The organism is Paenibacillus lentus (assembly GCF_003931855.1).
Classification (GTDB): domain Bacteria; phylum Bacillota; class Bacilli; order Paenibacillales; family Paenibacillaceae; genus Fontibacillus; species Fontibacillus lentus.
In genome coordinates, this window is sequence record NZ_CP034248.1 from 3806323 (window position 1) to 3863993 (window position 57671).

Here is a 57671-nt window from a genome sequence, read left to right on the forward strand (position 1 = left end):
ATAAGCCGAATCCGTATCCCTAAAAATAATGGATGCTGCCGCGAGCGCTGCCGCCGTCTCCCCGGCTAGATCCGAGCCAGGGCTGCTTGCGTCGATCTTATAAGCTGGACGCTGCATCGGCATGACCTCAGCGGGTCCCCACCAGTTATGGTCCGCCGTGCCATTCCCGACCTGCCCCCATAGCTCATTAGGAGCTGTATGCGCTTTGATGAAATAATCCGTTACCCAGCGAATATTGTCCAAAATAGGCTCAAGCTGACCAGACTGTTCATAGCCTTCCCGATACTCATACACTGACCAAGCTAGCATCGTCGCCGTATAGGCCATCGGAAATCCGAATTTGACATGATCACCGGCGTCATACCACCCTCCCGTCAAATCATGGCCCACATCGGCTCCATCTAGAAGTCCGGAGTCGCCGCGCCATTCTACGCGGTTATTATCCGGCAGCTTGCCTGAGCGTTGTGTCTCATAGAAATAAATCGATTTTTGCAGTGCTTCAGCATAATTATAATTAGCGACTGCCCCCTGCGCGCTTGGCGAAGATAGGAATGCAGAACTCGCTGTAAGCGCTAACACAAGGGCGAATGAAAGTATCCCGCTTCGTTTCACCCATTTTCCCATAACATCCTTTCCCTCCTTTCTAATCCGACAAAATCCATGAGTACGAATAAACAGCTATTCCCGCAACCACCTTCCTTCGACGAATTAGGGTTCTCGTTAGACAGTTTCCAAATAATTACAACAACCCTAGTCACAATATATCATACGAATCTATTAAATGCTATATTTTCCATTAAATTGTTATATAAAGTTAGTATAATTTCACAAAAAAAGTGGTATGTCATGTGACATACCACTTTTCGTGTCTATTGATTTAAAATAATCGCAACGCAATCATTCCAACAATGCAAATAGACATCCCAATAACTTCCAGCCTTCTAAATTTCTCTTTAACAAAAACTCGGGTATATAGAAGAATTAAGAGGACATTCATAGCCACTACGGCCGATACTAATCCCGTAATACCGAATTTAAAAGCCGTTATAATGAGGATCATTCCAAAAAAATTCGTTAAACCAATCGCCATGCCACTAAAAAATGTCCGCCCTTCATTCCATTCGCCCTGTTCTGAAATAGATTCGTATGTATCGTTAGCCTTTCCTTTTCTTTTTCGGTTTTTATCTATCAGCCACCAAATCGCAAAACTGATCGAACCAATCGTGAACATATAAAATAAGGTGGGAAACAGCTCGGCTTCTAATCTTGTCGACATTTTTCCAGCCATATCATTCAAGCCAAAAAACACCATCGCAAGCAACCCCCATTGCGCCCCCTGCAAATTGCCGATGCGGAGGTCATTCGAATACCTGACTGTCAAAATACCACCTATAATTAAAACAAAAGCAAGCAATTGCCCTAGGGATAGGGTCTCCCCCCAGATGATATAGGCAAGAGTAACAACGACGACAGGGGGTAGTCCAGTCAATATAGCAATAATCGACGGCTTGCCCACGGCGAACCCTTGAAACATGCAAGCATTCGCAATAAAAGAAAATGTTCCCATGAATAAGCCTGTAAGAGCACTGGCTGTCCAATTCTGTTCAAAGATTAAACTGCCTGCCAAACTAGCGATTGCTCCGGTAAAAAACACCCCGAATAACATCAAATTACGATCCATACCCTGCTTAGAAGACCAATGGTACAATATTCCGCGCAGACCAAAGCTGATCGCGGCTAGAGATGCGAATAAAAGCCACATTTTAGCATAACCCCTTCTTCAGGTTGAACTATATTACGTAATTAACCACTAATTAAGCATTATACCATTATCCTGAATAATGACCATCACAATCATCACTGATCTTTAGCCTCCAATCACTAGCTAATCAATCCCCCATGTTAATTCCTAGCCCCAATGCCAAAGCTTTTCCTATTGCCAAAAAGAATGTGCTCAATTAATCTTAAGGAAGCTCGATATACTTTCAGGAGGGAAATTCATGTGGAAAGAGTTTAAATCATTTGCCTTCAAAGGCAATGTAATGGATCTGGCGATCGCTGTAATTATTGGTGCAGCTTTCGGAAAGATCGTCAGCTCCGTGGTTGATGATCTAATCATGCCTTTGTTCGGCATCATTTTAGGCGGGCTTGATTTCTCGAATATCGTCATCCAAGTCAATGAAGCGAAAATTCAAATCGGTTCATTTATTCAAACCGTGATCGACTTTATTATCATCGCCTTCTCGATCTTCCTCTTCATTAAATTCCTTCATAAATTTAAACGGAAAGAAGAGGAAAAACCGGACAAGCCCGCAGAGCCCAGTAAAGAGGAGCTACTGCTTACAGAAATTCGCGATTTGCTGAAGAACAAACAAAATTAAAGTTTTATGGTCTAAAGTAGACCATTCTATAAACAGCACCCGCAGCTAGCGTTTAACGCTGCTGCGGGTATTGTATTTAACATCCTATACTGCATTCAGCTTGTCGATTATTTCCTCCATCATTTCTTCTGTGAACGTACCACCGCCAAAGTTAACTAACGCACGCAGCGGCATGTACTTCATCATCGCAACCAACATTTCCGCCATGTTCCCGTCATCGCCAATCTGCGCCAATGGATGTGTCTTGTTTAGCTCGTCCAGAAGCCGCTTCGCAATGGATGCCAAGTGCGGATCAGCAAACAAATCTCCAACTAACGTATTACGGTTCACCTTCATTTTCAGGGCTACACCCGAACGGACATATAGCGTGTCCCACAGCACAATTATATTCCACCTTGTCTCCGTCTCCTGGAAAGTTCAAAAAAAAAGTTGGCTGCTCCCTCAGGATCTATATCCAGCAAGCTAAAATAGACGAGGCACGTTCTTTACTGCTGCTCACCGACAACTCAATATCAGAGATCTCTACTCTACTGAACTATCACGATCAAAGCTACTTCTTTAAATATATAAAAAAATTTACCGGTGTAACCCCCAATGAATATAGAAATAATCGATGATAGCACCGAACATAAGAACAGCATTCATCGATGTATATTCAAGATAGATAAGCCGCGTTCTTATTTATTGTTTAATATTTAAAATTCCTTCCCGAGGCGTTACGCCGAACGCTTTGGCCAAATCCGCCAGCTCCCGATCCGTAATTCGCTGCTTGATCGGTTGATTAACAATGAGCATATAAATTTGGGCGGCTTTCTCAATCGTTTCAATGAGCCCAAAAGCTTCGTCGATAGAGCTGCCCGTACCGAAGATACCATGATGCGGCCACACGACAGCGCGGTGCTCCTTCATCTTATCAGCTGTTGCTCTTCCGATCTCACTGGAGCCTGGAACCATCCAAGGGATGACGGCAATGCCATCTGGAAAAACGACGATACATTCCGTACACATTTCCCATAACGTCTTCGTAAACTGATTCTCATCCAAATCATGAATAAAGGTCATTGCAATGACATTCGTCGCATGATTGTGAATGACTACTCGATGGCTCGGATCGACCTTCAAACGTTCAATATGGCTCATAAAGTGGGAAGGCAGCTCGCTTGTCGGCACCGCACCATCCTTCAGTCCCCACAACAGCTCCAATTGCTCTCCATCCTTCGAAACACGAAGCACCCCAAGATTCGCTTCCGGATCGGCCACGACATTTTTGAAATACTTGCCTGAACCGGTCACGATAAAATAGCGGCCAGCCAATTCATGTACGGGAAAAGCAGGTTTAATTGTCCGGATCACAGTATGAATATCGAGATACTGCGCCACTTCAGCTTCGTCGAGAATATAACTGACATTCCCACCATTACGTTCATCCCAGCCAAATCTCCACATATGCTGCGTTATTTGCGCCATTTCCTTCACAAAAGGAATATCAAGCTTTCGTGTACAGGATAACTGATGTGGTCGTTTAAATGTAGTCATCACGTCTTCTCTCCTTCTCCTCAGCTTTAAGATGCTCGTTTACCGCTTCAATAAAATGTCTTGTTCATACTTCTTAACTTCGTCAAGCCACTGTTCGCGAACGGGGACACCCTGTATCTGGCAATAGTAATCCCAGACTGCTCCGAATGGATAAGATTTAAACTCCTCAACAAGTGCAAGACGAGAGGTGAAATCACGCTTCTCCTCCAATTTACGGAGTGAATCCACAGGCTCCAGCATCGCACGCAGTAGCGCCTTAATCGTATTTCGGGTGCCGATCACCCAAGCGGCCACATGATTGATGCTTCCATCGAAAAAGTCAAGCCCGATATGCGTGCGATCAAGCAAATTCCCGCGTACCAGCTCACGAGCGATTTCCATTAATTCATCATCCATCGTGACCACATGATCGCTATCCCAGCGAACCGGACGGCTGACATGAAGCAGCAAACGATTCGTAAACATCAGCACCGATGAAATCTTGCTGGATATCACTTCTGTGGGATGAAAATGCCCAGCATCCAGACAGACCGCTTTTCCCCGACTCACCGTGTAGCCTAAATAAAATTCATGTGATCCGACCACATAGCTCTCGGAGCCGATCCCGAACAACTTGCTTTCCACAGCATCAATGTTATAGGCTTCACTAATTTCATCCTTGAAGATTTCATCCAATGATTCCTTGAGGCGGATTCGCGGGGACAATCGATCCACCGGTGTATCCTTATAACCATCCGGAATCCAGTGGTTGGTTACGCATGGCTGTCCTAGCTCCTTGCCGAAATATTCAGCGATTCGGCGTGAAGAACGACAATGTCGAATCCAAAATTGTCGAATATCCTCGTCGGGATGGCTAAGTGTAAACCCATCCTCTGCCTTGGGATGTGAAAACAATGTCGGATTAAAATCAAGGCCAATCCCCTGCTCTTTCGCCCAATCCACCCAATTGCTAAAATGGCGAGGTTCAAGCCGATCCAAATCAACATCTTCCTCGGTATCCGCATAAATCGCGTGCAAGTTTACTTTATGACTGCCGGGAATTAACGATAGTGCCTTCTCCATGTCCTGCCGCAATTGCTCCGGAGTTTCAGCACGTCCAGGGTAATTGCCGGTAACCGCAATGCCTCCACTAAGCGCTTTGTCCTTCCTCAGAAACCCTTGTACATCGTCACCCTGCCAGCAATGTAGCGAAACCTTGATCCTGCTCAGCTTCTCCAAAACTTTATCCGTCTGGATCCCATGCTTGGCATACAGCTTTTTTGCTTCAGCATAACTGCTTAGAATCGTTTGATCCATGTCCTATACTCCTTTACTGATGGAATCATAATAGTTTACGAATGACTAACCAGCTTCTCCCATCGCTCAAGCACCTGGTCTAGATTGCAAATGGGTTCAGGTTCAAATACTTTAAGTGAAAAAGAACGGGTGATCAGTTCTCTGGCTGCCCTAATGCTCTCTACTTCTTGAGAACTGATCATTTGAACAGCGATATTACCAAGCGCCGTCGCCTCCGACGGCCCAGCCTGAACGGTCTTGCCGATTACGTTCGCCGTTAGCTGACATAACAACTCATTGTTAGAACCGCCGCCCACGATATGAAGAACTTCGACCGCTCTTCCGAGCAGCCCTTCAAGCTCCCGCAAGGCATCGAAATAGGTTAAAGCCAGGCTGTCAAAAACACAGCGGGTGATTTCCCCCATTTGTAGCGGAACCGGTTGGCGCGTCTCCTTACAAAAGGACTGGATTTCTGCAATCATGCTTTTTGGATTCAAAAACCGGCTATCGTTGCATGGGATCAAGCTGAGAAATGGAATTTCCGCTGCGGCAAGCTCTGCCAATTCAGAGAAACTGTAGGCGTTGTCACTTTCTCGCCTTACCTCCTGAATCATCCAAAGGCCCATAATATTTTTCAGAAACCGATAAGTGCCAAATGCGCCCCATTCATTTGTATAATTCGCTTCCATAGCCGCTCTATGATTTATTGGCTCTGCAACCTCTGCTCCTAGCAGTGACCAAGTTCCGCTGCTGATATAGGCCCATGACTGCCCTTCCTGCACCGGAATACTGACAACAGCTGATGCCGTATCATGCGTTGGCACGACAACCAGCTCGCATAGAGGCAAATCATACTGCCGGGCTAGTTCAGGCCGGATCATGCCTAAGCTCTGGCCTGGCTCAATCAGCTCGGAGAATTGATCTCTTCGCAAACTCAGCAGCTTCAGCAGCTCTTCATCAAACTCACGCGTCCTCAAATTCAACATTTGCATCGTCGAGGCATTGGTCACTTCATTCACTTTCCGGCCGCTAAGCCGATAATATAAATAATCCGGAACCAGCATTATCTTATCCGCTTCGCATAATTGGTTACGGTCATGCACATATAACTGGTACAGCGTATTGAAGGGGAGTTCTTGGATACCTGTTCTTGCATATACCTCCTCCCGGCTTATCTTCGCATGAAATTTTTCAGGCGCCCCTTCGGTTCGCTTATCACGGTAAGCATATACCTCCTCCAGCCTGTCTCCCTTCTGATCAAGCAGGACATAATCCACAGCCCAGGTATCCAGCCCCAGATAACATGATTCAATCCCTAGTCTCTTCGCTTTTTGCAATCCTTTGACGATCTCCGCAAAAATGTGATCAACATCCCAATAATCATGTCCATGCCTATGATGGAAAGAGTTAGCGAAACGATGGATTTCTTTTAACGCCAGCTGCTCACCATACAACTGAGCATGTAACAAACGGCCGCTGGAGGCCCCGATATCAATCGCAATATAATTTTTCATCAGAATACCCCCATACTTAAATTCGCTCAAACATACAGGAGTTAACCTTCCTTTCACTATCCTCATCGTATTACTATCCTCACTGTACCTGTGTTTTAACTTAAAGTCAACACAAACAAGCATAAATAAATGTTGTTTTATCTGTTTTTATCCACTTTTTCTGACGCTACTGTAACAAAACTATACTTTTCTGTATTTTAAACATATAATGAGTAACATAATGAGGCACGGAGAAAGGAGTACCTATGCTTGCAGCTGAACGACGCCAAATCATTATTAATATGGTGCAAAAGGATAAACGCGTCCTGGTCTCAGAGCTCAGCGAAAAATTCAATGTCACGGAAGAAACGATTCGCCGTGATCTTGAAAAGCTAGAGAAGGACAACATTGTCACCCGAACCTACGGCGGCGCGATTATTAATAGTCACACTAATGAAGATTTGCCCTTTGCAACCCGAAATGCCACAAATTCGGAAATAAAACAACAAATCGCAGCCCGAGCACTGCAACTGATCAAAGATGGCGATACCTTAATGATCGACCCTAGCTCCACCTCGGTAGAGCTCATGAAATTGCTGCACCAACGCAAAAACTTGACCGTCATTACAAGCTCGATTCATATTTTGCACGAATTATTAAGTACAGGGATCAATATCATCTCGACCGGCGGAACCCTGCGTTCACGATCCATGTCCCTTGTCGGAACCAACGCCGAGGAAATCGTCAAAAAATACAATGTGGATAAAGTCATCCTTAGCTGCAAAGCGCTGTCCCTAGACAAAGGCATCATGGATTCCAATGAACCGGAATGCGAACTGAAGAAGGCAATGCTTCAGCAGGCCGAGAAAGTAATGCTACTTGCAGATCATTCTAAATTTGACAAAACCGCGTTTGTTAAATTGATGGAATTTGACGAAGTGGATGTGCTGATTACCGATCAGGAGCCGGAAGCCTCATGGATGGACATGTTGAAGGAACATGAAATCGAGGTTATGTTCGGATAAAAGGCAGCCTTCCCTAAACTAAAAAACTCTCCAGCCATAATACATGGCAAGGGAGAGTTTTTTGCATTCATAGTACGTCTAATATAATCGATGCTCCATGATTGCCCTGCGAATCGCTGCAATTTCTTGTTCCGTCATTTCATATTCGGCAATATCATTAGCCGCTTCCCCAGGAATGACGTTCGCTGCGGCAAGACAATGAAGCATTCTTAAAATGTACTTATCCATCGGTAAGGTGAAGGTCGCTTCGGCAAAACCATCAATACGTTCCGACAAATCCATGAATCGGGCGTAATTCTTATTTTGGTAGGCCGTGATCAGATCAGCCTGAATATTCGGAAACGCTGCTCCGAGTCCAACTAGTGCACTATGTGCCCCACGCATCAGAGCATACCCGAACATCCGATCCTCCCCCGTAATGTGCAAATGATTGGGAAATTCCTCGGTGAGCAGCCGCGCGATAGCCTGCATCGTCATGACGCTATCCAAGGTCGCTATTTTGACGCCGATGACATGCGGAAGCAACAACAACTCACGCAGCAAATCTAAATCGTACGACCAGCCGCCCGCTTCTTCGTACAAGTAAAAAATCACAATCGGCACACCAAGTTCAGCCAGATCGGTATGATACCGGACGATTGCCTTCCCTTGTTCAGGCACTGGCAGCTCTCGAAGGATTAATGGCGGAAATACGAGCAAAGCATCTGCCCCCCCACCGATCGCCTCCTCGGCCATCCCTATGCTATCCTTCCTCCAACGCCCGATCCGCTCCCTAACGGGCAATGAAACCTCAGGCACTGCACCAACTCCGGCTACAATAATTTGCTCAGGCTGGAGAGCCGCTTTCCATGACTGCAATATGAGCCGACGCTGCTCCCGCTGTAATTGAAGACCTCGCCCTGTATGCACCCAGACCGCCACGCCCGCGATACGCTGTGCTGTTAAATATGCGGCGTAGGCGGTTTGAGCTTCTTTATGAAGTTTTCCGTTTGCATAACGCGGAACAGGAACGGCAGGGATTAGTCCTCCCTGCATCCTAAATTTGACCCGCTCCGCTTGGCTCCACATCCTTGTCCTCCCCCTTCTTGATCTGATCTCTCTCCTTATTTCTCTATTCGTAAACGGATTGAATAGTCCATTCCACAATATCCGATCACCGTTCTTCGCTAGATAAATCTTGTGTATTGCTTAAGTAATTACGGACGAATTGAGCAAGGTAAGCTACCCCATAATGGAGCGCCTTCTCATCTACAGCAAGCTCGGGGTGATGCAAGGGAAACTTGCCTTTATCCGTTCCTCCTGCGCCGATCAGCAAAAAAACGCCAGGGACATGTTCCAAATAATACGCCATGTCCTCACTCGTCATTTGCGAATGGGTCAGCGTATGAATGGCTTGTTCCCCATACAACTCGCGAATAGCCACCTCAGCATAATGAACCCATTTCGCATCATTTACGGTCGGAGGATAGCCGAACTCGTAACGTACCACAGCCTGGGCATTTATGCCGGTCGCGACCGCTTGAGCGAGCTCCGTCACCCTTGTTCGCATTCTCTGGCGAGTCGCTGCATTCACCGCCCGTACTGTGCCTCGGATCTCGACTTGATCCGCGATGATATTGGGGAGACTGCCCCCGTGGATAGAGCCCATGCTCAGCACGACGGCATCCGCTGGATCACTCTCGCGACTGATCAATACTTGCAGCGCGGATAGAACCTGAGCGGCAGCAATGATCGCGTCTACGCCCTGATGAGGAGCAGCTCCGTGCCCAGCCTGCCCATGTATTGTAATATCAACATGATCCATGCTCGCCATAATCGTACCCGCTTTTACTCCGAAACACCCTGTAGGTAAATCCGGCCACATATGAAGGGCAATCATACCATCGACGCGCGGCCCCTCCAACACTCCAGCGTCAATCATACGTTGGGCTCCGCCCAGCATCTCCTCCGCTGGCTGAAAAATAAACTTAACCGTCCCGACTAACTCGTGCTTAAGTCCGACCAGCATCCGCGCGGCGCCAAGCGCCATGGCCATGTGCCCATCATGGCCGCAGGCATGCATCGTGCCCTCGTGCCGCGATGCATATGGGAGCCCCGTCTGCTCTTGCAGCGGCAGGGCATCCATGTCAGCCCGGACAGCAATGCATGGTCCTGGCCTCTCCGTCTTGAGCAGAGCGACAACTCCTGTGCCCGCGATGCCACGCTGCACCTGAAGCCCAAGCTGCTCAAGATATTCCGCGATATATTCCGAAGTGATGAACTCCTGGAACCCCAATTCGGGATATTGATGCAAATGTCGGCGGTGGGCGATAATTTCTTGTTCCAGAGATACGGCAATTTGCAGCAAACTCATTTTATTCATAGTGGACTCCTTCTAGATTCAAAGAATAAATTTGCCTCGGCCTGCCCCGTCCAGCCGGCTGCTCCTCACCTACGATGCTGGCAATCTCGTATCTCTCCAGGGCAGCCATGATTCGCCTGGCGCTGCGCAGCGTTATGCCAAACCCATCGGCCAGCTGAGAGGCGGTAATCGTCGAAGTACCCAACCTGCGGCACAAAGAAATGAGCTTATTAATCGTACCAACACTTAGGCCTACTTTCTTCGCCAAGGCAATCAACTCGGGATTTTCGCTGCGTGCCGAATACTCCAGTGTCAGCTCCGAGCCCATCGGCCCGTAAACCATGCCATCCTGCATAATCAAAAAACATTTCCCCCCGCCGCCAGCCTTGGCTTTATGCAAGGCTTCTCTTGCCTTACCTTCCGCTTCATTGGCCGTACGGCCCATGCCGATGCCGATGCTGGCGTTCCATTGCAGACGTTCCATCACCTCTAGCAGTAGCGGCGCATCCTGAAATTTTCGCGTAACCTGCTCAATAATACCGCGAGTCGTAATGAACGAAACTTCATCCGAATCGCTCCATTTGATCAGGGATTGGGTTTCCTCCCCAAAGTCGATCAAGATTTGCTGCAGAATGATTTTTTTGCGCTGAATATCGTACTCCGATGATGCTTCTTTGGCAACCTCTTGAAAATTATCGATATTCATAATGCCAACTGCAATTTGAGTGCTGCTGTATCGAAGGCTCTTCCCTTCGAGTAGGGCGCAATTCAAGCAATCCCTGATCGCCGATTGCGTAGGCACAACCCGAAATACCGGTACTCCGAGCGCAATTAAACGATGATATACCGAGGTCACACAGGTAACCGTAACAACCACTTTTCCTACTCGCCATAAATCATAATGGAAAGCAACAAACTCTTCATGGCTCATGCCTGACTCATAGGACTTGATGAAAAGATCCTCGGTTGGCAATCCAATTTCACTAAGCGGTTCTTCAATTTCATTTCGCTGCAATACATCCACGCTAATCGGCAATCCATCGCCAAAGGATAAAATTTGCTTCCGATAAAAATCAAACAATACTTTATACAAAGCTGTGCCCGAATAATATACGTGAACCATCGGAATATCAGGTGATGCTGCTAAAGCAATCTGATAAGGAATCGGACCTGTAAAAAGCAAAATATCCGCCTCATCTCTAACTCTGCCAATCACCTCAAGCGTTTCCCGTTCATGACGGTATGGTGCGGGAAGCATAGACAGCTCCGAGAACAAGGATCCAATGTGGAGCACCGCATCGACTAGGTCATGCGGCCCGATGACTGCAACCTTCATGTTCATCGACATGTACGTCACCTCCATGACAGGATCGAACGCCTTAATCCGGACAAATTATCGCTTTTCCATATATTCTGTCAGCTCTTCCAACGATTTTTCGGTCAAACATATGACCTCGTCGCCAAAATATTCAAATGAAATATAACCTTTATATTCGAAAGCAAGCAATGCATCTAGAATAGCCGTGTGCCCCGCATCTCCCTGCAATATGGGAACAGGCTTGCTCTTCCCCCAATTTTCATGATTCCAGTGATAGTCTTTAAAATGAACGTGGTTAATGTAGGGATAAAATTGTTCCAGAATCGGAATAGGATCGATATGATCTACGAATAAGTTAAAACCGTCATAAATGAACTCAAGCAGGCTAGTATCGTGGCAATCCAGCAGCAACTTGTTTAGGCTATCCGCCCGATCGGCCAATGTATTGTTATGAATCTCGACCGCAAGGGCAACCCCCTGGCTTCTACAGTCCTCAAGCGCCTCCCTTAATCCGGCGGCCGCCATTTTCCAATGTTCATTATTAGCCTCCCGAGACGATACATGGCCTGCAAAAGTGCGAATCCGCGGACATCCAAGCACATTAGCCCATTCTGCTGCTCTCCGCAGGGAGGCAAGATCAGCTTGGTAAGCTTCCTTGCTTTTCGTAAAATAACTGTATTCGCTCAGGGCAGGTACGTGCAGCTCGTTGTAATTCAGTATCGCCCGAAGTTCATTTAACTCACCGCCTCGATTTAAATACTCCTCGATATGTCCACCCCATATTTCCACGCCCTGCAGTCCTAAACGCTTGGCTTCGGCCGCGATATCTTCGATTTTTGCCGATTTAAGCCCGGTCGTACAAATACTGAACGGTATGGATAATTGCTCCGATTTATTCTGTGCCAACACGTTGCTCCACTCCTGTCTCATTCGAGCGGTACACCGCTTCCAGGGCGGCGATGACCGATCTTGCGTATTCTCCCGAGCTGTCTGTCTCGGTGTTCTGCTCGATGGCCTGTAATAGATCCCTAAATTGCAGCTCAAATGGATCGATGTTATCTTGTGATTCAAGCATAACGTATTGACCTTCCCGGTTAATCCAAACTCCTTTTGCGGAAATAAGCTTTACCATCGCCCTATCAAAAATCAGTTCAGTCTCGTCCTTAGGTACGCCTTTGTAACCCGACTGTACGACGATGCCCGTAACCCCAGTGGTTGTTTCCAGAAAAAGGCAGCCGCTTCCCTCCACGTTACCCCTCGTTCCTTCATATGACAGAGCTGCCTTTACTTTCGTGATACGGCTTCCGGTGAGCCATTGTATTTTATCAATAGAATGAGCGCCCAAATTCATCATTATGCCGCCGCCAGCCTTCTCCCGATCCAGGAACCAATCTGGACGGTGATCACTGAAGTAGTACACGTGGCGCGTATCATGGATCGCGATCAGCCTGCCAAGCTCCCCACTCTCAATGAGAGCCTTGGCTTGTATATTGGCCGGCCAGTAATGCTGGGTATGCCCGACCATCAGCTTGACACCCGCTGCTTTCACTGCCTCCAGGATGGCATCGCACTGCTGAATATTGAGCGCCATCGGCTTCTCCAGAAGCAAATGGCAGCCTTGGTTCGCACACCATACCGCACATTCTTCATGCAAAAAATGCGGTAGTGCAAGTATCGCAATGTCCGGACGTTCCTTCAGAATCATTTCTCGGTAGTTATCATAGTAAGCAATGCCATATTCTTTACCAACCTTTCTGCCTCTTATCTCGTCTATGTCAGCAACCGCTACAGCTTGCAGCGCTGTCATTTGCTTCATGGCATTGAGATGGTTTCTTGAAATGATCCCCGCTCCTATAAGGGCCACACGATAAGACATGCCGTCCTCTCCTTTCATTAATTGAGCTAAAGCTTCATTTAGGCCGGCACCTGTACTTCGGCTACTTCTGGCGACTCATCCGGTCATTTTATGCCGGACGAATTTGTGCCTTGCACAAAATATTTCTCCGCAAACAAAAACACAAGCAATATCGGGATCAAACTCATAAGTGCCGCGGCAACCATATACTGCTCATTACCCGACCACTGTCCTGCCATCGAGAGAATGCCGATCGGCAGCGTAAAATTCTCTTTGGAGGTCAAGAAGATCGCTGGCGACAATATTTCATTCCATTTGGTCATAAATGTAAAGACGGCCAAGGTAGCAAAAGTCGGCTTGCACATGGGCAGGAAAATTTTCCAATAAATCTGAAATGGATTGCACCCATCCAGCTTGGCAGACTCCTCATAATCCTTCGGAATCATAAGGAACGCTTGACGCATCAGGAATATGCCGAACGGCTGGGCCAACCACTCGATAATCCATAGCGGCGTCAACGTATCGAGCATATGCAGCGATTTAAAGATGACGAATTGCGGAATAATCAAAACGACAGGAGGGATCATCATTGTACCGAGCACGATCATGAACAGCGTATTTTTAAAGGGAAAACGAAGTCTAGCGAACGCATAAGCCACCATTGAGCAGGAGATTAGCGCTCCGCCCACGGACAGCACTGTAACGATGACACTATTCAACGTATACTGACCGAATGGGCCCAGCTTCCATACCTCCGAATAGTTGCTCCATTGAATGGGACTCGGAAACCATTTAGGCGGAACGGCTGTATATTGGGCGTATGTTTTAAGAGAGTTAAACAACGTAGTCAGAAATGGCAGGATCATAACAAGCGAGCTTACAATTATGACTGCATAGCCTGCACTTTTTCGAACTCGATTCAGCTTCATAGCGGAGCCTCCTTTCGACATGCTGTGCTGTTATTCATTCATAATGCACCCACTTTTTCTGGAAAGTAACCTGAAGGGCGGTCAGAATGAACAGAATGACGAACAGTACCCAGGCAATCGCGGAAGCATACCCCATGCGCAGGAAAGTAAAGCCTTCCTGATACAAATAAATCATCAATACCAAGCTTGATTTGTTCGGCCCGCCCGCCGACGATGCATCCAGCGCTCCCCCCGTCATCACATAAATTTGCTCGAAAGCCTGGAAGGTGGATATCGTGCTCAGGATGAGAACGAGAAACGTCGTTCCCGATATTAACGGTACCGTAATATGCATGAACTTGCGGAATACGCCTGCCCCGTCGATCTCGGCCGCCTCATACACATCCGAAGGCACGTTCTGAAGCCCGGCAAGAAAAATGACCATAATGTAGCCGATTCCTTTCCAAACCGCGATCATAACCAGTAATGGGATGACGAGACGTTCATCTTGAAGCCATTTTTGCGGGTCAAGACCAATCTTTATGAGGAAAGAGTTCGCTAAGCCGAAACGAGGATTGAAGATTGCATCCGACACATACAGAATCACGGTCCAAGAAGAGATTACAGGCACAAAATGCGCTAAACGAAAAAATTTCAATCCCCGCAGCTTTTGATTCAATGCCGTTGCCAAAATTAACGCCAATATCGTTTGCAGCGGCACAAACAGAATCGTAAAGTAAATGGTGTTCCACATGGCTTTCCAAAAAACAGGCTCATGAAACAGCTTCTTATAATTTGCTAGGCCCGCCCACTGCGGTGCATTCAAAATATCATAATGAGAAAAACTGAAATACAAGGAGGCGAGCAGTGAACCAAGTACAAACACAATAAAATGAACGATATAGGGAGTGACCATCAATAGTCCCCACTTGCTATCGCTATCAAGACGTCTCCTTCGACTTCGCGGGGTTAAAGGTTGATCTCCCATCCTTACAGTTTCCGTTTTTTCCATCATGATCATCACACTTTCTGTAGCTATTTTCGGAGGGCTGACACTTCTGTGCCAGCCCGTCATCCTTAAAGCTATTCCACCCGCCTTGGCTACTGTTATTTCTTGTAAAACTCATCCAGCACCTTCTGTACCTCCTGATCAGCCTGAATCATCGCCTGGTCTACCGGAATTTCTCCCTCGAATGCCCGGTTGATGTTATCGTTGAATTTACCTACCCATTCACTCCAAACCGCATTAACATCCAATGTTCCTGCAAACTCAAAGCTGTCGAGGAAAGCTTGCTTATTCGCTGGAGATCCGTTCAGAAACTGCTCAGAATTGGCCACCGACTTCTTGACAGGAACTGCTTCCCCAAGCGAAGCCCACTCCTTCTGAACCTCATCCTCGGTCGCCCAGAACTTCACCCATTCCCATGCAGCGTCCGCAACGGCCCCGTCAGCCTTCTTATTAATCACCCACGAATTGGCGATGACGGGAGAGAAGCGTATACCGTCCGGCCCCATCGGAAGCAAGCTTACATCATAATTCAGACCAGCGTTGTTCGCATCAATCGTCCGTGCATAAATCCCGATTCTCATGGCGGCTGCTTTACTCGGGAATAGTGCCATATTGCTCTGGAAGCTTTTCAAATCGGAGGGAGTCGGAAACAGCTCTCGCTGCATGCCGTCTACAATCCAATCTAAAGCCGCTTTATTCTCAGGCGAATGAATAATGGATTGATCCAGAGTGTCATTTAATACTCCGCCGCCGTATGATTTCAGTACGGTCATCCAACCTTCCGTAATACTGAAGAACGTGAGGCCGTATTGACTGATTTTATTTTTATCGAACGATGAATCCACTGCATATTTACCGTTTGAATCCTTCGTCAATTTCTCAGCAGCTGCTTTTAAATCATCCCAAGTCCAATCTTCAATGGGATAATCGACCTGCGCTTCGTCGAACATGTCCTTGTTATAATAGAGTACAGCGATTTGGATCCCTTGCGGTACACCCCAGTATTTCCCGCTAGCATCCTTATTGAAATCCAACCCATAATACTCCTCTGATTTAAGATCGCGCTGAATCCACTCCGTCAGATCCTTGAGAACTCCACGCTCCGCATATTTTGGAACCAGCACGCCATCCGAGAGCCATATGTCCGGCGCGCTTTCGGCTGCGATTTGGGTATCTAACTTTTGAAAAAATTGATTATACGGGGATGATTCCGTTTTTATTTTGATATTCGGATGCTTCTCTTGGAATTTAGTAATAAGCTCCTGCATTTTCTCATCGGATTGCGCAGAAGAATAGAATCCAAGCTTCAATTCCACTTCTCCGCTGCCCTTGCCCTGGGAAGAACAGCCGGAAATAAGCAGGGCGGCAAGCAACGTCATCGCTAGCAGCAGTGTGCCCCATTTCTTTGGCTGGATTTTCAAGCTAAAACCCCCTAATGATTGGATTGTTCACCTAAAATAAAGCGCTTTCTTAAAAAATACGTCTGATCTGTGAACTTACTTTAAAATTACTGCACTGCTTCAATAATGGTCAACGTCCTTAATAAGTCCTTTATTATACTTTTATGACATAAGATTTAATTTCATGCCCGGACAAACCGTTTGTACGCACAAGAAGAGCATCTCCGCTAAGATGGTGATCTCCGAACCGATAACTACGCGGTCCTTGATGGGAGAATAAGAACTCTTCCTTCCCGTTTTCCCTCTGAATTGAAAAAGCCGTAGCTAAATCGGACGGCACTTGATGACCATAACTGTCCAGCACCTCCAGTTCCTGAACGACTGGGAGCTTCACTTCTCCGTTCGGGTTTGGATACAGCAAGGTTACAAATTTAGTAAAGCCTTTACCCTTCTGACGGAATGATGCCTTGACTGCAGGCGTCTTCTCGTTATAATTGCGCGATACCCAGCTCGTACCCTGTTCCGCGCGTACCGGAGTTAACGGAATGATCGACAGGCCTGGCTCATCCTCGCCTGAATCTGCAAGAATAATCCCATCCTCCCGAATCGTCAGCTGTATCCCCTCGGCAAAATGAAAAGGAATCGTGTACTCATGCTCTCCATGGGAGCGGCATGTATCGATCATGATCCAATAATCCGGCTTAACAAATAACACCTGCCGAAACACATGAACCGGCTGATCCAATCTCCAGTAGCCATCATGTCCTGCTTGCACATAGTCATAATCCAGCCCGCTGCTCCAATAACGATCTATCGGTCTCGCCACATCCGTCCATCTCCAGGAGCTAACGTAAGTGGAAATCGTCTCTCCATCCACAGACAGCGTATTATGCTGTAAGGATTCCATGAAATATTGCCGATCTTCCGTCTCCATGTACGTATATCGACCCGGATCGATCAAGAATTCCCGCCCATGCGCAAAGAGACTCACATGCAGCAAATCATCATGCCCATGAGCACGAATGACATCCATATGACCACCGTCAAAGACAAGGTATTGCCCCTTAGAGCTCCAATCACTACGCATGAAGGCATAGCCGCTGTCCTTCAGCAGGATCGAGGTGAATTCCGGCTCCTGAACTACTAATCTTCTAAAGCGATCGTAACCCCGCTCGCCAAAAAACCAGATCCCCTCATAGTCCAATCGGTCATAAGCCATCCGTTTCAAATCTCCGCGCGAAAATAGCACCGCCCCCCGGCACAACACATCCCGGATGTCCGTACTATCACTGTCCCCGAGCATTGGCTGACGCCCATCCGGCTGTACAAAGGCCAAGGATGCCGAGAACATGCGATTCAAGGTATCATGCAGCACTTCCGGCATCTCAATTCCATTCAGCTTTCCAAGCCAGAGCGACTCAAACAGGCAATGCAGTACTTCGTGATGATACATCGTGCACTGCTCGTTCTGCAGCCCATCCTGAAAAACTTGAAGCTTGCACATATTCGAAAGCCGTTGTAACGCGGTGTTCTGCCATACTTCCGCTTCCTCCAGCTCAGGGAACATCAAGGCAAGCTGAAACAAGCCGTTCGTCTCCAGAAACCCCCAATTGCTCTGGCGGTCATGCGGAACATAAGCCAAATTTAAATACATGCCATGCCGCCTTACCCCTTCCATGAACAGCTCCTCCTCGGCTGCTCCCCATAATGCACAACTGCGAACGCAATAGTATCCTTTGAGCCAATGGGTAATCCGAATGCCGCTGTCCAGCTTGCGCCACGTATCTTTCACATTAAAATTGCGATCTGCGGCAGCCAGCACTTCTTCTTCTGTCAAGGGATTTTGACGAATCCAGTCCTTCAGCAGCCGGATAAATCCTTCCGCATATTTTTCCTTGCCCGTTAACCAATAAGCCTGCCCAAGCTCCCCCATATACCTGGAACGATTGAGCATAACAAGCCACTCCAAATCCTCATTATGACGGTAGTACCAATTAATTCCTTCGGGAAAAGAAACCTCTTCCTCACAGCGTTCCATATCCCAGCGATGGGTAAAGATGAACGTATTTTGGCACGCCAAATCGGCCCGATGCACGACCTGTTTCACCTCTTCGGGCCAATGCTTATGGCTAGCGTCCACAATAAATCGCCGATCCTCTGGCTCCCAATAAAAACGCCGAGCTGGCTGCAAACGTTCATTCATTTTGGCATTTCCCCCTTCTCATCTATTCGCTCTCCGCTTGAACCAAACAACCGCTGACGATGTTTTTCCCCTGTCGGTGTAGTGGCAAGTCCGCCTAAAGCTGTTTCTTTTAGCGTCCCCGGCATCGCCTGACCAATCCGATACATCGCGCTGATCACCTCATCCGCCGGAATGACGCTTTCAATTCCGGCAAGAGCCAAATCTGCGGCAACGATTGCATTGGCGGCTCCCATAGCATTACGCATTACGCAGGGTACCTCCACGAGTCCAGCGACGGGATCACATACTAAGCCAAGTGTGTTCTTGAGTGCAATCGCAACCGCATGAGCTGACTGCCTTGGCGAGCCTCCAGCCATTTCTACTATCGCTCCTGCGGCCATCGCTGAAGCGGAACCAACTTCAGCTTGACACCCTCCGGCGGCTCCCGAAATGAAAGAACGATTAGCGATCACGTAACCAATTGCGCCGGATGTAAATAGAAAACGAACCATCTTCTCCCGATCCGCCCCAAGCTCTTCCGCCAAGCCAAAGAGACAGCCGGGAATAACTCCGCTCGCGCCCGCTGTTGGTGTGGCGACGATCGTTCCCATGGCCGCATTCACCTCATTTGTCGCAATCGCCCGGCTTACCGCCCGAAGAAAACGGGAACCGGATACGGTGCTCCCCCGTTTCAAATAGCTCTCCAACTTGCGTGCGTCTCCCCCAGTTAAACCACTACGGGATTTAATTTCTTCCGTTAGGCCACGCTGCACGGCTTGCTCCATCGTATCCAGATGCTGCTGCATCTTCTTCATAATCTGCTCGCGGGGTACTTCCGTAACCAATGCCTCCTCCTCAATCATGATCTCGGATAAGCCCCTATCTTGCATCTCCGCCAGTTGCACAAGCTCTTCGATTGTGCTGAATTTCATCAAGATGTACCTCCTCATGTCTGCCGCTTTTTCATAAAGGCGGCAGAATACGAACTTGAGCAACATTAGTTAACCCTGCGATTTGCGTCCCGACGAAACCATCGACGATCTGATCTGTTTCTATGAGCAGAAGAGCGTCCTGCCCCTTCGCTTTGCGGGACATTTCCATCCGAGCAATATTAATCCGGTGATCTGCTAGCACTTTGGCAACCAAGGCGATCATGCCGAAATGATCCCTGTGAAATACGAGGGTAGTCCAGGCATCGCCTGACAAGTTCATCGCGAACCCATCAACTTCCAATAGCGCGACTTTACCGCCTCCAACGGAGATTCCCTTCACCTTCATTGTTCCTGCCTCGTCTTTCAGAGTGAGCCAGGCTGTGTTGGGATGCTCTCCTTGCAAGTCTATTGTCGTAATCCTCACCTGTAGACCTATATCTTCTGCAATCTTCAGTGCATCCTTAATGCGAGGGTCATGGGTATCGAAATTCATCATCCCGCCTACGATGGCCACATCTGTTCCATGACCCTGGTAAGTCTGCGCAAAAGAGCCGCAGAATTCAATATGAGCCTGGCGCGGTGTACGTCCGAATAGCTGCCGAGCGATCCTCCCAATTCGTGCTGCGCCAGCCGTATGAGAACTGGAAGGCCCGATCATGACCGGGCCGATAATATCAAATACCGAGCGATATTTCATGTCGTTCCCAGCCATTTCGTCAGGCCAGCCTGCACAAACTCATCATCATTCAGATGAGGATATGCGCGGTACACCCGGTCGATTTCCTCCATTTGACCTAAAGACAGCTCCTCCGCCGGGTTCAGGCACCAGCGCCCCTCAAGCAAGCCTTGACGGCGCAGCACTTCATGTATGCCAGGAATACAACCATGAAAATCATGCCCGGGATCAAAGAAAGCCGCATTTGCATCGGAAATCTCTATGCCGCGGGTTAATAACTCCACCGGGATACTGTCGCCGCTTTCCCGTAAATCGATAATTTGCGACATCAATTCCACGGCCTTTCGCGTCCATACGGCCCAATGGCCCAGTAATCCGCCGACAATGCGTTTTTCTACCTTCGTACCATTAACCGCAAACCGATAGGTCGTCAGCAAATCAGCAACAATGTTATCGTCATTGCCGGTATATAATGCGATTTCCTCGCGGCGACTGGATTCACAGACAGCTCTAACGACATCCAGTGTCTGATAACGATTGAACGGAGCTAGTTTAATCGCTTTTACCCCAGGAATTTCAGCAATCTCGCGCCAAAACTCATAACTCAGCCGCTTCCCGCCCACAGCCGGTTGCAAATAAAATCCGAAGATGGGTATCACCTCCGCAATCGCCTCCATACGCTGCAGAAGCGCGGCCTCATCCCAGGAGTTCAAGCCTCCCGTGCTCACTAGCCCAAGATCATAGCCGTACCTGGCAGCTAGCTCAGCTTCTTCGAGGGCTTGCTCCGTCGGCCCGCAGATTCCAGCGACTTTGATAAACGAACGATCCAACTCGGCCGCATCAACCTCTTCCGCAGCCATTCGCAGAACCGGTTCATACAGATCAATGCCAGGATCGCGGATTTCAAATTGAGTCGTGTGAACCCCCACTGCAATGCCGCCGGCTCCTGATTCAATATAGTATCTAGATAAAGCCCGTTGCCTGCATTCATCCAGTTCCCTCGACGAGTTAAGAGCTAATGGATGAGCTGGAATTACTGTCCCCCGCTGCAATAACGCTTCAATGTCCGCTTTTAATTGAGGCGCTGTCATTAGAACGCACCCGCCCGTTCTTGGAAGTGCGTCGGTTTGCCAAGAGTGTCTCCCCCTGCTTCAATCCAGCTAACCGTCCATTCCATCATTTGCCGCAGCGTAACGCGAGGGTACCCGAACAGACGATGAGAATTCGAGGCATTATTCAACAATGCAGTTGGTTGCTCCACCCCGCTAAAAATAGGAGCTGTTCCCAACATTTCTCCAAAACGCTCTGCCAACCAGCGAATGGACACGGTTTCCGGCCCCGTAATATTAAGTGTGACTGGTGGAGAATCACAGAGCAGCAGCGAGCGTAATGCCATTTCATTAGCATCTCCTTGCCAAATGACATTGACCTGGCCCATACTCAAATCAATCGCTGTCCCTTCTTTGACCGCTTTAGCGATTTCTAGTAAGATCCCATACCTCAGATCGATCGCATAGTTTAAGCGAAAATTAACGAGTGGCGTACCATTTTTTCGTGAAAAATATTCAAACACCCTTTCTCGGCCAAGGCAGGATTGCGCGTATTCACCTACAGGAGCTGGCGGTGTCTCTTCAGAGGCGCCACCCGACGCTAGATCTGTCAACGGATAAATATTGCCCGAAGAAAATGCAACAATCCGTGATTGTGGATATTTCTCCGCTACGCGCCCTGGTAAATAGGCATTCATCGCCCAAGTAAAATACTCGCGGCCCGTGGTACCAAACTTATTTCCGGCCATATAAATCACATTCCCTGCCTCGGGAAGCTTCGAGAGCGCTGTCTCATCCAATAAATCAGCAGCAATTGTAACGATTCCCGCAGATTCCAGCTCATTTCGCAACTCCCCAGAGGAGAAGCGGGATACGCCGGTTACTTTCGTTCCGAGTCCAGCTTCATTGATCCCTCTTTTCAGCAACTTGGCTAGACTTGGCCCCATTTTCCCTCCAACGCCCAGAATGAGAATATCTCCATCCAACTTCCTTAAATCCTCTATTAGACGTTCAGAAGGCTCGCTTAACTTGCTCTCTAATTCGCTTGTGGTTCTCAACATTCTCACCTCTTCTAGTTATATGATCAGATGTAAATCAATACCTCCTGTTATTTCCATTCTAGAAGTGGCCTTATTATAAGACAACGTCTTTAAATCGTCCTTAAAAGCGCTTCCAAAACTATAAATAGAAAAAGACCGGAGAAATATCTCCAGTCTTGGTCTGCTATGCACTTGCAATTACTTTGGATTGACTGCGCAATTTTTGCCTTGCACGATACAAAGTTATTTTAAATTTAGCCAGTGAAATCTCCATCAAGTTTGCGGATTCTTGATAGGAGAAGCCATGAATATCATATAACAGCACAGCCTGCTGCTGGCTCAGAGGCAGCGATGACAATTGCTGATACAACTCCTGACGCTTTTCTTCCCGAAGCACACATATCTCCGGTGTCTCCTCAACAACAAAACGATTGAAGAATTCGTTTTCGTAAGAGGATGAACGGCTTTCCTTGCGCAACCTGTCTATGTAAGCATTATGAGATACGCGGAACAGCCATGGCTTTATCTTTTTCTCCGGCAATTGCTCAAGATGCCCCCATGCCCGACAAAATGTCTCTTGCATCAAATCCTCTGCAGTATGATGGTTGCGGCATAAATAGAACAGATAACGATATACATCAGAATTATACTCTCGGTAAGCTTTATCGATTGTTAAGAATGTCATTGCAATCTCCCCTATCTCTCTCATTAACTGTGAAATCCGAAATCCAGCAACTTTATCGAATCTGACCATACTCCTAGTTCAGTTGAATGCAGGACTACGGTAATCAATGCTTTGTCGTTTCGAACGGCTGATCCTACCAGGCAATAGCCAGCCATTTCGGTATAGCCCGTCTTTACTCCATTTGCCCCTTTAAAGTACCATTCGTTATCAGGCTGAATCAGTTTATTCCGATTATGATATGCTGATAATGTCCTCTCTCGACCATGGTTATCGTAAACCGGCGCGCTCACAATAGTCTGAAACAGTTCATTGTTCATCGCTGCCATTGCGATAGCGGCCATATCTTGCGCCGTCGTGTAGTGATCCGGATGATGAAGCCCGTGTGGATTAACGAAATGACTGTTCTTTGCCCCTAGCTCCTTAGCTCGCTGATTCATCATTTCGGCGAAATAGGCAAGCGCCTTTTCCGTCTCCAGTTTGTGCCCCATTTCCTTCTCGGCAATATATATCGCAGCGGTTCGGGCAGCATCATTCCCGGAAGGCAGCATCATCGCTGCAACCAAGTCCTGAACCGACAACCTATCCCCTTCCTGCAAACCAGAGCTGCTCTCACCCAACGTGCGCAGACTCGCTTCGCCCCCAATGGTTACTAACTCATCGGGATCCCCTTTCTCCAGAAGGATCAATGCGGTTAAAATTTTGGTCGTACTTGCCGGGTACATTTTTTTCTTATCATTGTAGGCATATAGGACTTTTCCACTATCCTGATCCATAACAAGAACGGCATGGGCTTCCAGACCACTCAGTTGAGGTGTCTTAATTCCTCGCCATTTTTCTTCAATTTTATTCATCAACGCAGCGGCACGCGGGTGCAGCCGATCAAGCTGCAGATTATTACTGAGGAACAGCAATAACGCGATTACTGCCAATATAGCGAGCCATTTTTTTCGCAAGTAAACTCTCTCCCCTTTCTCTACCTGCATGTATCACGTTCAACGATAGTTCCATTATGACTGCCATTGTTTTCTTTCAGCGTAAGAAATTATTAAGATTCCCTTAAGATTTTGCTGCATTTTCCTTAAACTTTCGGATTAGCCGTCGAGTCTTGCCACTTTATTAACCTTCTATCCATTTAAAATACAAATAACGCATTACCCGTTACAGGGCAGTGCGTTATTAGGAGGTTTTTCAAACCTTTAGGCAGATCTTCGCTAATATTGATGCAATGCTGTTAGGTTTTCTTTAGAAAATAATTGACTTGCCATTTACTACTGTGCCAATTTTAACATTATGACATCATCATCTTGAAGCTCGTTCTCATTTAATGTGTAGAAAGAATAGAACTTCTTCCGTTTTACGGCCGCGACAAGCCATGCAAAGAAATCTTGCACCATATCGTCCACCCATTGATCTTCCTTTCTATATAGCATCCGCGTGTATATGATTTTCTGCTTGATCGCCCCTTCCCAGGTAAATAAAAATGTATTCTTTTTGCCATCGTGCAGTAATTGAAAGCTAAAATTGTCCACAAGCAAATAGTTATCGCCATTGCAAAAAAACAAAGGCCCCTTAGGCGTAGCTACAATTCCGATCATTTGACCTTTATAATTAATGTAATAACCCCTCCGGAAATTAACTTGTTTCTCTCTACCAACCTCGATTTCTTTCATAGCAAGGAGATCCAAGCCTTTGCTAACAAAGGTAGAACGATGTCTAAAATTGCGGATTAATGTCATAACGCAACTTTTCCTCCATATTCATTTTAACAATGTCAAATCTTCTTCTCTTCATCATAATTAAACGAGCTATACAATTTCTGAACAGAGTGACAAGTCTATTCATGTAAGAAAAAAAGCCGCCCTTTTTGGCGACTTCATAACTTATAGCTGAACTATACTCTTTTCCCACTGCTTGAACCATTCCATAATATGAACGCTCGGCTCTTCATTCAACTCCTCTTGAAAAACCTCTACTAGCATTTCATATTGACGATGTACCAAGTGGTAATTGCCCAAGGAATCATAGATTTTCATCAGAGCTAAATAAGCATCTTCTTCCAATGGATGCTGCTTGCAAATCGCCGTGTAACTATGGATGGCCTGATCGACCTGCTTCTCGTTTTCGTACCATTTTGCGGTTGCAAATGAAGCTTCAAGCCACAGCTCATTCAGCCGCTGGCGCTCATTCTCCACCCACCAATAGTCACATTCCTGTAAATAATCACCCGTATACATTTTTAACACTTCCGAGCATGAATCGACAAACTCTGAGTATAGAGGAAGCAGCATTTTCAAATTAGTTTCCCACTCTTCCACATCAAGCACAACGCTTTGCATATTTAAAATATACCCTTCGGTTACATTGGTGATTTGAAACCGATCACCAAATGGCTTCAACGTTTTGCGGATATGATAGATTGCAGTATACAGCTGAGAATACACTTTGTCCGTCTCATATTCAGGCCAGAGCAAGTCGATTAGAGCAGACTTTCGCACCAATTGTCCGCGGTGCTGGAGCAAGTACAAGAATAGCTCCTGAGCCTTCGAAGTCCGCCATTGCATAATAGAAAACTGTCCAGGAGAGGTTTCAATCCTGACCTGCTTAAAGACCTTCATACGGATTCGATCACCCTGCGAGGATGAGTTTCGTTTGGAAACGGATTGCATTCGCTCTTGAATACGCTCAATCGTTTTAACCAATCTTTTAGCATTGATGGGTTTGACAATGTAATCCAACGCGTTCAACTCGAAGGCTTTGACCGCATGCTCATTGTATGCGGTCACGAATACAATATGAATATCCGGTTTTTTCTCTAATATTTGTTCTGCCAGCTCAATGCCATTAATCTCCGGCAGGCTAATGTCAAGAAAGATCACATCAACGGCTTGTTGCAATATTTCTTCTCTACCTATTAAAGGATTGGTATACTTGCCTAGCAATTCAATATGAGCTAAATTCATCAACTGCCGTTCTAAATAGTCCAAGGCAAGCTTTTCATCATCTACCAAGATTACCTTCATCCCTATAGACTCCTTCAAACTCATGCTTACGGCTTTGATTTTCGGGATAACTTAACTGTAAATGCAGTCCGGTCATCATCACTATCCGCAAAAATTTCGCCATGATGGAGATCAACGATATGCTTGGCAATAGCTAGGCCAATCCCGGAGCCGCCCGTATTCGTTGCTCGCGACTTCTCAACACGGTAGAATCGATCGAACAAGTGAGGGAGGTCGGCTTTTGGAATAGGCTCGCCATAGTTAATTACCTCAGTAATCACGTAATCCCCTTCGACATATGCGCGGATGTCTATATATTTTCCAGCGCTACCGTAACGGATTGCATTTGCAATCAAGTTCTCATAAACCCTTCTCAGTTTGTCCCCATCCGCAATAACAAAAAATTGCTGCTCCTCGAAGCAAAGGCGGCATTCCATGTTGTTCTCCTGCAGTTGCCAGCCAAAATGCGCCGTGATTTGATGAAGCATTTCGACAAGATTGATTCGACTTTTGTAGAGCTTCATTTCCTTATTTTGCAGCCTGGTAAATTCAAATAAATCTTCAAGCAACTGCTTCAAGCGCAAAGCTTCCTCGTAGGCCATACCCACGTAATAACGAAGCTCCACCTCATCCTTGTACCGATCCTGTTCAATCAATCCCAAATATCCGGTGATCGATGTAAGCGGGGTACGCAGGTCGTGGGATACATTCGTAATGAGCTCATTCTTCGTCTGCTCAGCCCGTCTTTCTTCCTCGATCGATGTTCTTAAACGATCCACCATGCGATTAATATCCGCAGCAAGCTGACCTAGCTGACCTACATTTTCTATAGGTATTTTGTGTGTAGAACCCTCCTCGATTCGGTGCACTTCTTCAATAAGCAGGGCTAAATACTTCTGTTCATGTCGCCGGATGCTGCGTCGATAGAAATATAAAGCAAAAAGCAGCAGAATGGGAACGCCGGCAATATAATAAGCATCCGGATAACCGATGTTCCGATTTACCCAGCTCAGCACGTATCCAAGCGTAACCCAAGGAAATAATGCATAAAACAGCTTCGCAAGCAGCACCAAAATGAGCAGCGCTGCAATGGATGTAATAACGGTCCATAACAGCCAAGTCAGAAATCTGAGGCTAGCTTTCAATTTTGTAGCCAACCCCCCATACGGTACGAATCAACTTTTCGCCATCCATTTCTTTCTCGAGCTTTTCACGTAGCCGGCTAATATGAACGGTAACCGAATTATTACTCTCCAAATACTTGTCCTTCCAAATCAGCTCAAAAATTTCCTCCGACCCAAACACCCGTCCCGGGTGACTGGCCAACAGGAATAAAATATTGAACTCGATCGGCGTCAATTTGACAGGTCGACCATCTACCGTTGCTGTATGTGTTTCCTTGTCGATTTGCAGGGAAGCCAAATTAATAATATGATCCTGTGGGGACGGTGAAGGCTGCATACTGTATGACGAACGACGCAGCAGCGATTTGACGCGTGCAATCAGCTCCAAGGGATTGAACGGCTTCACCATATAGTCGTCAGCCCCGGTCATCAATCCTGTAATTTTATCCATATCCCCATCTTTGGCGCTAAGCATTAATATTGGTGTGGTACGCGTCTCCCTAATCTTCATGCAGACTGTAATTCCGTCCATCCCGGGCATCATAATGTCCAAGATGACCAGATCGATTTGATCCTGTTCCACAATTTCCAGCGCCTTTAAACCATCTTCAGCCTTAAAAACACGATAGCCTTCATTCAGTAAATATATTTCGATCAGTTTCGCGATCTTATCATCATCGTCAACAATTAAAATTTGTTTACTCATTCAATAATCCATCCTTTTGGCGGTTATTCATTATACCAAGTTAGCTCTATCATAACATGGTCTATTTACGTAATTGTAAATAAAAAGATTAAACAGAGGGATCAACTGCCTTCTGATATCTAAAGAACGGATTAATGTATTGGAAGGTTATAAATACTACAAGTTTTCCACCTCAACACTGATGACATGATCGATTTTTCGTATAAAATGATATATTTCCGTTGTATATTCACGTTCTGAAGCGGAAATTACCATATCGATCCGCTGGCGCCCTTCTTCCAAATCCTTAATCTTCAAACGCCGAATGCGATGACGATTCCACTTAGCCTCAGGGCCTTTCTCGTCCTTCCGCTCAATAATGCGGATGAGATCAGTAACATTGCCTGAATCCTCCATCACAATTTTGACGGAAACATCACGTTGATTCAATTTATAAGGGCCAAGCCATTTGATCATATAAGGTACAAAATTCACTGCTAAAATGAGCAGAATCACCGCAAGCCCCGCTTCCCAATAAAAGCCTGCACCAATGGCGATGCCAATGCCAGAGGCTGCCCAAATCATGGCTGCCGATGTTAGGCCGGAAATCCCTTCATTGCTTCTGCGCAAGATCACCCCTGCTCCCAGAAAACCGATCCCGCTGACAATTTGCGCGGCCAAACGCATTGGATCCATATTTGGATGATCCGGACCAGCGAATTTGGCGAAGGATTGGATGGATACAATGGTCACCAAACAGCTCGCGATACAAATAACCATGCTCGTTTTTATGCCAAGTGGCTTTTGCTTCAATTGACGATCAATACCAATAAACAGACCGAACAGTAGTGCAATAAACAGTTTAAAAATAATTTCCCATTCCAGTAACATTCATAATCTCCTCCTACATATAGAGAGAGTATAAGTGTAATTATAATATTTATGCAACAAAATGAGACTACCCTCAGGTTATTTATAACCTATTCAGGGTAGTCTCATTGTTTACTTCTTTAAAATAAAAACCCGCGTATTAATTAGTGCTGACTGCCGACTCTTTAGCGCGGTATTTGCTAGCGGCCAGCACCATGTTTTTCAAGGATTGAACTGTCTCTTCAACTCCCCGCGTCTTAAGGCCACAGTCCGGATTGATCCAGAATAATTCAGGATCCAGTACTTGCAGCGCTCGATCGATCATGGAGGTCATTTCCTCAACTGATGGGACCCGCGGGCTATGAATGTCGTATACGCCAAGGCCGATGCCGAGATCGTATGTATGCTCTTCGAAGCTGTGAACAAGCTCGCCATGACTGCGCGAGGTCTCGATGGAGATGACATCCGCATCCAAAGCCCGAATGGAATCAATAATATCATGGAACTCGCAGTAGCACATATGTGTATGAATTTGCGTAGTATCGCGAACTGTAGAGGTCGTAATTCGAAACGCTTTGACCGACCAGTCCAGATACCCGTTCCAATCCTCCCGCTTCAGGGGAAGCCCTTCGCGCAGTGCCGGCTCGTCTACCTGAATCATCTCAATGCCTGCCTGTTCTAGAGCTTCAACCTCTTTACGCAGTGCCAGCGCGATTTGATATGCTACCTGTTCCCGCGACAAATCACTGCGCACAAAGGACCAATTCAGAATTGTAATCGGGCCAGTCAGCATTCCTTTTACCGGTTTATTTGTCAATGATTGAGCATATTCGGTCTCTTTCACCGTCATCGGCTGATCGAAATCAACATCTCCGTAGATGACCGGCGGCTTTACGCAGCGAGTACCGTAGGATTGAACCCAGCCTCCTTTAGTAAAGGCGAAGCCCGGTAATTTCTCACCAAAGAACTCCACCATGTCGGTTCTTTCAAATTCGCCGTGCACCAGTACATCGATACCGATTTCCTCCTGCAGGGAAATCCACTTCTGGATATGTTCCTTAATAAAAGAATCATACTTTTCCTGACTCCACTCGCCTTTGCGCCATTTCTGACGGGCTGAACGCACTTCTGCCGTTTGCGGGAAACTGCCGATCGTCGTTGTTGGAAGGACAGGCAGATGCCACTTCTCCTTCTGCTTCTTACGGCGAACCACGAACTCGCTATCTCTTACGGCCGGCTCCGCTGAAATTTTCTGAACCGCAGCCGAGACGTTGGCACGGTTCCGGGCAGGATCCTTAGCCAAATTGTCCAGAGCGATGCGATTATTCTCAAAAGCGGACTTAACACTTTCGATGCCTTGATTAACCGCTTTGCTTAACGCGACAATCTCATCCAGTTTTTCTTCTGCAAAAGACAAAGCCTCATGAAGTACAGTGTCTAATTCCTGCTCCTGCTTAGCAGATACAGGGACATGCAATAAGCTACAGGACGGCTGAACGACAATGTCCGCATCAGGTGCTAATGTCAAAATTTCCTGCAGGAGCTCAGCTTGGCGATACAAATCGGTTCTCCATATATTACGACCATCAACGACTCCGGCACCTAATGTCTTACCCCGCGGAAAACTGAATTTGCGAAGGGCAGCAAGGTTACCGTCTCCGCCATGAATGAAATCCAAGCCGATCCCGGCCACAGGCAGTGAAACAACATCTTCGTAGCGATCAATCGCTTCAAAATACGTTTGTAATAGAATCGAAATTTCTGGAGCTTCACGATGAATCTTCTCATAAATCGCTTTTACGCGAGCTATATCTTCGTTGGTTACTGAAGTCACTAAAGATGGCTCGTCAAATTGAACCCAAGCCGTGCCTTCTGCGATCAGCTCCTTTAGAATCTGAATATATAAAGGAAGAAGCTGGCTTACCCAGTGATCCCATTCGGTAGCTTCATTGAAACCCTTCGATAATTTAAGGAAGGAGTATAATCCAATCAGTACCGGTCTGCCCTCAATACCCAGCTTCTCCTTGGCTTCCCGATAGGCGACAAGCGGTCGATTGACCGTAAGCTGCGGTTTTCTTGCGCCAAGTTCTGGAACAATATAATGATAATTCGTATTGTACCACTTCGTCATCTCACTGGCTGTCGCTTCCTTATTTCCGCGTGCGATAGCATAATACGTATCCAGCGGTACTTCGCCACCATTATACGTAAACCGCTCCGGTACTAGACCAAACATCACGGCCATATCCAGAACATGGTCATAATACGTAAAATCTCCTACGGGAATAATCTCAAGTCCCTGATCCCGTTGCTGTTGCAAATTGTTAAGCCGGATCTGCGTCAGCTGCTCATGCAGCTGCTGCTCTTCCAATTTGCCCGCCCAGTAAGCTTCAATCGCTTTTTTCCATTCCCGTTGGCCACCGATTCTCGGATAGCCTAAATTTCCACTTTTAACCGTATGACTCATTGTTTTATACCTCCCCAGTGTATGTTTATTCAGCAACAAAAAAATCCCCTTTAGCTGGAATGGCTAAAGAGGACCTTCGTCAAGACATGCGATGGCTCGAATCTTTAACACCTCCCTATCTCCCGTAGGTACATCAGTGCTGGCAGAACAGGCAGGTCTCCTGGCTTCAGAATCATGACTGGACAGCAACCTTCCCAATGAATAATCATCAGTGGCACTATCGCTTCCAGCTCCTCTGTTACAGTGGCGGGACCGCGCCGGGATTACACCGGACTTCCCTATTAAGCTTCAATTTGAATCCAACTGAAGCACCTGTTCCCAAAATATTCAATTATGAATATAAAATTTATGTTACTTCAAGTTAACAAATAATACAATACAAATCGGATTAGTTATCGAATAATTATGCAAAAACATGCAAAATCTAATAATTATCGGCTACAGCTTTATTCAACATTCCAATACAACGGTCTAAATCGGCTTTGACTTGCTTCTTATAAAGATCTGCCTTCTCATGACCATCATCGGTGAAATGATAAAGCACGATTTCCTGAAAATCAACACTAGGGTCATTCCCCTTCAACTGCTTTGTCCGGTAGAGTACCCCTTCTTGCACCAGTTCATGAAGCGCCCGATAAATTTCACTTTGTGGAGGATTGTAGCCGAATGGCTTAAACTCCTCTTTCAACTCTTCAAGCATCTGGTAGCCATAGCCCCTTCTCTGTTCTACCATCGTGATTAAATATAGCTTTATATACGCCCGCTGCGCAATCATAAAAGCCATTCTCTCACCTCCTGCTCCTATCAAAAAGTATAGAGCAGTTATGAAATTTTCACAACAGCGGCTACATGCGCTTTGATACGATTCTGATAGATGCAAGGGACGTGGGTAGAAGAAGTAATTGCGAGCGAAGCAAAGGAAATATATTATTATCTTATTGTTGTGAATTTTTCATATATTGAAATATTATAAATTAGGCCTAGTGATTGATCCAGCCTTGCTCCATCGCATATCTCGTCAACTGAACACGATTTTCCAAATGTAATTTTTGTAAAATGTTTTTCAGATGATTTTTAACCGTTTGATCGGAAATATGCAATTCCTTAGCGATTTCTCGATTGGTCATCCCTTTCGCCACCCAATCCAAAATTTCACGCTCGCGACTCGTAAGAGGATGATCGTCGTTACTATTCTTTTTAGACAACGGAAACTCTTGCAATATCCGATAGGCCAATTCGCTGGACAATGGTGCTTCATCACTGGCGACTGCCCGCAAATATTGCAGCCAGGTCCCCGGCTCCAGGTTTTTAAGCAAATAGCCCTGTGCCCCTTGCTTCAGCGCTTCAAATAAATGTGCGGCATCGTCGGAAACCGTAATGAGTACAATTTTGACATAAGGATACTTCAGCTTGATTACTCTCGTCATCTCCAACCCATCTTTTCCTGGCATATGAATATCCATCAGAATTAGATCAGGCATCCATAATTCAGTCTGCAGCAGGGCTTCATCCCCATTTTCTGCATAGCCGATGATTTCAAAGCTCTTGTCATCCGATAAAATCTCACCAATAGCCTCGCGAGCATGCGGATGATCGTCGACGACTAAAACTCTCACCTTCATGGCCCAATCTCCTTTATGTCATGATCATTAGTTCATAATTACTGCCCACCACTCATTTCGGACGAACTCGTCGCGTCGCCGTGGCCTGTAACGGGTCATCCGGCCAATAATGCTTGGGATAACGGCCCTTCAAATCCTTCTTCACTTCAAAATACGTATTATCCCAAAAGCTTCGCAAGTCCGCCGTAACTTGCACAGGACGCCCTGCGGGGGAAAGCAAATGCATAATAAGCGCAACCTTCCCATAACCGATACGTGGCGTATCCATCATTCCGAACACTTCCTGTAAGCGAACTGCTGCATACGGCACATCTCCCTGATCATAGTGAATTAGGATCTTGGAGCCGCTAGGTACGATCAAATGCGTCGGCGCCTCGGCATTTAACTCCTGACGGAGCTCCCATCCCAGTTCATTCTCCAAAATCGTCAATAGTGATAAGGTTTGCAAATCCGAGCGCTTTCGAAAATTTGCAATATAAGGCGCAAGCCATACCTCGGCACGATCCGCTAGTGCCGCATCAGACCAGTCCGGCCAGCGCTCGTTTTGCCTGCGCAAAAAAAGGACGCGAGCCTGCAATTGGCGCGCCTTATCATTCCAGGGCAGAATATGAACCCCTTGTGAAGTTACAGCATGCAGTATAGCCTGTGCAAAATCCTCAGCCACAGGCTGCACCGGGCGCTCCTTGATCACGATTGCTCCCAACGTCTCCCTTAGGCGAACGCGAACCGTCCCTGCCTCCTCGTCCCATTCCGACACTCTTTCTTCCTTTATATGCTCGCTATAATGCTTCGTTAAATCCGCCAGTTTCACTGGAGCAGCCAATAAAATACGTCCCTCGGTTCCCTCGTCATCCACCTCAGCAATGGCAAGATACGAAGCCTCGCTAAGATGCTGCTTCCTAGCAAATGCCGCCCCTCGGCCGTTTCGCAGTATGTACCTTCCATCGGCTCTTCGCCCCGCGATGCGATCCGGATATGCGAAAGATATCAATATTCCGCAAGCAAGATGCCACTTATCCTCACCGGGACCCACTGAAGCTTCGGAGCTCGCCCGCTGCTCGATCCCCAGCCTCCGCTCATACTGTCTGCTCATAGTCAGGATCCGCTGAATATCTCTATCTTCTACCTGATGATCGGGATTGCCGTTCTCATGAAGAGTACCCTCCGAATTCATAAGCAAAGACAGTCGGTTACGAATATCACAATCCTCTCGGACCGCCGCCGAGCCCCTTAACAAATCACGTTCCTCCAACAACGCAGCCAGAAGGCATGCCAGCCGCTCGATACCTAACTCCGCTGCCTTAAGCAGCATATGCGCTAAGCGGGGATGAAGTCCAAGCTCAGCCATCCTTCGCCCATGCTCGGTAATACGTTCTTCTCCATCCAACGCACCTAGCTGCTGCAGCAATCGAACAGCTTGCCGATACGGCCCCGCCGGCGGCGGATCAAGCCAAGCGAGCTCCTCGGGCGAACTCGCTCCCCAAGCCGCCAGCTCAAGCGCAAGCGGCGTCAAATCCGCCTCCAGCATCTCCGGCGCCGTCCGCTCTGGCAGCAGCCGATCCTCCGCTTCGCTCCACAGGCGGTAACACACACCGGGCGCTGTCCGCCCGGCTCGTCCCCGCCGCTGGTCAGCGGAATCGCGGGCTGCCCGCACCGTAACGAGCCGGCTCATGCCGGTGCGGGCAGAGAACAGCGCCGTACGCCGCAGGCCGCTGTCGATCACCACCGTCACGCCTTCGATCGTCAGGCTTGACTCCGCGATCGACGTGGCAAGCACCACCTTGCGCTTGCCCGGCGGCGCTGCCGCTATAGCCCGCTGCTGCTGCTGCGCAGGCAGCGCGCCATATAGCGGCGCTACAAGCACGTCGCTGGGTACCACCGGTACCAGCGACCGCTCCACCCGGCGAATTTCCTTCGCGCCGGGTAGAAAAACTAGCAAGCTCCCTTCATGCCGCTCAAGCGCGCCACGTACCGCGCGCGTTACTCTTTGCTCTAAGGGAGCTGCGCCTGCCGGCGCATCCGCGTACCTGGTCTCCACCGGATACGCCCGCCCCTGGCTGCGGATTACAGCCGCCCCGCCTAACAGTTCAACCAACGGCTCCGCATTAAGCGTCGCCGACATAATTAGCGGCCGCAAATCATCGCGAAGCAGCTCTTGGCTTTGCAACGCCAATGCCAATCCGATATCCGCGTGCAAATTTCGCTCATGATATTCATCAAAAATTATGAGCCCAATCCCCACCAAAGCCGGATCATGCTGAAGCATCCGCGTTAAAATCCCCTCCGTGACGACCGTAATCCTCGTCCGGCTAGATACTTTGCTTTCCGTTCTAATTCGATAACCTACCGTTTCCCCAACGCGCTCACCAAGCTGCTGAGCCATATAAACCGCTGCTGATCGCGCTGCAAGTCGCCGCGGCTCCAGCATAACGATGCCTTGTCCCTTCAGCCAGGGTTCTTGGAGCAGCTCCAGCGGTGTCCGCGTCGTCTTGCCTGCCCCCGGCTCCGCCAGCAGTATGGCAGCATTAGCGGACTCCAATCGCGTTTTTAGATCTGGAATAACCTCATCTATTGGAAGTCTTGTCATTCTCTTCTCCTTTATCTAAGAAAAACGCCTAGCGACATCCTATAAAATAGACAGACCGCATTAAGCAGTAATTTTTCTTGCAATAGTTGAATATGTATTAACGCTGATAGCATTTTACCATATGGGTTCCATTTGTCCTACAGCAGCACAAAGCCCCGTCCCATAATAATTCGCAAATTGGGATGGGGCTTCCTTTCCATGGTGCTCCTTCGGTATTAAAGGCTGCTTCCAGCATAACGGCATTATATTCTAACTACAACAGAGATTCCGCGCCATCAATGACGATGCGAGCTCCGGTAATATGAACCGATTCATCCGAAGCGAGAAACGCTACCAAATCGGCCACGTTCTCCGGTTGCCCCGGTCCCTCTGCTAGCGGCTGAGCCCCTTCCGGATATTCGACGGGAATAATAATCCCCTCCAGTTCCTCGCTTACCTCGGAGGTAGAATCAATGTTCGTCGCAATTGCACCCGGACAAATGACATTGACGCGAATTTTAAATTTCGCCAGCTCCAAGGCAAGCATTTTGGCAAACGCCACCTGCCCTGCCTTAGTCGTGCTGTAAGCCGACATCCCAAACCCGGAAAAGCGGTCATTACCGTTGATCGAGCTCGTTATAATAATACTGCCCCCGCCCTGCCTTTTTAAATAAGGAACAGCATGCTTCACCGTAAGAAAAGTTCCGTTTAAATTTATTCCCAACGTACGCTGCCAATCCTCAAACGACATTTCCTCCACTGGAGCCAGTGTTCCATTAATTCCTGCATTAGCAAACACAATATCGACCCGCCCGAATTGCTCCGCCACTTCCTTTACCGCTTGCTCCATGCGCACCGGATCAGACACATCGACATCAAATGAGCGAGACACCCCACGATAGGTATGATTAATTTGATGCTCGGTGCTGCGCGTACGATCATCTATCAAATCAAACAGCGCAACTTTCGCTCCCTCTCTGGCCAGCCTAATGGCGGTGGCCTTTCCGATCCCAGAGCCCGCACCCGTAACAATCGCGGTTTTTCCTTGAAACCGTTGTTGATTACCCTGCATATCCGCCATGAAGGTCACACTCCTACTGGAATTTTGGGTTGATTGACAAGGCATGCTGACTCACTTCTTCCGCTCTGCCGTCTGTTTCAAGATTACCCAAAAGGGGGTATGATTTAATCACTGGATAAGCAAAATAATATTAAAAAGACATAAAATTTACCAAGCGATAAATTGGATGATACCTAACAAAAAAAGTCCAAGGACCATAAGGCCGGCTATTGTCAAAAAACCGGTTAAAAACCAACGGATATAGCTGCCTCGCTTAGGCGCTTGTTGATAAAGGCTCACCTGCTCCTCCAAACACGCGACCCGCTCTTTCAGCTCTGCAAGCTCTAAATCAATTCGGCTCAAACTTATTCCTCCCGCACTATAAGAACTAACTACTGACTACGCCCCTCATAGCCGCAGGGCTCCTTAAACCAATGCAGCAGCATTTCTTTAAACTGATGCTTTTGCGTAGGAGTAGCAATAAGCCAGTCCTCATCGACCTTCGTACTGGAACGAAGTAACCAATTAATCGAATCATTATTTATAAACTGTGCATGCTGTGACTCCCACTGATCTCCATTCCATGAAAAAAAGCGAATATCTCCCTGGGCCACATTAGTCTTCATGCATTTAGCCAGCGAAATAACTCCCTCCTGATCATCTGTAAACTTCATCAGCTCTACCATAACATCCTCAATATCCAGATAATCCAATTGTCGAACAATTTCCTCAAACTGTTTCCTGGACAACATAAGCGCTGGCAGCTCTCCTGGGCAATGAGCATTCCACATCATTTTTCCCGCCAAGCTTCCACACACATGATGCACCTCACTTATTTCGTCCAACTGATGCAGCGTCGGATTATCCTTCGACTTCTCCACTTTAACAACGTATTCATCCGCAATATGTAGAAATTGTTCATATGTCTCGGTTCCCGTGCGATATTTCACCCAGCAGGCCTTCTCCGCCAAGGATACCGCTACAAGAGATGACATGACATTCATGGGCACCGTTAGCACATCCTCGGTTCCGCGAGGCGTCAGATAACCTTTTTCGATTAACGATTCTCGAACATGATCCCGATCTTCATCCAGCTCATTCAATAAAAATCCGCGAAAGGGATCTTCCTTGCCCATCATACGGTTCGCTCCGAGCAGATCGGTTAAATAAATCAATTCTTTGGATTCTAGTGTAACTACTCCACTCGGGGAAGCATCCGCAACTAACATCTGCCCACCTCCTCAACTTATCGGGTATGACTCATTAATCCTATATTCACTATCGATTGAAAGCAGTAATACTAACCTAGGAGTGTTTTACCGGGCTTTCGCATAACTTAAATTTCACGCAATACAATTAACCCTTTTTCCAAAATTTGAAACACTCCTTACAGTTTTGTCATAATCTCAACATTACTATACCACTATTTGTATCATATTTGCTCGGAATAATTTGGTAATCTATTACAATATACCCATAAAAATAGGAGTATCATCTTAACTTTTTAGCTATTTCGAAACTTTTCCGCCCTCTTTTTCGTAATTAAATTTAGAAAAGGAACAAGAAAACACCATTGATTTTTATGAAACTATCATCAAAGATTAATTGAATTATAATGTTTTCTTAATGTATTTTTAAGTTTTCTGCTTTACACTATGTACTATGAAACCACTGTAAGAGGTGATTTGCATGAAAATACTCATTAACTTTCAGAACAATCTGATACCTGTTTATTTCAATGTCGATAGCAAGCAGCCAATCCAACGGACGCTCAAGCTGCTGACTAACGCACTGGAGAACAAGTTCTATAACGGTAAACAAGCTTTGAAGAAATGCCTTAACTCGCTAATCAGTATCGAAATCGAAGGCTCTGAAGCTATATTACACAGCAAAAGCGAATACGATTCCTTAGCGCTTTCTCTCTATTAATATTCTCTCCACAAGCTTCAAATGTTTGCTTACTTAATCTAAATTCTCCAACCACTCAATGAATAGAAGAATAGAGGCCCGAAGCAGCGGCTGCTACAATGCCGACTTCAGGGCCTCTTCTTCATGCCAAGCTTTCTCGACTCGAATCAAAAACAATCGGAGCAAGTTATGCTTCATTGGCTGACAAGTACAGCTTTGCAGTTTGTTTATTATATACCGGTCAATCGCCATATCCAGCAGAAGAGACATAACCGAGTAATCATCCGGTAAGAATACAAACAACACCAGCTCCATTGTACCGCTTTCCCCATATTTCGATAATCAGTAATCTAGAAGGAAATGATATAATTTGCTTAAACATTAGTTATAAGGAGCTGATTTAATGGCTTTAATCCAATGTCGCTTTTTCTCTGAGGTTCTAGGCCTTTCCACTTCCATGACAGTGATTTTGCCGCAGCGGGCCAAATCGCAAATCGGGATGGGCAGCAGCGAGATTTCCGGATCTATTCCTACGTTATATTTGCTGCATGGATTGTCTGATGATGATTCCATCTGGCTCCGCCGTACATCGATAGAACGCTACGTAGCGGAGCTTGGCCTCGCCGTCATCATGCCCCAGGTCGATGTTAGCTTTTATACGGACATGGACACGGGCAAACGCTATTGGACATTTATAAGCGAGGAACTTCCCTACATATGCCGTTCGTTTTTTCCCTTGTCCGAGCGTCGCGAGGACACCTTTGTTGCCGGCTTATCGATGGGCGGTTACGGCGCTTTCAAGCTCGCATTAAGAAAACCTGACGTATTTAGCGCTGCTGCAAGTCTATCCGGTGCTCTCGACGTATCAGTCAACCGAATTGATGAAGTAAGGCGTTCGATCGACAATCAGTCCTTGTATCGGCAAATCTTCGGACCCGACGGTCCATCAGGCACGGAGAATGACTTGTTTAAGCTGCTGGAAACAGCCGATCCGTTAACCTCACCGCGATTGTTCCAATGCTGCGGGACCGAGGACTTTCTATACGATGATAATATTCGCTTTCGAGATGCCTGCATTAAAGCCGGATTTGACCTCACGTATAAGGAAGGTCCAGGAGCCCACGACTGGGCATACTGGGATGCGCGAATTCAAGATGTTCTGAACTGGCTGCCCCTCAAGGCGAACTAACAGCTTCTCCATAGGCTAACTCTCGTCGTTTGGTTCCAGACATATGGATATTACTTTGTATTTCCTGTAGGATGGTATTGTTCCAGGCTTACGTATTTTGAACTACAAGAACTAGGAGGACTTTCATGCAAGACGTCATAATTATCGGTGCTGGTCCTTGCGGACTCTCCGCGGCCATTGAATGCCAAAAAAGAGGACTGCATGTCCTGGTGCTGGAGAAGCACTGTCTCGTACATTCCATCTATTCTTACCCTACGCATATGCAATTTTTTAGTACGCCCGAGCTGCTGGAAATCGGCGATATTCCCTTCACCACGCCGAACGAAAAGCCCTTCCGACATGAGGCTTTGGCTTATTATCGCGGAGTTAGCCGCCACTATAATTTACACATCGCTTCCTATGAGGAAGCAACGGAAATCCATCGCCAGCAAGATGGCAGCTTCATCGTGCATTCGGTGACCCAAAGCGGTGAAAAATGGGAATATCAAGCGCGCAATGTCATCATCTCCACGGGTTATTTCGATCATCCGAACATGCTCGGTATTCCAGGAGAAGAGATGGACAAAGTATCCCATTATTTCCGGGAAGCCCACCCGTATGCGGGTACAAAGGTAACGATCATCGGAGGGAGCAATTCCGCGGTCGATGCCGCTTTGGAATTAATACGGGTAGATGCTCAGGTCACCATCGTCTACCGACGGGATAGTATTTCGGAACAGATCAAGCCATGGGTCAAACCTATCTTTGAAAGCATGGTTAATCGGGGAAAAATCGATCTGCGTCTATCCTCCCGCGTCATTGATATCGGCCAGGATCACGTCATTGTTGAGTCTGCTCTCGGCCGGGAGAAACTATTGAATGATTTCGTGCTTGCCCTGACTGGCTTTCATCCCGATCGGAAGCTGCTGTTTCAGGCAGGTGTCGAAATGTCCGGTGAAGCGGAGAAGCCGATCTTTAACCCGGAAACCATGGAGAGCAATGTTCCCGGTCTGTATGTCGCTGGCGTCATTGCCTCCGGAAGCAATGCCAATGAAGTATTCATCGAGACTGGCCGCAAGCATGGCGTGCTAATTGCGGATCATATTATGAGCTCCAGATCGGAAGAAGCCTAGAATGAGCCAAGTCGATATAACATCACTTCTACTACTCTTCCTCGCAGCCCTAGGTATATTCAGTAGCAATTTGCCGATAACGATAGCGATGATTTTCCTGCTGCTGATCCGGGTGCTGCAGCTGCATATGGCGTTTCCTTGGCTGGAAAAGTACGGACTAACGGTGGGAATCATTATTTTGACCATTGGCGTTATGACACCGGTCGCCAGTGGAAAAATCCCCCTTTCCGTACTGTGGTCTTCCTTTTTCCATTGGAAATCCTTACTTGCCATTGCCGTAGGCATGCTGGTTGCCTGGCTTGGCGGACGAGGAGCCATGCTAATGGGCAATCAGCCGACGATCGTCGCCGGCTTGCTGATTGGCACAGTGCTTGGCGTCGCTTTCTTCCGGGGAGTTCCGGTGGGCCCGCTGATTGCTGCCGGGATATTATCGCTATTTATCGGTAAGCTCTAAAGCCTTGCACATTTCAAAAAGCAAAAGCGCCGATGAAGCAAATATTCGCTTCATCGGCGCTTTTATCTTTTTTCGATTGTTTTAGCTTTGAAAATTTATGAAACTAATTCAATGTTTCGCTCTATGGGTTCAAATTTTGTATATTGTACAGCTGTGCATATACACCAGCCTTATCCATCAGTTGATCATGTGTGCCCCGTTCAGCGATGCTGCCGTCCTTCATCACAATAATTTGATCGGCGTGAGTGATCGTGGACAGCCGATGAGCAACGATTAAGGTTGTTCGGCTCCTTGAAAGCCGTTGAAGCGACTGCTGTATGAGATGCTCGGATTCCAAGTCCAACGCGGAGGTAGCCTCATCAAGGATTAGTATCGGCGGATCCTTTAGAAATACACGGGCAATGGCAATGCGCTGCTTCTGTCCACCGGACAGCTTGACTCCTCGTTCCCCTACTTCCGTATCATAACCCTTCGGCAGCTCCATAATGAAATCATGAGCATTCGCTGCCTTAGCTGCTTCGTACACTGCCTCCTCGCTGCTGCCAGGATTGCCGAGCAGGATATTCTCACGAACGCTGCCGCTAAACAGAAAATTATCCTGCAGCACCATGCCGATCGAGCCGCGCAAGCTCTCCATCGTCCAATCTTTCACATCCCGTCCGCCCACCTGCAGGCTTCCCTTCTGGATATCATAAAACCTAGGAATCAATCCGACGAGTGATGACTTCCCGCCACCGCTCATCCCAACAAAGGCCACAGTCTGGCCCGGATTAATTTGAAGCGTAATATTCTTTAGCACCCATGGATCTTGATCATGATATTTAAAGCATACATTACGCAGGCCGATTCCATGGCTTCCTCCCGTTAAAGTTAGCGCACCGGGCTTATCAACCATGTCATAAGGCTCCTCCAGCAATTCAAGCACCCGTTCCCAAGACGCAGAAGCCTGGGTCAGTACAGTGGAAGAATTAATTAATCGTCTCAAGGGAGAATACAAACGATCCAAGTAACCAAAAAAGGCAATGAACGTTCCTAACGTCAAATTCCCTTGAATCACCAGATAGCCCCCGTAGCCAATGACAAGCAGCGGCGCGATATCTGTCAGCGTATTAATAATCGCAAATGTCCAGGCATTCCAGCGGCTATGCGCTAAGGCTTTGTTCAAATAATTCCCGTTAATACCTGCGAGCTTAACCTGGTCATGTCTTTCCAAGGCAAAGCTGCGAATGACGGAGATACCTTGTATCCGCTCATGAAGATACGCCTGAATGCCTGCGAGAGCTGCAGAGCGGTCTTTGGTCAGAATCTTAAGACGTTTGTACAGCACTTTAACCGCAACCGCATATAGCGGAAATATGGATATCGCGACTAAAGTGAGTACCGGGTCCAAATAGAACATAAATCCCAGTACGAATAGGAGCGTAAATGTATCAAGCCATACATTCATCATACCAACTTCCACGATGTTTTTAGTTTGCTCCGCATCATTGATGAATCGAGAGATTATCTCCCCGACTTTAGTATTCTGATAATAGCGAAGCGATAGCCGCTGCAAATGGCTGTACAGCTTGTTCCGCAAGTCAAATAAGATTTTTGCCGTTATCAGTTGTGCGAAATACTGCCGGGCATATTCCACCGGCCCTCGAACAATGACGAAAAGAAATAAAGTTATTCCAAGCACGATCATAAGCTGAGACACCTGCTCCTGCAGGCCAATCGTCTTATTTAGCAAAATATCGTCGACTACATATTTCTGCACTAACGGCAGCAGCGACGGAATCCCAAATTTCAATACGCCAATAAGCAACGTTAGTATAATCCATTTGGTATATGGTTTAACAAAAATGAAATAAGCTTTCCAATGTTTCAACGATGCGCACATCCTTCTATGTTTGTTCAGCCGTTGCTCCGCAATTAACGTGTAGTTTCAATGACTTCGTTCTAGCTCCTTCGCAACAAGCTTTCTGCATATTCGTCCAGACGTGCAGCCAACAAATCCTTATGCAGATGCGTAACTCCAAGATCCACCCACCCCTGATATACCATAAGCTCCACGTCTACGTAACTCGCCAGAGTCAGCATATCCCAATAGGCAGAATACTCGATTCCTTGCTCACCTTGCACATGATCGAAGTAGAGGTCAAGGAAATGGTCGGCTGCCTCCAGTCCGTGAAGCTGAACCAAATTGACTCGACAATGTCCAACATCGATTCCAGGCGGTCCTAGGCAGGCATTAACCCAATCAACGATTCCGGATACCCGTCCACGTTCCCAAAGCACGTTACCAGGGTGGTAATCTCGATGAATGAACCGCGGCGTGCAGTTCGGCGGAGGCTCTTTGATGATTCGGGCGATTTCCTCCCAAGCCTTTGGTCTGGTCGTCCAGCCCGGAAGGCGAAATTGAGATGGATCGATGTATGAGTAATAAGACCATGGAAAAGGTTCTATCTTTTTCCGATGCAAAAGGGCCAGCTCTTGGGCTATGCCTGCTAGCCAGCTAGTAAGATCGTCCGGCATTAGAATGACTTCCCCCGACAAGCGTGTCATTAGAACGGATGGCTCGCCACAATGGCTCCCCTCCGGATCGGAAGCGATCCAGTTGGGTGAATTCATCCCATTTCGATGCACGATGTTAAGTGCGGACGTCTCATGGAGTACAACATCAGGCTCCTCTGCAAGCCAAGCGCGGTCGGTATACTGACGTAGCACCCATATGGCATGCTCTTCATTTCTTTGGAGCTGTATTTCATATACAACAGATGAGACTCCCCCCTTTAAGGGGCAAATATGGTAAATATCCCAACTTCCGCCGCATTGATTTTTGATCCAATTCAGAACGCTGGCAGATAGAATCGCATCTTGCTGCAAATCCCCGCATTCAGGCATTACTTTCCTCCATTCGTCATTCATTTTTCGCCGATCAAGCTGTAATTGTATTCATGTTATGATATACTCCCTATAATATGTCCCTGCTGTCATCGAAAGCCTTCAAGCAGCGACAAGTGCAGTAACCGTTTGTAGGAGGATAACCATGTCACGTCGATTTGTCATTGAAGCCGTGATGGTGGCCATTTATGGTGAGTTACTTGTGCCCAGTGCGCCTGTAGAATATATTGTACCTTATACCACCGTCTTGGAGCTGTACGAATTTAAGAATAGTCCTGAACCTCTCATGCATGATCCGGCCGATGATTTGCATGTTAAGAATAAAATTAAAGAACTGATCGCCTACTTGGAAGAACCGCTAAATCGCAAGAAGCTCGAACGCGCTCTAAATGTCCCATGGGCCAAGAGCCCATCCATCTTATTCGGCGAGAACGTTTCGTGGACTGTAATCAACGCCCTTGATAACGAGCAGTACGGGGAGTTCCTTGATCCAATTGAGACAGAGATCATTCTGACCGCACAACGTGAAGGCGCCCCTGTCCTGACGGATCAGTTAGAGCTGATTCGCCGTATTATTGAAGCTGAAGTTCCCGTCCAAGTATTTGATATCCAAGATTTTGATTTTGCGATGGAAGACAGCATTTTCTTAAATAACAACCCCTAACACAAAGCGAAGGCCCGTTTATACGGGCCTTTTCTTCTGGTTGAGCATCCACTCAGGCGAGGATTTGTTTATGGTTAGTGCTGTCCCTCGGCGATCTCGTACTTATATTCGATATCATGATGCTTCTGGTTGTATTCGACGTTCAAATTATAACCCTTCAAATACCACAAATCCTTGTCTTCCATAAAAAACTTAATGCCTTCAACTTCGGAGACAGTTCCTGGTGATACAGGGTTTTCAATTTCGATCCCCAGCGAGAATCCGGGATGAATCGTCCCTCCGGCACTATACCGTGCAAAAAAACGGATCGCCTGCCCCGCTTGTACGCCAAGTTCATTTTTGAACCAGCCAGCAGCTTCTTTCGTTACGTTGATCATATCGATTCCCCCCTATCTTCTCCTTATTTTAGACCAATTCCAAACGAAATGCCAAAATAAAAATTGACAGCCACGGGAAAGCGGTGTTAAACTCAACAACATACGAGATCTCATTTGCATTAATTACCAAACTATGAAAGGGTGAGCACGGTGTTAATTATCAAACATTCTCCAGCAGCTTATATGGGACATATCTTACAACTGAATACCGGAGCAACCCCTGCAGGCTTGATTGGAGTTTATTCGCGAACTGCACCCGCTGTCTTCTAAACGGGTATAGCAATATCATCTGGCTGCGGTTGCTACACTTTGTGACAACAGCGTAGCGTTATATGTTATTGGAATTTAAGGCATATCGTTTACGGACGGTATGCCTTTTTTGCGGTTTCTAATCATCATAAATTTACCTGTAGTGGTTATCTTAGAAAATTTATTTAAATTTATGTAACGACGAGGAATAGGAGGAAAATACTCATGTTTTCCGTTCTGCAAAAGTTAGGGTGGTTTTTCCGCCAGGAAAAAAAGCGATATGCGATTGGTTTGATCCTGCTCATCGTCACCGGCGTCATAGAGCTCATTCCGCCTAGGCTGCTGGGCGCAGCCATTGACGATATCGCACGAGGATCCATTAGCTGGAAATCGCTGACTCAATATATTTTAATGACTATCGGGGTACTCATTGTGATTTATTATATGACCTACATATGGATGCATAAATTATTCGGCGGCTCTAATCTGGTCGAAAGGCTGCTGCGAACCCGATTCATGAATCATTTACTACGAATGAAGCCGCCGTTCTTTGAACGCAGCCGCACGGGCGATCTGATGGCTCGAGCGACAAATGATTTAAGGTCCGTTGCCCAAACCACCGGATTCGGCATGCTGACCTTAACAGATTCCACCGCTTACTTGACGGTCATCTTTGTGGCCATGGGCACGCTAATTAGCTGGAAGCTGACGCTTGCGGCAATTATTCCCCTGCCCTTCATTGCCCTGGCCATGATGATTTATGGCCGGATTATTCATCAGCGCTATACATTAGCTCAAGATGCCTTTGGCGACATGAATGACCAGGTATTGGAATCCATTGCCGGTGTACGCGTCATTCGCGCTTATGTTCAAGAGCGTCTTGATGAGAAGCGATTCCAGAATGTTACCGATGATGTATATCGCAAAAATTTAGCCGTGGCTCGAGTCGACGCTTACTTCGAGCCCACGATTCGTCTCTGCGTTGGACTGAGCTACGCCATCGGCTTAACGTACGGCATCTATCTCGTGTTTCATAACGAGCTGACCTTAGGAGACCTCGTCTCTTTCAATATGTATCTAGGTATGATGATTTGGCCCATGTTCGCCATCGGAGAGTTAATCAATATCATGCAGCGCGGCGGCGCTTCTCTCGATCGGGTTAATGAAACGCTGAGTGTTAAGCCAGACGTCGAGGATATTGCCAAGCCTATCCATGTAGATACTCCCGATGTCATTCAGTTCAACAATGTCACCTTCCAATACCCAACTTCAACGATGATTAACCTGGACAACATTAATTTAATGATTCGTCGCGGGGAGACACTTGGTGTCGTTGGCCGGACGGGAAGCGGTAAATCCACGCTTCTGAAGCAGCTGCTGCATGAGTATCCACTGGGAACAGGCGAACTGACCATCTCTGGCGTGCCTATTCAGCATATTTCACTCAGTCAATTGCACAGTTGGATCGGTTATGTGCCGCAGGAGCAAATCCTTTTCTCCAAAAGCGTCCGGCAAAACATTCAATTCGGTCATGCGGATGCTTCCGATACGGTCATTATGGAAGCCATTCGAACCGCGGCATTCGATCAGGATCTGGAGACCTTGTCCGACGGACTAGATACATTAGTCGGCGAGAAGGGCGTCGCCCTCTCCGGTGGACAAAAACAGCGAGTGTCCTTAGCAAGAGCCTTTATTGCGAACCCGGACATTCTGATTCTGGATGATGCACTCTCGGCGGTAGATGCCCGAACAGAAGCACGGATCGTTGACAATATTCGGAGCAAACGCTCCGGTAAAACCACGCTCATCTCCACTCACCGGCTATCTGCCGTGGAGCATGCCGATTGGATCGTCGTGCTGGAGAAAGGGCGGATTATCGAACAAGGTACTCATCGAGATTTGCTGCAGGAAAACGGATGGTACCGAGAACAATACGAGCGTCAGCAGGTAGAATCGAGCCTCACTGACGGGGAGGTGTCCTAATGCCTACGCATACGGGAAAAGCACTATTCAAATACGCCATGACGGCAAAAAATACTTTTATACTGGCCTTGATCATGTTGGCTATCGGCGTCGCTGCCGAGCTAGCTGGGCCATTTCTAGCCCGCACTATGATCGATGATCACATGCTGGCAATTGAACGGCCTTTCTATGAGACGACTGTTCCCAACGAGCAAACGGTATCTTACGACGGACGATACTTCAAACGCGGCGACCGATTTGCTGAAGATGAAGTTAAGGGGCAAGAAGTTCGTATTCTACAGACCGGTACTTCCTTCGTATTCGTAGATGAGCCTGTAACCCAAACCGACGGAGACCGCACCTATAACAGCGGAGTTCTAGCGATTGAATACAACGGGCGCACCGACCAATATTCGGCCGTTAAGCTGGCGCCAAAGGAATTATTTGCCTTTTACAAGCCGGAACTCCCCGGCATTATTACTCTGGTTGGCTGGTACTTCGCTTTTTTAGCCATCGCGATCGTTATGGAATTCGGCAAAACTTACTGGCTCCAGTCCTCGGCCAACAAAGTAATTCAGAAGCTTCGTGTCGATGTTTACAGCCATATTCAACGTCTGCCGGTGAACTACTTTGATAACCTCCCCGCTGGCAAGGTGGTTTCCCGGGTCACAAATGATACTGAAGCAGTAAAAGATCTGTTTATCGCCGTACTCGCGAACTTCTTCTCAGGCATCATCAATATGCTGGGCGTGTATGTGGCTCTCTTCCTGCTCGATGTTCGACTTGGATTCATCTGTCTGTTCGTTGTACCTATCATTTGGCTCTGGGTGGTGCTTTACCGAAAATTTGCAACGAAATACAATACGATTATCCGCTCGCGGCTAAGTGAAATTAACGCCATGATTAATGAATCGATTCAGGGCATGTCGATTATTCGTATATTCCGTCGCGAGGGACAGACCAAGGAAGAATTCGAAAATCTGAACAACGATTACATGAACCATCAGAACAAAATGCTAAATCTGAATGCCCTGACCTCCCACAATCTTGTCAACGTCATTCGCAGCTTAGCCTTCGCCATTGTCCTTTGGTATTTCGGCTCGGCGCAGTTGACGGGAGCTGGCATTATTTCACTCGGTGTACTCTATGCCTTCGTAGATGTACTCGGACGATTGTTCCAGCCGATCACCGGAATGGTGAACCAATTGGCTGCGCTTGATTCTTCTATGGTATCCGCTGGACGTGTGTTCAAGCTGATGGATGAACCAGGCGAGGACGTGACTGATGGCGGTATGCCGAGGTACAAAGGAAACGTCGAATTTAAAAACGTCTCCTTCGCCTACAAAAAGGATTACGTACTGAAAAACATCTCTTTCGAGGCTAAGCAAGGCCAGACCATTGCTCTGGTCGGTCATACAGGATCGGGCAAAAGCTCGATCATCAATCTGCTATTCCGCTTCTACGATCCCCAGATGGGTACGATTACGATTGACGGACAGGATGTAACGACGCTGCCGAAGCAGTGGATTCGCCAGCATATGGGCATCGTCCTGCAAGATCCCTACCTGTTCACGGGCACGATCGCTTCAAATGTGAGCCTTGGAGACCAGCGAATCAGCCGGGCGAGTGTAGAGAAGGCTCTTGCGGATGTCGGTGCCACGCGCATTTTGCAGCATCTGCCAAAAGGTCTGGATGAGCCCGTTGTCGAGAAGGGAAGCACGCTGTCTGCCGGCGAGCGGCAGCTGATCTCCTTCGCTAGGGCGCTGGCATTCGATCCAGCCATCCTGATTTTGGATGAAGCAACCGCTAATATCGATACTGAGACGGAGGCGTTAATCCAATCTGCGCTAGAAGTACTCAAGCGAGGACGTACGACATTCATTATCGCCCACCGTCTTTCAACGATCCGCAATGCCGATCAAATTCTCGTGCTGCACCGTGGCGAAATCGTCGAACGCGGATCGCACGAGGAACTGCTTGCCCAAGGCGGCAGATATTATCAAATGTACCGCCTTCAACTAGGCGCAGCAGAAACAGAAGCACAGCCGCAAACCGCAGGCCCGGTGGCCTCGCGTACAGCGGTAAACCCAACTTAATCGGCATATCGCCGAGGAGGGCACACCCCATGATCCAAAATACCGCCTAAGACGTTTTATTGCCATCAAAATAAAGGACTTGTCCAATTACGATAAAAACCGTTTCTTTCTTAAAGTGTTGGTGTGGTCGGGGGCATAAGCTTGTGTTCGCCTTTGTGACCGGGATTTCTGCCTCTTATGGACCTTATCATCCAAAAAATCTGGGAACAACAACGATTGTAGAAACATTTTACGTTCTTGCCCCAAATCCAATTCAATAGTTATTAAGCCATAGCGTTTTCCACAATTATACGGACATAACTGATATACGGGAATAACTGATGAACCCTTAATCTCACCTTGATTCTGATCAAATCTCAATGCTATACTCAAGTCAACGGTCATGAAGCATATGCCGCTTTGATACTTATAAGTATCGAAGCGGCATTTTTATTTTGTTCAGAAAAAGGGGGCGGGTTTTATGTTCAAGAAACAATATGAGATGTGGATGCAGAAGCAAATTGAACAGGAGAAGAACCATCGAAGATGTGAGTTGCTACAAAAAGGACTTAGCCATGGAACCGTGCAGTTGTTGCATTCGATATGGTATCCGGTTGTCGGTAACTTCGATCATTTGTATCCGGAATGGGAGGTTCGTGATTTTAATAACGGATACCGGTATCTTGATTTGGCTTTTTTGCCGGGTTATGCGAAAGGAGATATAGAGATTCAAGATTACCGATCGCATGCTAGAGATTTGGATACACGTCGTTTTAAAGACTTATGTCGCAGACAAAGTTTGTTGTCGCTCGACGATTGGATCTTCTTGCCGATTGCGTATCTGTCCATTCAGGAAGAACCGGAGTTTTGCAAGCAGCTAATCTTATCGTTCATGGGCAAGTTTCTTTCGTTCGAGGTGGATACCCGTTTGAACAGTATGGAGGCGGAAACGGTACGGTATGCGCGAAGACTTCTGAGGCCATTTACACCAATAGAGCTTGCAACGCATCTTCGAGTGACCGATCGTTATGCTCGTAATGTACTGCATGGCTTGGTGGAGAAACAATATTTGATCGTGGTTGGGGGCAAATTGAGGTTTCGGACGTATCAGTTGAATATTGGCAGTAACTTAAGGAATTTAGGGGGATAAGGTGTGGATAAGAATAATAGGGAGGAAAGAAGAAACACGGAGTGGAGGGTAAGAATGAGATTGAAAAAAAATGAGATTGAGAATAAGAATGATGCAAAGAAAATAAGAATCGTGGAGTGGGGGGAGGAGAGGAGCAGGCATGCGGAACTGAGCGACGTTATTCAACGAAATATGGCTGTTTTTGAAAGCTAACGGAACTATAAGCCGCTATTGACTGCAATTCGCGAAGTATTGTCACCGAAATAGGCAAATAACGTCACTGAGTTCCGTTAGGAGTACAATATAGCTATTTTCATTGAAATAAGGCTACTGACTTCCGTTACTGCCACCTAAGCCAAAGGCGGATGTCTTAATCCCAGATGCTTTCGAAGCATATTAATAAAGCGATGCCTGAAAGTAGAACAAGACGCCGTCGCGCTGCCGCTCCGCGACCTGGGCTAGCAGCGCCCGCCCCGCATTCTCGCCCGCATGCCTCGCAGCAGCACCCACCAAAAGGGGCTGTCCAGCAGTTGATATGCTCCCCTTACAGCAACAGGTTTTATTTTTTCCTGCCTACTATATGGGGCGGGGAGCATATCAGGTCAGTTTTTACTGACTTTCTGGACAGCCCCTTATTCTTAATGAGCTATTTTTTGAGCGGCTTAATTTTCACTTCATATTTGCTGGATACATACGTCTCCGTCTTAGAATCCGTAATAACCTGTGCGTAGAATTTGCCAGGGTCAGGGGAAAGCAGATTGTAGTAAACAATCGCCGTCTTATCCTGGAATTCTACTTTAGCGACTGAAATGCCATAACCGGGATGCGGTTGATTTGCACGCGTCAAAATAACCTTATTTACCTGGTCATTCACTTTTTCAATTTGATGGAATACCTGGTTCAACTGATCTCCATCCTCTATGTCCGGGATTACGTTATCTTTCTGTTTTTTCACATATTCAACGGCATTATAAACAAGGCGAGCTGCTTCGATCCGAGTTATCGGTGATTTTGGATTAAATTTTCCGTCCTCATCCAGGGAAGTTAGCTTCGTAAGAAGCAGCGCTTGTATGCTGTTCATGTAATCGGGATTGACCGCTTCGGAATCAGCCATATGCAGATACATCATAATCATCGGGTAGTCGCCGGTGGCAGATACACCTTGCATAAGTATACTTGCAAATTCTTCTCTCGTCAGCTTCTCGTTCGGCTTGAATTCGGCAGGCAATTGGATTCCATTGTCCTTCGCGATCTGCAGCGACTCAGAATACCAGAATTCCGCACCGCCCTTTACGTCAAAATTTTTGCTGTTTCCTTTCAAATCCAAGGCCTGTACGACCATTCGTACACCTTGCGCTCCTGTAAGATGACTCTTCGGCGCAAATCTGTCCTTTGAGATCCCCTGGATGATCCCCTTCTCATGCAGAGACTTCGTAATTACAGCGTCTTTCGGCTCCACATCCTGGAATGCGGCAGCCGAGGAGGCTAGCAGCAAAGAGCTGGACAGCAGGAGCACTGCTGATGCTTTCAATTTTTTATTCATCTTGTATCACCTCTGCCCTTTCTGACGCAAGGACTGTCCAAAAGGTTTCAACTGGAGTTAACTTTTACAGATGCAGCGGGATTCCACTGGTGCAAAATCAAAAAAAGGCGCGTAAACGAGGATACCTGCGCTTTCGTACTGTTCTATTTAAGCAACCGCAGTCGCACTGCGGCAAATTTCAGCGCATCTACGGCACGCCTGTTCACATGGCTTGCAATGATGGTGCTCATGCTTCCCGCACTCCCTCGCGCAAGCATCACAAGCTTTAGCACACAGCTCGCAAATCTCTTGGGCGAAGGGAGTATTACGTGATAACGATTCTGCGGCAAAAGAACAGATTTCCGCACACTCTCGGGTAAGCCTAATGCATTCCCTTAACATAGCCAAATCGTATTCCTTCAAGCTGGAGACATAGCAGTAGTTACATGCATTCATACACTCGAGACAAGCTTCGATGCACTCTCTGTATTTTTCCTGAATCATTGTTCAATCCCTCCTGAAAATATTGTCTCCGTCAACAAACTCTTTATTAAACTAACCAGGAAGACGATGATATGAAACATCGAAGTTGCTAAAATTGAACTGCTGATTAATGAGGGATTGCTTCAAGCTGGCGAAGCTGTTCGGCCAGTTTGTTCTTGTCAAAATGCTCACCTATAAATACCACGACATCCGGAACATTGCCTTTAGGAGCAATCTTTAAATAATCAGCCTCACGATAAGCATATTGGAACAAAAAACGACTGGACGTATCGGAAAAACTTAGCACCCCTTTTCCTCGGTAAACATCTCGTGGCAGGTCGGCAATGAACTTCTCAAACTGTTCACTATTCACCGGACCTTGAAAATAGTGGCTATACACGGTGACATGATCATGCGTCTCATTTACTCGATCGTGTCGGCAGCCTTGTTCTTGATCATTGTCGGTAGTTTCATGATTTTTATGGCTGCAGTCACACTCATGACCTTCATGATGATCATGATTCCGATGCAATGGATCATACATTGTAGTAAGGCGATCTAAATCCACATCACATTTCACCGCAGGCAGCAGGTCGGCGAATGGATTTAAATGTCGCAGCAGCGATTCAACCTCTGCCAGTTGCTTTCCTTGCAACCTGTCGATTTTATTAACGATTAAAATCGAGCCGCAACGGATCTGCTCCATCATAAGTCGATAAGTTTTCCCTTTCTGAGCTTCATGCAATTCTAGCAAATGAACCGAATCTACAACCGTAATCATCGGCTTGATATCGATTTTGGCTGTTAAAGACACCTCCGTTACAGCGTCTAGTATTTCCAACGGATTAGCTGCTCCAGTAGCCTCAATAACGATTACATCCGGACGCTCATTGTTTATTAATTCAAACATTTGCATGCTCAGGTCGCCCCGTACCGTACAACAAATACACCCGCCCAACATTTCAGTCATCGGAAGTTCATCGTCGACAAGGATACCGTCTAAATTAACATCACCAATTTCATTCATGATAATTGCAGGTTTAAGTCCCCCATCTTTCCAGTAGGATAACATCCGGTGCAGCAGTGTTGTCTTTCCGCTGCCGAGGAATCCGGATAATATGTAAATCGGCGTTGCTTTGGTCACATTCATTTCCGACATGTAAATACCTCCATTAAGCTGGCAATTCCTTATCCATGAGAGCGAGTTTACACCAAGCCCCTCTTGGATGCAACTTCTCTTTGAAGTATAAGTTCGAATAATTATGTTAAAATAGGATAAATTCATATTATAAAGGAAAGGAAACGATACGATGAGATCCGTAGAAGAACACCGTAATGAAGCACCCGACCACGTTTCCTGCATGATCGTAACCGTGTCTGATACCCGTACCGCCGAAAATGATACAAGCGGGAAACTGATTCGTCAGCTTTTAGAAGAAAACGGCTATAAAGTGATGAAATATACTATCATCAAAGATGATTATGACAGTATTCGCCAGCTTCTCCGAGAGGCAGCATCGGATCGCGGTATAGAAGCCGTTCTGCTCAGCGGGGGCACAGGAATTTCACCGCGGGATACAACTTATGAAGCCGTGCGCAGCTTGCTTAATAAAGAAATGCCCGGTTTCGGAGAAATTTTTCGTTACTTAAGCTTTACAGAGGATATCGGTTCGGCCGCAATATTAAGCCGAGCAATCGCTGGGACGATCAGCAATATGGCTGTGTTCTCCATGCCCGGCTCTCAGGGAGCTGTAAAGCTGGCCATGGAGCGAATCATCATTCCTGAGCTTAAGCATATCATGCGCGAGATTAACAAAAAGTGACTAATCGTGTAAAAATTTTATCAGCGCAAAGAAGTCAAGAGCCGGAAACAGCAGGATTCCGAGCTTGACTCGATATAGCTGATAAGTACCTGTGCATCCACAGTTCGGCATAATTAGCTCCAGGTTGTCAAAGGCATGACGGGGGCATACGAGCTATATACCTCGCTAATAACTTTTCGACTATGAAAAAAGGCAGCTGCTCAAAATAAGCAGTTGCCTTTTCCTGAATAAATTTATTTATCTGCGATTGCCCGATGATTTGTTCCTTCTAAGAGAAACAACCTGACGTCCAATCGCCTGACCACTTAACACGGTCGAAAATGCCTCTTCCAGCTGCTCCAGTTCATAAACCTTAATGCCGTCCTGTAACACCTGCTCCGGTTTCCACTCACATCCAAGCCGCTTCCATAATTCGAGCCGTTCTGCCCGTGGACAATACACGGAATCGATGCCAAGTAAATTGATGCCACGCAATATAAAAGGAAAAACCGAGGTGTCTAGCGCCACGCCTCCCGTTAGTCCGGATAAAGCAACCGATCCGCCGTAGTTCATTGTTTTCAAAATCTCCCCAGTGCCCGCTCCACCGACGGGGTCGACAACAGCTGACCACTGGCTTTTGCCGAGTGCTCCTTTGACCGAAGCAGAGGCAGCTTCCCGTGTAATCACTGAGGAAGCACCCCAACGGGTTAGCATAGCCTGAGCCTCTGCCTTTCCCGTGGAAGCAACGACCTCAAAGCCAAGCTTGCTCAAAATGTTTACGGCAATGCTTCCCACACCGCCTGTTGCCCCTCTAACAAGGACAGGCCCACTCTCGGGCTGGATACCGCTATGCATCAGCCGCTCTACCGATAAAGCGGCGGTAAAACCTGCTGTACCGATAGCCATACTCTCTTGAAGCGTTAAGCCTTCCGGCAGCTTGATAAGCCATTCTGCCGGAACGCGTGCGAACTCCGCATAGCCCCCATCGTGAGATACGCCTAATCCGTAGCCAGTACACAATACCTCATCACCAGCCTGGAACTCTGGACTCCGAGAAGCTACCACTCTCCCGGCTAAATCAATACCAAGAACCAAGGGATAGCTGCTGACTACTTTTCCCTTCGAGGTACTAGCGAGACCATCCTTATAATTTACACTAGAGTAGAACACCTCAATTGTAACGTCATTGTCCGGCAAATCATTTAAATTTAATGTATCGATGCCGCTTGAGAATCCGTCCTCATCCAGATGTACGCGAAATGCGCGAAATACATTCTCTACCTCCAAAATAGATAACCTCCTTCAACAGCAGTGAAGCTATGAATAGTACAGCTCCTATAGCTTAGCAAGCTTTAAGCACACCACATTACTAGGTTTATCCTAATCCCACTTATAAAAATGGATGCTCATGCTTAGCCAGCAATATTTGCCATCTACGATTGACTTCCCGCTCAAATTCGGCGAGCGCTTCACTGTTCTCAGGCTTAGTCAAGTGGCGAGTTTTGCCCATAGTCTTCAGCCAATCGACGAGCGGAACCCGCTTACCCTTTTCCTCCGGGTTGTACGTAATCGTCGTTTCTCCACGTTCGACCTCATAGAGTGGGAAGAAGCAGGAATTGACAGCTGCGTCTACAATATTCGTCCCCTCATCATCGGGACTGATCCAGTTAAGCGGACAAGCTATTAGTATTTTACCATAGACAAGTCCTTCATTCTGAGCGTACCATTGCGCTTTTGCCGCTTTTTTGACCAGATCCTGCGGATAAGCCTCGCTGCCCGTGAACACATAAGGGATGTTAGTTGCAGCCATAATTTGCGGTGTATCTTTATGATGGAATACTTTCCCCTTCTGTACCGAGCCGATATTCGAAGTTGATGTGCGATGTCCAAGCGGCGTCGAATAAGACAGCTGGGCCCCCGTATTCATATACCCTTCATTATCGTATTCAATAATAATCATCCGATGATTGCGAAGCGCAGCGCCGATCGCCGGTCCCATACCAATATCCATCCCGCCGTCACCGGTCACCATCACGAAAGTGAAGTCTTCTTGAAGTCCAAGGTGATCTAGCTCTCCGCGGCGTTTTCGCTCCCAGAACATCTCCACTACGCCGGATAAGGTCGCAGCGCCGTTTTGAAACAGGTTATGAATATAGGTTGCCTTATGCGAAGAATAAGGATAACCGGTGGTTACTACCATCGCACAGCCCGTATGGAACAGAGCGACGATATCGCCCTCAATCCCTTTAAAGAACAGCTCTAGCCCGGAGAAAATACCACATCCTGGACATGCACCATGACCTGGAGCAATCCGTTTAGGCTTCTTCGTCAATGAGCGGAGCGGCGGTATGCGGACACCAAGCTTGCCAGTTTCCTCATTTTGCGTCACCTTAATGAGCCCGGCTTTCAAATCTTCGAAGCGAAGCGGATTCAGCACCCGTTTAGGCGCCTTCTCAGGATCTCCCGGTGTATGTCCATAATAATCAAACGGAACCTCAACCTTCTGTTTTTTCGCTGCATCAATTGCAAGTGAGAATAAATGGTGGCCATCTTCTGCGTAAAACTCCTTGCCGCCCAAGCCATAAACGCGGCTTACGACCTGCGTTGTCTTATTTCCATACGTAAATAAGGCCGCTTTGATCTCGTTCGTCATATTGCCGCCATGAGCCCCGTAAGAGTCAGCGCGATCCCCCACCGTGATCGCCTTCACATTTTTAAGCACTTCAGCAATTTGCCGCTGTGGGAAGGGCCGAATCATATTCGGAGCAATCGAGCCCGCCTTAATGCCTTGATTTCTCAAGCTGTCCACAACGTCTTTGATAATTTCAGAGGCAGAGTTCATTAGGAAAACCGCAACCTCGGCATCCTCCATTCGATATAAATCCAGCATTTCATATTTTCTGCCCGTCAGCAGCTCATATTCGCCGGCAATGCGTTCAAACACTTTCTCTGCCCGGTACATGGCCTCGGACTGCTGGTAACAGTTGTTGATATAATCAGGCTCATTCATATATGGGCCTACCGTGATCGGATTATTACGATCTAGTGTATGCGGAAATCCTGCTGGCGGCTGTTCACCAACGAACTTCAATACATCCTCGCGGTTCGCGAACGTATGAACTCTTCGTTTCTGGTGCGAGGTAAAATACCCGTCTGAAGCAACAAGCACAGGTAATCTAACCTCAGGATCTTCAGCAAGCTTGATCGCCATGATGTTCATGTCGTACACCGCCTGCGGATCACGGCACATTAATATCGGCCATCCTGTATTCAGGGCAAAATACAAGTCCGAATGATCACCGTGAATATCCAGCGGACCGGAAACCGATCGGCATACCAGGTTCATAACCATCGGAAAGCG

General features: G+C 47.1%; 55 protein-coding genes and 1 riboswitch (2 of these 56 only partly in view). Of the genes, 13 read left to right on the forward strand and 42 right to left on the reverse strand.

What is annotated here, in order from left to right; all coding sequences use genetic code 11:
* Both EIM92_RS17105 and EIM92_RS17110 read right to left on the reverse strand, forming a co-directional pair.
* Window positions 1–624, reverse strand: partial view of a glycoside hydrolase family 9 protein gene (locus tag EIM92_RS17105; protein WP_125083695.1) — the 5' end (the start) only. 2109 nt of this gene lie to the left of the window's left edge; the window shows 624 of its 2733 coding nt (coding positions 1–624); it begins with the start codon at window positions 622–624; the stop codon falls past the left edge of the window.
* A 253-nt stretch (window positions 625–877) separates the two neighbouring features.
* Window positions 878–1762, reverse strand: coding sequence for an EamA family transporter (locus EIM92_RS17110; RefSeq protein ID WP_125083696.1), 885 nt, complete (start codon window positions 1760–1762; stop codon window positions 878–880).
* 238 nt (window positions 1763–2000) lie between these two features.
* Between EIM92_RS17110 and mscL the strand changes: the two genes are divergently transcribed.
* Window positions 2001–2381, forward strand: a complete 381-nt coding sequence (mscL, locus tag EIM92_RS17115) for a large conductance mechanosensitive channel protein MscL (RefSeq protein ID WP_125083698.1) — start codon at window positions 2001–2003, stop codon at window positions 2379–2381.
* A gap of 84 nt (window positions 2382–2465) precedes the next feature.
* Here the strand turns inward: mscL and EIM92_RS17120 are convergent, their stop codons facing one another.
* The gene (locus tag EIM92_RS17120; RefSeq protein ID WP_164514982.1) at window positions 2466–2762 is read right to left on the reverse strand and encodes a hypothetical protein; all 297 of its coding nucleotides are present in this window, start codon (window positions 2760–2762) and stop codon (window positions 2466–2468) included.
* On the opposite strand from EIM92_RS17120, the gene EIM92_RS17125 reads away from it, so the two are divergent.
* A complete protein-coding gene (locus tag EIM92_RS17125) occupies window positions 2660–2998 on the forward strand; it encodes a helix-turn-helix domain-containing protein (protein ID WP_125083702.1) in 339 nt (112 codons plus the stop codon). The genes EIM92_RS17120 and EIM92_RS17125 overlap by 103 nt on opposite strands.
* 64 nt (window positions 2999–3062) lie before the next feature.
* Here the strand turns inward: EIM92_RS17125 and rhaD are convergent, their stop codons facing one another.
* Genes rhaD through rhaB form a run of 3 tightly spaced genes read right to left on the reverse strand, consistent with a single transcriptional unit; the run spans window position 3063 to window position 6706 of the window.
* Window positions 3063–3917 carry a rhamnulose-1-phosphate aldolase gene (gene rhaD, locus EIM92_RS17130; RefSeq protein ID WP_125083704.1) on the reverse strand — a complete coding sequence of 285 codons (855 nt, stop codon included), beginning with the start codon at window positions 3915–3917 and terminating at the stop codon, window positions 3063–3065.
* 39 nt (window positions 3918–3956) lie between these two features.
* The gene (gene rhaA / locus EIM92_RS17135; RefSeq protein WP_125083706.1) at window positions 3957–5213 is read right to left on the reverse strand and encodes an L-rhamnose isomerase; all 1257 of its coding nucleotides are present in this window, start codon (window positions 5211–5213) and stop codon (window positions 3957–3959) included.
* Window positions 5214–5248: 35 nt separating this feature from the next.
* Window positions 5249–6706: a rhamnulokinase gene (rhaB, locus tag EIM92_RS17140; RefSeq protein ID WP_125083708.1), complete on the reverse strand. Its 1458-nt coding sequence runs from the start codon at window positions 6704–6706 to the stop codon at window positions 5249–5251.
* 245 nt (window positions 6707–6951) lie between these two features.
* Here rhaB and EIM92_RS17145 point away from each other — a divergent pair, with 245 nt between their 5' ends.
* A complete protein-coding gene (locus EIM92_RS17145; protein WP_125083710.1) occupies window positions 6952–7710 on the forward strand; it encodes a DeoR/GlpR family DNA-binding transcription regulator in 759 nt (252 codons plus the stop codon).
* A gap of 78 nt (window positions 7711–7788) precedes the next feature.
* On the opposite strand, the gene EIM92_RS17150 is transcribed toward EIM92_RS17145, so the two are convergent.
* The 27 genes from EIM92_RS17150 to EIM92_RS17280 all read right to left on the reverse strand — a co-directional run bounded on the left by EIM92_RS17150 (window position 7789) and on the right by EIM92_RS17280 (window position 37727).
* Entirely contained in the window at window positions 7789–8778 is a 990-nt protein-coding gene (locus EIM92_RS17150; RefSeq protein ID WP_125083712.1) for a dihydrodipicolinate synthase family protein, read from the reverse strand.
* An 85-nt stretch (window positions 8779–8863) separates the two neighbouring features.
* Window positions 8864–10072: a M20 metallopeptidase family protein gene (locus EIM92_RS17155; RefSeq protein ID WP_125083714.1), complete on the reverse strand. Its 1209-nt coding sequence runs from the start codon at window positions 10070–10072 to the stop codon at window positions 8864–8866.
* Window positions 10065–11399, reverse strand: coding sequence for a helix-turn-helix domain-containing protein (locus EIM92_RS17160; protein WP_125083716.1), 1335 nt, complete (start codon window positions 11397–11399; stop codon window positions 10065–10067). The genes EIM92_RS17155 and EIM92_RS17160 overlap by 8 nt, the downstream gene beginning before the upstream one ends.
* Before the next feature lie 45 nt (window positions 11400–11444).
* A complete protein-coding gene (locus tag EIM92_RS17165; protein ID WP_164515140.1) occupies window positions 11445–12278 on the reverse strand; it encodes a sugar phosphate isomerase/epimerase family protein in 834 nt (277 codons plus the stop codon).
* Window positions 12262–13245 carry a Gfo/Idh/MocA family protein gene (locus EIM92_RS17170; protein ID WP_125083720.1) on the reverse strand — a complete coding sequence of 328 codons (984 nt, stop codon included), beginning with the start codon at window positions 13243–13245 and terminating at the stop codon, window positions 12262–12264. Before EIM92_RS17170 ends, EIM92_RS17165 begins: the two co-directional genes overlap by 17 nt.
* A gap of 83 nt (window positions 13246–13328) precedes the next feature.
* Complete coding sequence (locus EIM92_RS17175) at window positions 13329–14153, reverse strand: carbohydrate ABC transporter permease (RefSeq protein WP_125083722.1); 825 nt, start codon at window positions 14151–14153, stop codon at window positions 13329–13331.
* Window positions 14154–14187: 34 nt separating this feature from the next.
* Entirely contained in the window at window positions 14188–15120 is a 933-nt protein-coding gene (locus EIM92_RS17180; RefSeq protein WP_425464210.1) for a carbohydrate ABC transporter permease, read from the reverse strand.
* Window positions 15121–15239: 119 nt separating this feature from the next.
* The gene (locus EIM92_RS17185) at window positions 15240–16520 is read right to left on the reverse strand and encodes an ABC transporter substrate-binding protein (RefSeq protein ID WP_125085255.1); all 1281 of its coding nucleotides are present in this window, start codon (window positions 16518–16520) and stop codon (window positions 15240–15242) included.
* Between the two features lie 175 nt (window positions 16521–16695).
* Entirely contained in the window at window positions 16696–18744 is a 2049-nt protein-coding gene (locus EIM92_RS17190; RefSeq protein ID WP_125083725.1) for an alginate lyase family protein, read from the reverse strand.
* Window positions 18741–19655, reverse strand: coding sequence for an L-serine ammonia-lyase, iron-sulfur-dependent, subunit alpha (gene sdaAA / locus EIM92_RS17195; RefSeq protein ID WP_125083727.1), 915 nt, complete (start codon window positions 19653–19655; stop codon window positions 18741–18743). Before sdaAA ends, EIM92_RS17190 begins: the two co-directional genes overlap by 4 nt.
* A gap of 31 nt (window positions 19656–19686) precedes the next feature.
* Window positions 19687–20352: an L-serine ammonia-lyase, iron-sulfur-dependent subunit beta gene (gene sdaAB / locus EIM92_RS17200; protein ID WP_125085256.1), complete on the reverse strand. Its 666-nt coding sequence runs from the start codon at window positions 20350–20352 to the stop codon at window positions 19687–19689.
* Complete coding sequence (locus EIM92_RS17205; protein ID WP_125083729.1) at window positions 20349–21422, reverse strand: dihydrodipicolinate synthase family protein; 1074 nt, start codon at window positions 21420–21422, stop codon at window positions 20349–20351. The genes sdaAB and EIM92_RS17205 overlap by 4 nt, the downstream gene beginning before the upstream one ends.
* Window positions 21422–22438, reverse strand: coding sequence for an NAD-dependent epimerase/dehydratase family protein (locus tag EIM92_RS17210; protein ID WP_125085257.1), 1017 nt, complete (start codon window positions 22436–22438; stop codon window positions 21422–21424). The genes EIM92_RS17205 and EIM92_RS17210 overlap by 1 nt, the downstream gene beginning before the upstream one ends.
* A 166-nt stretch (window positions 22439–22604) precedes the next feature.
* Window positions 22605–23105: a sigma-70 family RNA polymerase sigma factor gene (locus tag EIM92_RS17215; RefSeq protein ID WP_125083731.1), complete on the reverse strand. Its 501-nt coding sequence runs from the start codon at window positions 23103–23105 to the stop codon at window positions 22605–22607.
* A gap of 23 nt (window positions 23106–23128) precedes the next feature.
* A complete protein-coding gene (locus EIM92_RS17220) occupies window positions 23129–24058 on the reverse strand; it encodes a D-alanyl-D-alanine carboxypeptidase family protein (RefSeq protein ID WP_164515141.1) in 930 nt (309 codons plus the stop codon).
* Window positions 24059–24373: 315 nt separating this feature from the next.
* Window positions 24374–24841, reverse strand: a complete 468-nt coding sequence (locus tag EIM92_RS17225) for a hypothetical protein (RefSeq protein WP_125083733.1) — start codon at window positions 24839–24841, stop codon at window positions 24374–24376.
* A 144-nt stretch (window positions 24842–24985) separates the two neighbouring features.
* The gene (locus EIM92_RS17230; protein WP_125083735.1) at window positions 24986–26125 is read right to left on the reverse strand and encodes a response regulator; all 1140 of its coding nucleotides are present in this window, start codon (window positions 26123–26125) and stop codon (window positions 24986–24988) included.
* A gap of 26 nt (window positions 26126–26151) precedes the next feature.
* A complete protein-coding gene (locus tag EIM92_RS17235; protein ID WP_125083737.1) occupies window positions 26152–27249 on the reverse strand; it encodes a sensor histidine kinase in 1098 nt (365 codons plus the stop codon).
* Complete coding sequence (locus EIM92_RS17240) at window positions 27239–27934, reverse strand: response regulator transcription factor (protein ID WP_125083739.1); 696 nt, start codon at window positions 27932–27934, stop codon at window positions 27239–27241. The genes EIM92_RS17235 and EIM92_RS17240 overlap by 11 nt, the downstream gene beginning before the upstream one ends.
* A 156-nt stretch (window positions 27935–28090) precedes the next feature.
* The gene (locus EIM92_RS17245) at window positions 28091–28804 is read right to left on the reverse strand and encodes an MgtC/SapB family protein (RefSeq protein ID WP_125083741.1); all 714 of its coding nucleotides are present in this window, start codon (window positions 28802–28804) and stop codon (window positions 28091–28093) included.
* A gap of 139 nt (window positions 28805–28943) precedes the next feature.
* Entirely contained in the window at window positions 28944–31250 is a 2307-nt protein-coding gene (gene metE / locus EIM92_RS17250; RefSeq protein ID WP_125083743.1) for a 5-methyltetrahydropteroyltriglutamate--homocysteine S-methyltransferase, read from the reverse strand.
* Between the two features lie 133 nt (window positions 31251–31383).
* Window positions 31384–31581, reverse strand: a riboswitch (cobalamin riboswitch).
* Window positions 31582–31674: 93 nt separating this feature from the next.
* Window positions 31675–32034, reverse strand: a complete 360-nt coding sequence (locus EIM92_RS17255; protein WP_125083745.1) for a replication termination protein — start codon at window positions 32032–32034, stop codon at window positions 31675–31677.
* Between the two features lie 196 nt (window positions 32035–32230).
* Window positions 32231–32872: a response regulator gene (locus tag EIM92_RS17260; RefSeq protein ID WP_125083747.1), complete on the reverse strand. Its 642-nt coding sequence runs from the start codon at window positions 32870–32872 to the stop codon at window positions 32231–32233.
* A 52-nt stretch (window positions 32873–32924) separates the two neighbouring features.
* Window positions 32925–35459: an ATP-dependent helicase HrpB gene (gene hrpB, locus EIM92_RS17265; RefSeq protein WP_125083749.1), complete on the reverse strand. Its 2535-nt coding sequence runs from the start codon at window positions 35457–35459 to the stop codon at window positions 32925–32927.
* A 253-nt stretch (window positions 35460–35712) separates the two neighbouring features.
* Window positions 35713–36519, reverse strand: coding sequence for an SDR family oxidoreductase (locus EIM92_RS17270; protein WP_125083751.1), 807 nt, complete (start codon window positions 36517–36519; stop codon window positions 35713–35715).
* Window positions 36520–36666: 147 nt separating this feature from the next.
* Complete coding sequence (locus tag EIM92_RS17275; RefSeq protein ID WP_125083753.1) at window positions 36667–36861, reverse strand: hypothetical protein; 195 nt, start codon at window positions 36859–36861, stop codon at window positions 36667–36669.
* Between the two features lie 29 nt (window positions 36862–36890).
* On the reverse strand, window positions 36891–37727 hold the full coding sequence (locus EIM92_RS17280) for a hypothetical protein (protein WP_125083755.1): 837 nt from the start codon (window positions 37725–37727) through the stop codon (window positions 36891–36893).
* Between the two features lie 460 nt (window positions 37728–38187).
* Between EIM92_RS17280 and EIM92_RS17285 the strand changes: the two genes are divergently transcribed.
* The gene (locus tag EIM92_RS17285) at window positions 38188–38427 is read left to right on the forward strand and encodes a hypothetical protein (RefSeq protein ID WP_125083757.1); all 240 of its coding nucleotides are present in this window, start codon (window positions 38188–38190) and stop codon (window positions 38425–38427) included.
* 93 nt (window positions 38428–38520) lie between these two features.
* On the opposite strand, the gene EIM92_RS17290 is transcribed toward EIM92_RS17285, so the two are convergent.
* The gene (locus EIM92_RS17290; RefSeq protein ID WP_125083759.1) at window positions 38521–38721 is read right to left on the reverse strand and encodes a hypothetical protein; all 201 of its coding nucleotides are present in this window, start codon (window positions 38719–38721) and stop codon (window positions 38521–38523) included.
* An 88-nt stretch (window positions 38722–38809) separates the two neighbouring features.
* Here EIM92_RS17290 and EIM92_RS17295 point away from each other — a divergent pair, with 88 nt between their 5' ends.
* The 3 genes from EIM92_RS17295 (at window position 38810) to EIM92_RS17305 (ending at window position 41161) form a co-directional block, all read left to right on the forward strand.
* Entirely contained in the window at window positions 38810–39595 is a 786-nt protein-coding gene (locus tag EIM92_RS17295) for an alpha/beta hydrolase (protein ID WP_125083761.1), read from the forward strand.
* A gap of 125 nt (window positions 39596–39720) precedes the next feature.
* Window positions 39721–40707, forward strand: a complete 987-nt coding sequence (locus tag EIM92_RS17300; RefSeq protein WP_125083763.1) for a YpdA family putative bacillithiol disulfide reductase — start codon at window positions 39721–39723, stop codon at window positions 40705–40707.
* A gap of 1 nt (window position 40708) precedes the next feature.
* On the forward strand, window positions 40709–41161 hold the full coding sequence (locus tag EIM92_RS17305) for a DUF441 domain-containing protein (RefSeq protein WP_125083764.1): 453 nt from the start codon (window positions 40709–40711) through the stop codon (window positions 41159–41161).
* Between the two features lie 121 nt (window positions 41162–41282).
* Here the strand turns inward: EIM92_RS17305 and EIM92_RS17310 are convergent, their stop codons facing one another.
* Both EIM92_RS17310 and EIM92_RS17315 read right to left on the reverse strand, forming a co-directional pair.
* Entirely contained in the window at window positions 41283–43031 is a 1749-nt protein-coding gene (locus EIM92_RS17310; RefSeq protein ID WP_125083766.1) for an ABC transporter ATP-binding protein, read from the reverse strand.
* 71 nt (window positions 43032–43102) lie between these two features.
* Window positions 43103–44047 (reverse strand): phosphotransferase family protein, encoded by a 945-nt coding sequence (locus EIM92_RS17315; RefSeq protein WP_164515142.1) that lies wholly within the window; start codon window positions 44045–44047, stop codon window positions 43103–43105.
* Window positions 44048–44192: 145 nt separating this feature from the next.
* Here EIM92_RS17315 and EIM92_RS17320 point away from each other — a divergent pair, with 145 nt between their 5' ends.
* On the forward strand, window positions 44193–44711 hold the full coding sequence (locus tag EIM92_RS17320) for an ADP-heptose synthase (RefSeq protein WP_125083770.1): 519 nt from the start codon (window positions 44193–44195) through the stop codon (window positions 44709–44711).
* Window positions 44712–44785: 74 nt separating this feature from the next.
* Here EIM92_RS17320 and EIM92_RS17325 read toward each other — a convergent pair whose 3' ends face one another.
* Entirely contained in the window at window positions 44786–45088 is a 303-nt protein-coding gene (locus EIM92_RS17325) for a HesB/YadR/YfhF family protein (RefSeq protein WP_125083771.1), read from the reverse strand.
* Window positions 45089–45562: 474 nt separating this feature from the next.
* On the opposite strand from EIM92_RS17325, the gene EIM92_RS17330 reads away from it, so the two are divergent.
* The 4 genes from EIM92_RS17330 to EIM92_RS17345 all read left to right on the forward strand — a co-directional run bounded on the left by EIM92_RS17330 (window position 45563) and on the right by EIM92_RS17345 (window position 50716).
* Window positions 45563–47320, forward strand: coding sequence for an ABC transporter ATP-binding protein (locus tag EIM92_RS17330; protein WP_125083773.1), 1758 nt, complete (start codon window positions 45563–45565; stop codon window positions 47318–47320).
* Window positions 47320–49395, forward strand: a complete 2076-nt coding sequence (locus EIM92_RS17335; protein ID WP_125083775.1) for an ABC transporter ATP-binding protein — start codon at window positions 47320–47322, stop codon at window positions 49393–49395. Before EIM92_RS17330 ends, EIM92_RS17335 begins: the two co-directional genes overlap by 1 nt.
* Before the next feature lie 460 nt (window positions 49396–49855).
* Window positions 49856–50524, forward strand: a complete 669-nt coding sequence (locus EIM92_RS17340; protein WP_125083777.1) for a transcriptional regulator — start codon at window positions 49856–49858, stop codon at window positions 50522–50524.
* A 3-nt stretch (window positions 50525–50527) separates the two neighbouring features.
* A complete protein-coding gene (locus tag EIM92_RS17345; RefSeq protein ID WP_125083779.1) occupies window positions 50528–50716 on the forward strand; it encodes a hypothetical protein in 189 nt (62 codons plus the stop codon).
* A gap of 433 nt (window positions 50717–51149) precedes the next feature.
* Here EIM92_RS17345 and EIM92_RS17350 read toward each other — a convergent pair whose 3' ends face one another.
* From EIM92_RS17350 to EIM92_RS17360, 3 genes are all read right to left on the reverse strand, one after another.
* On the reverse strand, window positions 51150–52046 hold the full coding sequence (locus tag EIM92_RS17350; RefSeq protein WP_125083781.1) for an S-layer homology domain-containing protein: 897 nt from the start codon (window positions 52044–52046) through the stop codon (window positions 51150–51152).
* Window positions 52047–52193: 147 nt separating this feature from the next.
* Window positions 52194–52529, reverse strand: a complete 336-nt coding sequence (locus EIM92_RS17355) for a four-helix bundle copper-binding protein (RefSeq protein ID WP_125083783.1) — start codon at window positions 52527–52529, stop codon at window positions 52194–52196.
* A 106-nt stretch (window positions 52530–52635) separates the two neighbouring features.
* Window positions 52636–53658 (reverse strand): CobW family GTP-binding protein, encoded by a 1023-nt coding sequence (locus tag EIM92_RS17360; protein WP_425464211.1) that lies wholly within the window; start codon window positions 53656–53658, stop codon window positions 52636–52638.
* Window positions 53659–53818: 160 nt separating this feature from the next.
* Between EIM92_RS17360 and EIM92_RS17365 the strand changes: the two genes are divergently transcribed.
* Window positions 53819–54331 carry a MogA/MoaB family molybdenum cofactor biosynthesis protein gene (locus EIM92_RS17365; protein ID WP_125083787.1) on the forward strand — a complete coding sequence of 171 codons (513 nt, stop codon included), beginning with the start codon at window positions 53819–53821 and terminating at the stop codon, window positions 54329–54331.
* Window positions 54332–54568: 237 nt separating this feature from the next.
* Here EIM92_RS17365 and EIM92_RS17370 read toward each other — a convergent pair whose 3' ends face one another.
* Together EIM92_RS17370 and EIM92_RS17375 are read right to left on the reverse strand one after the other, a co-directional pair.
* A complete protein-coding gene (locus EIM92_RS17370; protein ID WP_125083789.1) occupies window positions 54569–55597 on the reverse strand; it encodes an acrylyl-CoA reductase family protein in 1029 nt (342 codons plus the stop codon).
* 103 nt (window positions 55598–55700) lie between these two features.
* Window positions 55701–57671, reverse strand: the 3' portion of a protein-coding gene (locus EIM92_RS17375) for a thiamine pyrophosphate-dependent enzyme (RefSeq protein ID WP_125083791.1). It continues 336 nt past the right edge of the window; 1971 of the gene's 2307 nt are visible here — the last part of the coding sequence; the start codon falls outside the window, past its right edge; the stop codon is at window positions 55701–55703.

Bases quoted from the DNA above. Each gene is read 5' to 3' on its own strand.
- hrpB (WP_125083749.1), bottom strand. From the start codon at position 35,459: ATGACAAGACTTCCAATAGATGAGGTTATTCCAGATCTAAAAACGCGA.
- EIM92_RS17260 (WP_125083747.1), bottom strand. From the start codon at position 32,872: ATGAAGGTGAGAGTTTTAGTCGTCGACGATCATCCGCATGCTCGCGAG.
- EIM92_RS17170 (WP_125083720.1), bottom strand. From the start codon at position 13,245: ATGTCTTATCGTGTGGCCCTTATAGGAGCGGGGATCATTTCAAGAAAC.
- rhaA (WP_125083706.1), bottom strand. From the start codon at position 5,213: ATGGATCAAACGATTCTAAGCAGTTATGCTGAAGCAAAAAAGCTGTAT.
- EIM92_RS17280 (WP_125083755.1), bottom strand. From the start codon at position 37,727: ATGTTAGTTGCGGATGCTTCCCCGAGTGGAGTAGTTACACTAGAATCC.
- EIM92_RS17355 (WP_125083783.1), bottom strand. From the start codon at position 52,529: ATGATTCAGGAAAAATACAGAGAGTGCATCGAAGCTTGTCTCGAGTGT.
- EIM92_RS17190 (WP_125083725.1), bottom strand. From the start codon at position 18,744: ATGAATGAACGTTTGCAGCCAGCTCGGCGTTTTTATTGGGAGCCAGAG.
- EIM92_RS17110 (WP_125083696.1), bottom strand. From the start codon at position 1,762: ATGTGGCTTTTATTCGCATCTCTAGCCGCGATCAGCTTTGGTCTGCGC.
- EIM92_RS17215 (WP_125083731.1), bottom strand. From the start codon at position 23,105: ATGACATTCTTAACAATCGATAAAGCTTACCGAGAGTATAATTCTGAT.
- EIM92_RS17155 (WP_125083714.1), bottom strand. From the start codon at position 10,072: ATGAATAAAATGAGTTTGCTGCAAATTGCCGTATCTCTGGAACAAGAA.
- EIM92_RS17150 (WP_125083712.1), bottom strand. From the start codon at position 8,778: ATGTGGAGCCAAGCGGAGCGGGTCAAATTTAGGATGCAGGGAGGACTA.
- EIM92_RS17285 (WP_125083757.1), top strand. From the start codon at position 38,188: ATGAAAATACTCATTAACTTTCAGAACAATCTGATACCTGTTTATTTC.
- EIM92_RS17180 (WP_425464210.1), bottom strand. From the start codon at position 15,120: ATGGGAGATCAACCTTTAACCCCGCGAAGTCGAAGGAGACGTCTTGAT.
- EIM92_RS17225 (WP_125083733.1), bottom strand. From the start codon at position 24,841: ATGACATTAATCCGCAATTTTAGACATCGTTCTACCTTTGTTAGCAAA.
- EIM92_RS17360 (WP_425464211.1), bottom strand. From the start codon at position 53,658: ATGAATGTGACCAAAGCAACGCCGATTTACATATTATCCGGATTCCTC.
- EIM92_RS17205 (WP_125083729.1), bottom strand. From the start codon at position 21,422: ATGACAGCGCCTCAATTAAAAGCGGACATTGAAGCGTTATTGCAGCGG.
- EIM92_RS17245 (WP_125083741.1), bottom strand. From the start codon at position 28,804: ATGTTACTGGAATGGGAAATTATTTTTAAACTGTTTATTGCACTACTG.
- EIM92_RS17300 (WP_125083763.1), top strand. From the start codon at position 39,721: ATGCAAGACGTCATAATTATCGGTGCTGGTCCTTGCGGACTCTCCGCG.
- EIM92_RS17325 (WP_125083771.1), bottom strand. From the start codon at position 45,088: ATGATCAACGTAACGAAAGAAGCTGCTGGCTGGTTCAAAAATGAACTT.
- EIM92_RS17255 (WP_125083745.1), bottom strand. From the start codon at position 32,034: ATGGCTTTTATGATTGCGCAGCGGGCGTATATAAAGCTATATTTAATC.
- EIM92_RS17160 (WP_125083716.1), bottom strand. From the start codon at position 11,399: ATGTCGATGAACATGAAGGTTGCAGTCATCGGGCCGCATGACCTAGTC.
- EIM92_RS17185 (WP_125085255.1), bottom strand. From the start codon at position 16,520: ATGACGTTGCTTGCCGCCCTGCTTATTTCCGGCTGTTCTTCCCAGGGC.
- EIM92_RS17290 (WP_125083759.1), bottom strand. From the start codon at position 38,721: ATGGAGCTGGTGTTGTTTGTATTCTTACCGGATGATTACTCGGTTATG.
- rhaB (WP_125083708.1), bottom strand. From the start codon at position 6,706: ATGAAAAATTATATTGCGATTGATATCGGGGCCTCCAGCGGCCGTTTG.
- EIM92_RS17175 (WP_125083722.1), bottom strand. From the start codon at position 14,153: ATGAAGCTGAATCGAGTTCGAAAAAGTGCAGGCTATGCAGTCATAATT.
- EIM92_RS17350 (WP_125083781.1), bottom strand. From the start codon at position 52,046: ATGAATAAAAAATTGAAAGCATCAGCAGTGCTCCTGCTGTCCAGCTCT.
- sdaAA (WP_125083727.1), bottom strand. From the start codon at position 19,655: ATGAAATTCAGCACAATCGAAGAGCTTGTGCAACTGGCGGAGATGCAA.
- EIM92_RS17305 (WP_125083764.1), top strand. From the start codon at position 40,709: ATGAGCCAAGTCGATATAACATCACTTCTACTACTCTTCCTCGCAGCC.
- EIM92_RS17125 (WP_125083702.1), top strand. From the start codon at position 2,660: ATGCCAAGTGCGGATCAGCAAACAAATCTCCAACTAACGTATTACGGT.
- EIM92_RS17270 (WP_125083751.1), bottom strand. From the start codon at position 36,519: ATGGCGGATATGCAGGGTAATCAACAACGGTTTCAAGGAAAAACCGCG.
- EIM92_RS17315 (WP_164515142.1), bottom strand. From the start codon at position 44,047: ATGCCTGAATGCGGGGATTTGCAGCAAGATGCGATTCTATCTGCCAGC.
- sdaAB (WP_125085256.1), bottom strand. From the start codon at position 20,352: ATGAAATATCGCTCGGTATTTGATATTATCGGCCCGGTCATGATCGGG.
- EIM92_RS17230 (WP_125083735.1), bottom strand. From the start codon at position 26,125: ATGAAGGTAATCTTGGTAGATGATGAAAAGCTTGCCTTGGACTATTTA.
- EIM92_RS17365 (WP_125083787.1), top strand. From the start codon at position 53,819: ATGAGATCCGTAGAAGAACACCGTAATGAAGCACCCGACCACGTTTCC.
- mscL (WP_125083698.1), top strand. From the start codon at position 2,001: ATGTGGAAAGAGTTTAAATCATTTGCCTTCAAAGGCAATGTAATGGAT.
- rhaD (WP_125083704.1), bottom strand. From the start codon at position 3,917: ATGACTACATTTAAACGACCACATCAGTTATCCTGTACACGAAAGCTT.
- EIM92_RS17330 (WP_125083773.1), top strand. From the start codon at position 45,563: ATGTTTTCCGTTCTGCAAAAGTTAGGGTGGTTTTTCCGCCAGGAAAAA.
- EIM92_RS17335 (WP_125083775.1), top strand. From the start codon at position 47,320: ATGCCTACGCATACGGGAAAAGCACTATTCAAATACGCCATGACGGCA.
- EIM92_RS17240 (WP_125083739.1), bottom strand. From the start codon at position 27,934: ATGAGTAAACAAATTTTAATTGTTGACGATGATGATAAGATCGCGAAA.
- EIM92_RS17320 (WP_125083770.1), top strand. From the start codon at position 44,193: ATGTCACGTCGATTTGTCATTGAAGCCGTGATGGTGGCCATTTATGGT.
- metE (WP_125083743.1), bottom strand. From the start codon at position 31,250: ATGAGTCATACGGTTAAAAGTGGAAATTTAGGCTATCCGAGAATCGGT.
- EIM92_RS17340 (WP_125083777.1), top strand. From the start codon at position 49,856: ATGTTCAAGAAACAATATGAGATGTGGATGCAGAAGCAAATTGAACAG.
- EIM92_RS17145 (WP_125083710.1), top strand. From the start codon at position 6,952: ATGCTTGCAGCTGAACGACGCCAAATCATTATTAATATGGTGCAAAAG.
- EIM92_RS17295 (WP_125083761.1), top strand. From the start codon at position 38,810: ATGGCTTTAATCCAATGTCGCTTTTTCTCTGAGGTTCTAGGCCTTTCC.